Source organism: Tepidiforma flava, from assembly GCF_027594505.1.
Taxonomy (GTDB): Bacteria; Chloroflexota; Dehalococcoidia; order Tepidiformales; family Tepidiformaceae; genus Tepidiforma; species Tepidiforma flava.
In genome coordinates this window covers 1,159,890-1,215,562 of sequence record NZ_CP115149.1, presented here as the reverse complement: position 1 = coordinate 1,215,562, position 55,673 = coordinate 1,159,890, and the positions used below count along the sequence as shown (strand labels likewise).

At 71.2% G+C, this 55,673-nt stretch carries 52 protein-coding genes (2 of these 52 cut by a window edge); 36 read left to right on the top strand and 16 right to left on the bottom strand.

Annotation, left to right across the window (positions count from 1 at the left end; genetic code table 11):
• A protein-coding gene (locus tag O0235_RS07055; RefSeq protein ID WP_270057837.1) for a hypothetical protein crosses the window boundary here: on the top strand, positions 1 to 471 show its 3' end. 510 nt of this gene lie to the left of the window's left edge; only the last 471 of its 981 coding nucleotides appear in the window; its start codon lies off the left edge, out of view; the stop codon is at positions 469 to 471.
• A gap of 125 nt (positions 472 to 596) precedes the next feature.
• On the opposite strand, the gene O0235_RS07050 is transcribed toward O0235_RS07055, so the two are convergent.
• Together O0235_RS07050 and O0235_RS07045 are read right to left on the bottom strand one after the other, a co-directional pair.
• Positions 597 to 1,244 carry a hypothetical protein gene (locus O0235_RS07050; protein WP_270057836.1) on the bottom strand — a complete coding sequence of 216 codons (648 nt, stop codon included), beginning with the start codon at positions 1,242 to 1,244 and terminating at the stop codon, positions 597 to 599.
• Complete coding sequence (locus O0235_RS07045; RefSeq protein WP_270057835.1) at positions 1,241 to 2,032, bottom strand: hypothetical protein; 792 nt, start codon at positions 2,030 to 2,032, stop codon at positions 1,241 to 1,243. Before O0235_RS07045 ends, O0235_RS07050 begins: the two co-directional genes overlap by 4 nt.
• 502 nt (positions 2,033 to 2,534) lie before the next feature.
• Here O0235_RS07045 and fsa point away from each other — a divergent pair.
• From fsa to O0235_RS07030, 3 genes are all read left to right on the top strand, one after another.
• Positions 2,535 to 3,191: a fructose-6-phosphate aldolase gene (gene fsa, locus O0235_RS07040; RefSeq protein WP_270057834.1), complete on the top strand. Its 657-nt coding sequence runs from the start codon at positions 2,535 to 2,537 to the stop codon at positions 3,189 to 3,191.
• Between the two features lie 89 nt (positions 3,192 to 3,280).
• Positions 3,281 to 4,408, top strand: a complete 1,128-nt coding sequence (locus O0235_RS07035) for a polysaccharide deacetylase family protein (RefSeq protein ID WP_270057833.1) — start codon at positions 3,281 to 3,283, stop codon at positions 4,406 to 4,408.
• A 70-nt stretch (positions 4,409 to 4,478) separates the two neighbouring features.
• Positions 4,479 to 5,351 (top strand): hypothetical protein, encoded by an 873-nt coding sequence (locus tag O0235_RS07030; protein ID WP_270057832.1) that lies wholly within the window; start codon positions 4,479 to 4,481, stop codon positions 5,349 to 5,351.
• Positions 5,352 to 5,355: 4 nt separating this feature from the next.
• On the opposite strand, the gene dnaE is transcribed toward O0235_RS07030, so the two are convergent.
• Positions 5,356 to 9,078, bottom strand: coding sequence for a DNA polymerase III subunit alpha (gene dnaE, locus O0235_RS07025; RefSeq protein ID WP_270057831.1), 3,723 nt, complete (start codon positions 9,076 to 9,078; stop codon positions 5,356 to 5,358).
• A 127-nt stretch (positions 9,079 to 9,205) separates the two neighbouring features.
• Between dnaE and O0235_RS07020 the strand changes: the two genes are divergently transcribed.
• The 4 genes from O0235_RS07020 to O0235_RS07005 are packed head-to-tail and all read left to right on the top strand — an operon-like array spanning position 9,206 to position 13,115.
• The gene (locus O0235_RS07020) at positions 9,206 to 9,616 is read left to right on the top strand and encodes a hypothetical protein (RefSeq protein WP_270057830.1); all 411 of its coding nucleotides are present in this window, start codon (positions 9,206 to 9,208) and stop codon (positions 9,614 to 9,616) included.
• Positions 9,613 to 11,289, top strand: coding sequence for a tetratricopeptide repeat protein (locus O0235_RS07015; RefSeq protein ID WP_270057829.1), 1,677 nt, complete (start codon positions 9,613 to 9,615; stop codon positions 11,287 to 11,289). The genes O0235_RS07020 and O0235_RS07015 overlap by 4 nt, the downstream gene beginning before the upstream one ends.
• A 57-nt stretch (positions 11,290 to 11,346) precedes the next feature.
• Complete coding sequence (locus O0235_RS07010; protein ID WP_270057828.1) at positions 11,347 to 12,306, top strand: ABC transporter ATP-binding protein; 960 nt, start codon at positions 11,347 to 11,349, stop codon at positions 12,304 to 12,306.
• Positions 12,303 to 13,115 (top strand): ABC transporter permease, encoded by an 813-nt coding sequence (locus O0235_RS07005; protein WP_270057827.1) that lies wholly within the window; start codon positions 12,303 to 12,305, stop codon positions 13,113 to 13,115. The genes O0235_RS07010 and O0235_RS07005 overlap by 4 nt, the downstream gene beginning before the upstream one ends.
• Positions 13,116 to 13,135: 20 nt before the next feature.
• On the opposite strand, the gene O0235_RS07000 is transcribed toward O0235_RS07005, so the two are convergent.
• The 3 genes from O0235_RS07000 to O0235_RS06990 all read right to left on the bottom strand — a co-directional run bounded on the left by O0235_RS07000 (position 13,136) and on the right by O0235_RS06990 (position 17,924).
• Positions 13,136 to 15,307, bottom strand: a complete 2,172-nt coding sequence (locus O0235_RS07000) for a pyruvate, phosphate dikinase (RefSeq protein ID WP_270057826.1) — start codon at positions 15,305 to 15,307, stop codon at positions 13,136 to 13,138.
• Between the two features lie 10 nt (positions 15,308 to 15,317).
• Positions 15,318 to 17,051, bottom strand: a complete 1,734-nt coding sequence (locus tag O0235_RS06995; RefSeq protein WP_270057825.1) for a PEP-utilizing enzyme — start codon at positions 17,049 to 17,051, stop codon at positions 15,318 to 15,320.
• Positions 17,052 to 17,180: 129 nt separating this feature from the next.
• Positions 17,181 to 17,924, bottom strand: coding sequence for a PIG-L deacetylase family protein (locus O0235_RS06990; RefSeq protein ID WP_270057824.1), 744 nt, complete (start codon positions 17,922 to 17,924; stop codon positions 17,181 to 17,183).
• 280 nt (positions 17,925 to 18,204) lie between these two features.
• Here O0235_RS06990 and obgE point away from each other — a divergent pair, with 280 nt between their 5' ends.
• From obgE to O0235_RS06970, 4 genes are all read left to right on the top strand, one after another.
• The gene (gene obgE, locus O0235_RS06985; RefSeq protein WP_270057823.1) at positions 18,205 to 19,464 is read left to right on the top strand and encodes a GTPase ObgE; all 1,260 of its coding nucleotides are present in this window, start codon (positions 18,205 to 18,207) and stop codon (positions 19,462 to 19,464) included.
• 49 nt (positions 19,465 to 19,513) lie between these two features.
• Positions 19,514 to 19,810, top strand: a complete 297-nt coding sequence (locus tag O0235_RS06980) for a type II toxin-antitoxin system RelE/ParE family toxin (RefSeq protein ID WP_270057822.1) — start codon at positions 19,514 to 19,516, stop codon at positions 19,808 to 19,810.
• Positions 19,800 to 20,084, top strand: coding sequence for a HigA family addiction module antitoxin (locus tag O0235_RS06975; protein ID WP_270057821.1), 285 nt, complete (start codon positions 19,800 to 19,802; stop codon positions 20,082 to 20,084). Before O0235_RS06980 ends, O0235_RS06975 begins: the two co-directional genes overlap by 11 nt.
• Positions 20,085 to 20,148: 64 nt before the next feature.
• Positions 20,149 to 20,931, top strand: a complete 783-nt coding sequence (locus O0235_RS06970; protein ID WP_270057820.1) for an enoyl-CoA hydratase/isomerase family protein — start codon at positions 20,149 to 20,151, stop codon at positions 20,929 to 20,931.
• Here the strand turns inward: O0235_RS06970 and O0235_RS06965 are convergent.
• Positions 20,928 to 21,800 carry an SDR family NAD(P)-dependent oxidoreductase gene (locus O0235_RS06965; protein ID WP_270057819.1) on the bottom strand — a complete coding sequence of 291 codons (873 nt, stop codon included), beginning with the start codon at positions 21,798 to 21,800 and terminating at the stop codon, positions 20,928 to 20,930. The genes O0235_RS06970 and O0235_RS06965 overlap by 4 nt on opposite strands.
• Positions 21,801 to 21,991: 191 nt before the next feature.
• On the opposite strand from O0235_RS06965, the gene O0235_RS06960 reads away from it, so the two are divergent.
• The 3 genes from O0235_RS06960 (at position 21,992) to uvrB (ending at position 25,716) form a co-directional block, all read left to right on the top strand.
• On the top strand, positions 21,992 to 22,339 hold the full coding sequence (locus O0235_RS06960) for a hypothetical protein (protein ID WP_270057818.1): 348 nt from the start codon (positions 21,992 to 21,994) through the stop codon (positions 22,337 to 22,339).
• A 202-nt stretch (positions 22,340 to 22,541) separates the two neighbouring features.
• Complete coding sequence (locus O0235_RS06955; protein ID WP_270057817.1) at positions 22,542 to 23,339, top strand: enoyl-CoA hydratase/isomerase family protein; 798 nt, start codon at positions 22,542 to 22,544, stop codon at positions 23,337 to 23,339.
• Between the two features lie 250 nt (positions 23,340 to 23,589).
• Positions 23,590 to 25,716 carry an excinuclease ABC subunit UvrB gene (gene uvrB, locus O0235_RS06950; RefSeq protein WP_270057816.1) on the top strand — a complete coding sequence of 709 codons (2,127 nt, stop codon included), beginning with the start codon at positions 23,590 to 23,592 and terminating at the stop codon, positions 25,714 to 25,716.
• Between the two features lie 6 nt (positions 25,717 to 25,722).
• Here the strand turns inward: uvrB and O0235_RS06945 are convergent, their stop codons facing one another.
• The gene (locus tag O0235_RS06945) at positions 25,723 to 26,310 is read right to left on the bottom strand and encodes a protoglobin domain-containing protein (RefSeq protein ID WP_270057815.1); all 588 of its coding nucleotides are present in this window, start codon (positions 26,308 to 26,310) and stop codon (positions 25,723 to 25,725) included.
• A 70-nt stretch (positions 26,311 to 26,380) separates the two neighbouring features.
• Here O0235_RS06945 and O0235_RS06940 point away from each other — a divergent pair, with 70 nt between their 5' ends.
• Positions 26,381 to 26,971: a MarR family winged helix-turn-helix transcriptional regulator gene (locus O0235_RS06940; RefSeq protein WP_270057814.1), complete on the top strand. Its 591-nt coding sequence runs from the start codon at positions 26,381 to 26,383 to the stop codon at positions 26,969 to 26,971.
• 72 nt (positions 26,972 to 27,043) lie between these two features.
• A complete protein-coding gene (gene ruvC / locus O0235_RS06935; RefSeq protein WP_270057813.1) occupies positions 27,044 to 27,535 on the top strand; it encodes a crossover junction endodeoxyribonuclease RuvC in 492 nt (163 codons plus the stop codon).
• 9 nt (positions 27,536 to 27,544) lie between these two features.
• Here ruvC and menA read toward each other — a convergent pair whose 3' ends face one another.
• Positions 27,545 to 28,444 (bottom strand): 1,4-dihydroxy-2-naphthoate octaprenyltransferase, encoded by a 900-nt coding sequence (gene menA / locus O0235_RS06930; RefSeq protein WP_270057812.1) that lies wholly within the window; start codon positions 28,442 to 28,444, stop codon positions 27,545 to 27,547.
• Positions 28,445 to 28,571: 127 nt separating this feature from the next.
• Between menA and O0235_RS06925 the strand changes: the two genes are divergently transcribed.
• From O0235_RS06925 to O0235_RS06905, 5 genes are all read left to right on the top strand, one after another.
• Positions 28,572 to 29,306, top strand: coding sequence for a hypothetical protein (locus O0235_RS06925; RefSeq protein ID WP_270057811.1), 735 nt, complete (start codon positions 28,572 to 28,574; stop codon positions 29,304 to 29,306).
• The gene (locus O0235_RS06920; protein WP_270057810.1) at positions 29,278 to 29,445 is read left to right on the top strand and encodes a hypothetical protein; all 168 of its coding nucleotides are present in this window, start codon (positions 29,278 to 29,280) and stop codon (positions 29,443 to 29,445) included. The genes O0235_RS06925 and O0235_RS06920 overlap by 29 nt, the downstream gene beginning before the upstream one ends.
• A 136-nt stretch (positions 29,446 to 29,581) precedes the next feature.
• Positions 29,582 to 29,884 (top strand): hypothetical protein, encoded by a 303-nt coding sequence (locus tag O0235_RS06915; RefSeq protein WP_270057809.1) that lies wholly within the window; start codon positions 29,582 to 29,584, stop codon positions 29,882 to 29,884.
• Positions 29,856 to 30,173, top strand: coding sequence for a hypothetical protein (locus tag O0235_RS06910; protein WP_270057808.1), 318 nt, complete (start codon positions 29,856 to 29,858; stop codon positions 30,171 to 30,173). Before O0235_RS06915 ends, O0235_RS06910 begins: the two co-directional genes overlap by 29 nt.
• Before the next feature lie 6 nt (positions 30,174 to 30,179).
• Positions 30,180 to 30,551, top strand: coding sequence for a hypothetical protein (locus O0235_RS06905; protein WP_270057807.1), 372 nt, complete (start codon positions 30,180 to 30,182; stop codon positions 30,549 to 30,551).
• Here O0235_RS06905 and O0235_RS06900 read toward each other — a convergent pair.
• Positions 30,548 to 31,087 carry a hypothetical protein gene (locus tag O0235_RS06900; protein WP_270057806.1) on the bottom strand — a complete coding sequence of 180 codons (540 nt, stop codon included), beginning with the start codon at positions 31,085 to 31,087 and terminating at the stop codon, positions 30,548 to 30,550. The genes O0235_RS06905 and O0235_RS06900 overlap by 4 nt on opposite strands.
• A 20-nt stretch (positions 31,088 to 31,107) precedes the next feature.
• Between O0235_RS06900 and O0235_RS06895 the strand changes: the two genes are divergently transcribed.
• The 8 genes from O0235_RS06895 to O0235_RS06860 all read left to right on the top strand — a co-directional run bounded on the left by O0235_RS06895 (position 31,108) and on the right by O0235_RS06860 (position 38,217).
• A complete protein-coding gene (locus O0235_RS06895; protein ID WP_270057805.1) occupies positions 31,108 to 32,310 on the top strand; it encodes a DUF3179 domain-containing protein in 1,203 nt (400 codons plus the stop codon).
• A gap of 188 nt (positions 32,311 to 32,498) precedes the next feature.
• Positions 32,499 to 33,293: an ABC transporter ATP-binding protein gene (locus tag O0235_RS06890; protein WP_373324388.1), complete on the top strand. Its 795-nt coding sequence runs from the start codon at positions 32,499 to 32,501 to the stop codon at positions 33,291 to 33,293.
• Positions 33,290 to 34,003, top strand: a complete 714-nt coding sequence (locus tag O0235_RS06885; RefSeq protein WP_270057803.1) for an ABC transporter ATP-binding protein — start codon at positions 33,290 to 33,292, stop codon at positions 34,001 to 34,003. Before O0235_RS06890 ends, O0235_RS06885 begins: the two co-directional genes overlap by 4 nt.
• Before the next feature lie 24 nt (positions 34,004 to 34,027).
• Positions 34,028 to 34,915, top strand: coding sequence for a branched-chain amino acid ABC transporter permease (locus O0235_RS06880; RefSeq protein WP_270057802.1), 888 nt, complete (start codon positions 34,028 to 34,030; stop codon positions 34,913 to 34,915).
• A gap of 3 nt (positions 34,916 to 34,918) precedes the next feature.
• On the top strand, positions 34,919 to 36,208 hold the full coding sequence (locus O0235_RS06875) for a branched-chain amino acid ABC transporter permease (protein ID WP_270057801.1): 1,290 nt from the start codon (positions 34,919 to 34,921) through the stop codon (positions 36,206 to 36,208).
• Between the two features lie 149 nt (positions 36,209 to 36,357).
• Complete coding sequence (locus tag O0235_RS06870) at positions 36,358 to 37,644, top strand: ABC transporter substrate-binding protein (protein WP_373324428.1); 1,287 nt, start codon at positions 36,358 to 36,360, stop codon at positions 37,642 to 37,644.
• Between the two features lie 175 nt (positions 37,645 to 37,819).
• Positions 37,820 to 37,984, top strand: a complete 165-nt coding sequence (locus O0235_RS06865; protein WP_270057799.1) for a hypothetical protein — start codon at positions 37,820 to 37,822, stop codon at positions 37,982 to 37,984.
• Positions 37,981 to 38,217: a hypothetical protein gene (locus O0235_RS06860; RefSeq protein ID WP_270057798.1), complete on the top strand. Its 237-nt coding sequence runs from the start codon at positions 37,981 to 37,983 to the stop codon at positions 38,215 to 38,217. Before O0235_RS06865 ends, O0235_RS06860 begins: the two co-directional genes overlap by 4 nt.
• A 96-nt stretch (positions 38,218 to 38,313) precedes the next feature.
• Here O0235_RS06860 and O0235_RS06855 read toward each other — a convergent pair whose 3' ends face one another.
• Positions 38,314 to 38,808: a hypothetical protein gene (locus O0235_RS06855; protein WP_270057797.1), complete on the bottom strand. Its 495-nt coding sequence runs from the start codon at positions 38,806 to 38,808 to the stop codon at positions 38,314 to 38,316.
• Between the two features lie 214 nt (positions 38,809 to 39,022).
• Here O0235_RS06855 and O0235_RS06850 point away from each other — a divergent pair, with 214 nt between their 5' ends.
• Entirely contained in the window at positions 39,023 to 39,442 is a 420-nt protein-coding gene (locus O0235_RS06850) for an Hsp20/alpha crystallin family protein (protein WP_270057796.1), read from the top strand.
• Entirely contained in the window at positions 39,439 to 41,859 is a 2,421-nt protein-coding gene (gene lon, locus O0235_RS06845) for an endopeptidase La (protein WP_270057795.1), read from the top strand. The genes O0235_RS06850 and lon overlap by 4 nt, the downstream gene beginning before the upstream one ends.
• Here the strand turns inward: lon and O0235_RS06840 are convergent.
• Complete coding sequence (locus O0235_RS06840; RefSeq protein WP_270057794.1) at positions 41,856 to 43,088, bottom strand: S1C family serine protease; 1,233 nt, start codon at positions 43,086 to 43,088, stop codon at positions 41,856 to 41,858. The two genes, lon and O0235_RS06840, sit on opposite strands and share 4 nt — an antisense overlap.
• Before the next feature lie 120 nt (positions 43,089 to 43,208).
• Between O0235_RS06840 and O0235_RS06835 the strand changes: the two genes are divergently transcribed.
• From O0235_RS06835 to O0235_RS06825, 3 genes are all read left to right on the top strand, one after another.
• Positions 43,209 to 46,910: a hypothetical protein gene (locus O0235_RS06835; RefSeq protein ID WP_270057793.1), complete on the top strand. Its 3,702-nt coding sequence runs from the start codon at positions 43,209 to 43,211 to the stop codon at positions 46,908 to 46,910.
• Between the two features lie 92 nt (positions 46,911 to 47,002).
• The gene (locus O0235_RS06830) at positions 47,003 to 49,675 is read left to right on the top strand and encodes a DEAD/DEAH box helicase (protein ID WP_270057792.1); all 2,673 of its coding nucleotides are present in this window, start codon (positions 47,003 to 47,005) and stop codon (positions 49,673 to 49,675) included.
• Positions 49,676 to 49,775: 100 nt separating this feature from the next.
• Positions 49,776 to 51,590, top strand: coding sequence for a DEAD/DEAH box helicase family protein (locus tag O0235_RS06825; protein ID WP_270057791.1), 1,815 nt, complete (start codon positions 49,776 to 49,778; stop codon positions 51,588 to 51,590).
• Positions 51,591 to 51,669: 79 nt separating this feature from the next.
• Here the strand turns inward: O0235_RS06825 and O0235_RS06820 are convergent, their stop codons facing one another.
• From O0235_RS06820 to O0235_RS06805, 4 genes are all read right to left on the bottom strand, one after another.
• Positions 51,670 to 52,212, bottom strand: a complete 543-nt coding sequence (locus tag O0235_RS06820; RefSeq protein ID WP_270057790.1) for a disulfide bond formation protein B — start codon at positions 52,210 to 52,212, stop codon at positions 51,670 to 51,672.
• A 117-nt stretch (positions 52,213 to 52,329) separates the two neighbouring features.
• On the bottom strand, positions 52,330 to 53,832 hold the full coding sequence (locus O0235_RS06815; RefSeq protein ID WP_270057789.1) for an MMPL family transporter: 1,503 nt from the start codon (positions 53,830 to 53,832) through the stop codon (positions 52,330 to 52,332).
• A complete protein-coding gene (locus O0235_RS06810) occupies positions 53,829 to 54,533 on the bottom strand; it encodes an MMPL family transporter (RefSeq protein WP_270057788.1) in 705 nt (234 codons plus the stop codon). Before O0235_RS06810 ends, O0235_RS06815 begins: the two co-directional genes overlap by 4 nt.
• Before the next feature lie 45 nt (positions 54,534 to 54,578).
• Positions 54,579 to 55,355, bottom strand: coding sequence for an SDR family NAD(P)-dependent oxidoreductase (locus O0235_RS06805; RefSeq protein ID WP_270057787.1), 777 nt, complete (start codon positions 55,353 to 55,355; stop codon positions 54,579 to 54,581).
• Positions 55,356 to 55,458: 103 nt separating this feature from the next.
• On the opposite strand from O0235_RS06805, the gene O0235_RS06800 reads away from it, so the two are divergent.
• Positions 55,459 to 55,673 carry the beginning of a TetR/AcrR family transcriptional regulator gene (locus O0235_RS06800; RefSeq protein ID WP_270057786.1) on the top strand. It continues 400 nt past the right edge of the window, so the window shows 215 of its 615 coding nt (coding positions 1-215); its start codon is at positions 55,459 to 55,461; its stop codon lies off the right edge, out of view.

Sequence of the window (55,673 nt, the reverse complement as noted above, 5' to 3'; positions counted from 1 at the left end):
GCCGCCGCCTCCACCCTGCCGCTCCCGTGGAACGCCATCTACCGCTGGGACCCGCTCAAGTGGACCTTCAGCGAGGCCGACGGGGCCCTCGGCGCCTACCTCCGCTTCATCCGCGGCGCACCCGCCGCCGTGAACGACTACCCGGTCATCCAGCAATTCGACGCCTACTGGGTCGATGCCCCGGCCGCGAACGTCGCCTCGCTCAATCCCAACCCGCCCCCCGGGCGAACGATCGAGCTCGCCGCCGGCTGGAACAACTTCACCTACACCGGGCCGGCGCGGGCCGTGGCCGATGCCCTCGCTAGCATCGCTGGCAAGTACGACCAGGTCCTCGAATACGACAACGCCAGCGGCCGCTGGCTGAGCCACCTGCCCGGCCAACCGCGCTACCTGAACGACTTCGGCGGGCTCTTCACCTTCCGCGTCTACTGGATCTCCATGAGCGAGCCGGGCCAGCTCGTGATGCAGTAGCGCCCGCGGAAGTTTGGAGTCGGGAGTTGGGAGGCCGCTGGCTCGGCCGTTCTCCCGGCCGCCAGTGGGGAGGCGGCGCCCGCGCGGTCGAAATGCCCCTCCCAAGGAGGTCGGACTGGTGGAACCTAATTGGTCCAGGTGGTGCGGTTCTGCCAGTTGCCGAAGGCCGAGAGGTTGTAGCCAGTTCCACCGCTCGGGGCCGGTGGATACACCTCGGTGTTGGCGAACCAGCCAGCCGCCGTGCTGTACTGGTGGAGGTGGGGGGCAGTCCAGCGGCAGTCTATGGACTTTTCACTGGCGACCGTCGTTCCCATCGGCCCGCCGCTCGTAAAGGCGCCCGCCCAGCTCCCATCGATGGAGATGGTCGGCGCGCTCGGCGAAAGCAGCGTGTGCAGCCAGGCAACCGAGCCCTTCCACTGCCAGGCAAGGTCGAAAACATGGGCGCCGGCGCCATAGCATCGCTGGCTACTCGCGTCGTAAGGGGAGGCGTAGGCCATCGTCCCCGACCCGCTATCGGCGACGCCCCACGACCGCCAGTACACGTATCGGTTCGTGTATGGGTCGTTCCCCCAGTCCAGGGCGTTTCCCCAGTTGTAGGGATGCTCGCAAACGTCGTGCCAGCCGCAGGTGAGCAGGTTGGTGGAGGCCCCGGGATTGACGTAGAGGAAGTACGTGTATTGCGCGGCGCCCGCGCCGGGCGCGGTCAGCGCACCGATTGCCATGCCGGCGACGAAGAGCAGGAGGAGGGCAGGAGTCACGAAAATACGCGTCATTGCACCGCCTCCTCGGCGAGGGCGAGCAGCTCGGGAAGCTTGCGGTTGGTGCCGTTGACCCATATGAGCAGGTTCCGCGAGGCGTCCCAAACGACAACCATGCTCTCGCCCAGCTCGTCGCGGAGGACCGCCCGCCCGATGGCCGCAGGCAACCCCGCGACTGTCCCGGCCTCCCAGCGCTCGGCAGCGATGCTGGACGATGCGACCGGGCTGGTTGCGCGTCCTTTGATCACCCTGAGTTGTCCGCCGTGCTCGACATCGAACCAACTGCGGCCCTGGGCCATCTGCCGCGCTGCATCCGGGGCGGACGGGATAGCGAACGTGAAATCTATCTCGATCAGGTGCTCGCCGCAGGCGATGCCCATCACCCGGTCGAGGATCGCCCCGGCAGGAAGCCGCGTCGGCACCCGAGCCAGGGCGGGATCCAGCTGCTGCGCCTCTTCGAGCAGCACCCAGCGGGCCTCGCCCGGTCGGCACAAGCCCGATTCCGCACCCGGGGCCGTGGGCCCGACGGTGATGCCGTTGATCACCTGGTCGTAGCGGGGGAGCAATTTGTCCGCTTCGAGGTAGGAGAGCGCCCAGCCAGGCCGGCTCGTGTCGATTTCGTCGCTAGGCGACGGCGTTGGCAGGGGCGTCACCTCAGCGGGTGAGGAGGGTGGCTCGGGTGGTGCGCCCGTCACCGGCCCGTCATCGAAGACGGCCCGGCCGGCCAAAAAGCCGCCGGCGAGCACCGCCAGGGCCACCGCAGCACCCGCAATCCAGATGGAGCGCCGCTCGCGCAAGGACATCGCACACCTCCACTCGGGTCGAATTTTTCCTGTCGGCTACACTACCACACCGCCACCCCTCCCGCGCAAGGGGTCCATCCCGTTTCCGCAAAAACCGTCCGCTGACCCCCGCCATCGGTCCCTCCGCGGGCGAGCTGGGCCACACCACCGCGCCGCTCCCTCCCGGTCGCGGTTCGGAAGGACCGCCCTCTTCCTCCTGCCTCCCAACTCCCAACTCCCATTCGCGCCACCACCGATAATTTCGCGCGTAGGCCTTGCACATTTCGTTAGGGCTCCCTAATATCCACGGTGTGGCGCGACTCAGGGTCCAGGGCCCCTGGGTCGCCCGCAAACACCAGGTCGACGCCCTCCTCTTGCTGCGTTCCCCTCAGGCGGAAACCTGGTTTCTCTCAGGCGGCCCCCGCTCCCTTCTCCAGCGGGGGCCGCCGCGCTTCCCGGACCCTGCGTAGTCCGCCGCTCCCGTACCATGGGGCCAGCAACGCCAGCCCCGGGGACGCCCGCCATGCAGCTCTTCCTCGATACCGCCTCCATCGACGACGTCCGCGCCGCCGCCCGCTACGGCGTCATCAGCGGCGTGACCACCAACCCGAGCCTCCTCGCGCGCGAGGGCGGGGTCAGCTACCGCCAGCGGATCCAGGAGATTGCCGCCGTCATCGACGGGCCGATCTCCGCCGAGTGCATCTCCCGAACCGCCGACGAGCTGGTCGCCGAGGCGCGCGAGCTGGCGAGCTGGCACCCGAACGTCGTGGTGAAGATCCCCATCGATGCCGAGGGGCTCGAAGCGATCCACCGCTGCAGCCGGGAGGGGATCCGCGTCAACGTGACGCTCATCTTCTCCGCCAACCAGGCGCTCCTGGCCGCACTCGCCGGGGCCGCCTACCTGAGCCCCTTCGTCGGGCGACTCGACGACGTCGGCCACGACGGCATGGAGCTCATCCGCCAGTGCGTCGAGATCGTCGAAACGCACGGCCTGAAGGCGCGCGTCCTCGCGGCGAGCCTCCGCCACCCCCTCCACGTCACGCAGGCCGCGCTCGCCGGCGCCCACATCGCGACCATCCCGCCGTCGCTCCTGCCCCAGATGCTCAAGCACCCCCTCACGGACGTCGGCATCGAGCGGTTCCTCGACGACGCCCGGAAGGCCGGCCTGCTGCCGGGGTGACGCACGTATGAACCTCTAACACACCGCGGCCGCAGACCCCCGTCACTTCTGCCCCCGGTGCGCCATACGGACGGTAACGGAGGCAGCCCATGACGCAGCCGCGCTTTTCGAACCGCCGCACGCTCACCCGCCGGGGACTCTTCGCCCTCGGCGGCGCGGCAGCCCTGGCGCTGGTCGGCTGCACCCCGGAGACCCCCTCCGGCGGCCCCCCGCCAGCGCCCACACCGTCCGCGGGCGCGAGCCCCGTCCCATCCCCTTCGCCGGCTGCCGGCAAGCCCGTGCTCCGCTTCACCATCGGCATGCACATCGAGCCGCTCGGCACCACCGCGCAGGGGTTCCGCTCGGGCGCCGTCGAAGGCCGCCAGCTCGACTATGCCGACCGCACCTTCTTCGAACGCCAGTCCGAGGACATCCGCGCCGTCGCGGCGATCGTCGAACGGCACGGCGGCCGGATGACCGTGCAGGCACAGTCGCCGTTCACCTCGGCCGCCATCGCCAACGGCAGCAGCATCCTCCGCGACCTCGCCGACGCCGGCCATGAGATCGCCCTCCACTTCCACGAAGACGCGCACCTCGGCGCGTCATCCAGCACCCTCCCCGTGAGCCGCTGGACCGCCGTGCTGGAAGAGGAGCTCGCGCTGGTTCGCCAGGCGAGCGGCGTCGACCGCATCCGCTCCTGGAGCGGCGGCAACCTCTACCCGCACCTCTGCGAGGCAGCGGCCGCCGCCGGTCTCGAGGTGAATTCCGACTGGAAAAACCCGGCCAGCCAGTCGACGCCGCTCGAACTCACCGGGGTGAACCCGTGGCGGCCCGCTGGCGGCACCGACGGCCGGGAGTTCTCCGCCTTCAGCCGCCACGACCCGGCCGGGCCGGTCATTTTCCTGCCGGAAGGCGCGTACGACCGGGAGGACTTCGCCGGCGCCCGCCGGAGCGGCCAGTTCGGCGGCGACGAGGCCTACTTCGCCTACCTCAGCGAACGGCTCCGGGCCTCGCTCGCCGCCAGCCGCGCCGACCGGGTCAACGTCGCCCACGTCACCATCCACCCCGGCGAGTTCCGCGGCGGCGGCGGCGCGCCCTTCGCCGTCATCGACCGGTTCCTCACCGAAACCGTCGACCCGCTCGCGGCGTCGGGCGAAGTGGCCTGGAGCACGTTCGCCGGGATGGCCGACGCCTTCATCGCCTGGGAGCAGGCGAACCCCGGCGCAGCGCCGCGGTAGGCCACCTGCGGGGCGCCGGCCGCCAGGCGCCACTGGCAGCGCGCTCCCAACCCGGTGCAGAATGCCGCGCATGAAGTCGCCGGCCCGGGGTTGCGCCTGGGCGCTCGCCGCCGCGGCCCTCGCCATGTTCGTCGCCGCCTGCTCCCCGCAGGAAGCCGCGCCGGTCGATGCCGACACCGGCCCGCGCTACCTCCGGCGCGACCTCGTCCGCGTCCCAACGGCCGCGCCGACCGTCCCGCCGGCCGCGCCAACACCGAGCCCAACCCCCGCGCCCCCGCGGGCGGCCGCGGGCCCGCCGCCTGCGCCAACGCCGACGCCCACCCCCGAACCCTCGCCGGGCGCATCAACGACCGCCGGCGCGGAAGCGCCGGCTGCCTCGCCCTCGCTGCCGCCGTCTCCCACGCCGACACCGACGCCGACGCCGACAGCGACGCCGACGCCGTCCCCGAGCCCGACGCCCACCGCGACACCAACCCGGACAGCAACGCCCACCCGGACACCGACGCCGACGCCGAGCCCAACCCCCGCGCCCCGGAACGTGCCCGTCCCCATCGGCCGCAGCATCGATGTGCGCACCTACGACTCGGTCATTCGCTGGGAGGTCATCAGCATCATCGACCCGTACGTCGGCACCGGCTGGGTGCCGGCCGGCAAACGCACGGTGGTCATCTACGCCCGCGCGACGAACATCGGGCCGAACACCGAGAAGATTTTCTGCGGCGACACCTGCACGGCGCTCGTCCTCGCCGACGGCACCGCGTGGTCGAGCTCCTGCTGGGACCTGCCCCAGCCGTTCGAGGAAGTCAACGACAAATACGGCGGGTTCGACCTCCTGCCCGGGCGCTTCCTCGAAGGCCAGATCTGCTTCCACGTGCCGGCGAACGCGCGCGTCATCGGCTTCCAGCCGAACTGGATCCGGGGCGGCCCTTCCTTGCTCTGGTAGCGCCTTACGCCGCGCCGGCCACCTTCGCGCCGCCGGCCAGCCGCACGCTGCCGCGGTTCCCCAGCAGGCTCCGGAGCGACCGCGCCAGCTCCTCCGAGGCGCGCGCCCGCGGGAAATCGAACTCCGTCTCCTCGCCCGCCGTGTCGCGGATGACGACCCGCACCTCGTCGTTCCCCGGGTGCTTGCCCAGCAGCTCCACCACCGCCTTCAGCAGCGCCTCATCGGCGTCGACGTCATCCGTTTCGATGAGCGTGATGGCGAGGCGCGCGGCTTCGCCCTCGACCGGCGGGGTGACGCCGGGGCGGCTCGCTTCCGCCGCCGGGCCGGCCGCGCGGTAGCCGCCGTTCCCGTTGCCCTGTGCGCCGTTCGCCGCGGGCGGGCGGCCGTTCGGGCGGGGCGCAGCCTCGCCGGCGGGCCGCCGCGCCTCGTCGTCGGCCGCGGGGGCCGGCGCGGGCCGCTTCTTCGGCGCTTCGACCTGCCACTGGGCGGCGGCGAACCCGGCCGCCGTGCCGCTCGCCGCGTCGTAGGGCGCCGCCTTCCGGACCGAGTAGCCGACGCCGCGGTCGCCGCGGTCGCGCACCTCCACCTGGCAGACGAGCACGCGCCCCTCCGCCCACGCCTCCTCGCCCGTGAGCTCGATGGTGTCGCTCCAGACCATCAGCTCCGCCGAACCGGAGAGGTCCTCGAGTTCGGCGAGGTAGAACTTCCGGCCGTCGCGCGTGCTCCGCGCCTGCACCCGCGTGAGCATGCCGGCGACGGTGACCGGGTGGCCCGCCAGCTCCGGGCCGAGGTCCGCGATGCTGTGCGTGGCGAACCGCGCCACCTCCGCGGCCACCGACTTGAACGGGTGGTCCGAGACGTAGACGCCGAGCAGCTCCTTCTCCCAGGCGAGGAGGTCCTCCCGCTTCTGGGGCACCGCCTCGAGGTCGAGCGAGGGCAGCGGCGTCTCGACCTGGCTGCCGAAGAGGTCGAACATCGTCGCCTGGCCGGATTCGCGCAGCTCCCGCTCCCGTTTCGCGAGCCCCATCAGCCGCTCGGCGTTGAAGGCGAGGGTGGCGCGGTTGTACGGCCCCGGCGGCCCGCCGAGCATATCGAACGCCCCCGCCTTCGCGAGGTGCTCCAGCGCCCGCGAATTCGCCGACGAAAGGTCGGCGCGCCGGCAGAAATCCTCGATGTCGCGGTAGGGGCCGCCCCGTTCGCGCTCGGCGATGATGCCCTCGACGGCCGCCGAGCCGACGTTCTTGATGACGCCGAGGCCGAAGCGGATCGCCATCGAGCCGTCCGGGCGGCGCTCGACGCTGAAGTTGTCCTGGCTGGCGTTCACGTCCGGCGGCAGCACCTCGATGCCGAGCTTCGAACACTCCGCCACGGCCGCGGCGATGCGGGCGTGCGTATCCGGCGCGTTCTTCGCCAGCTGGAGCAGGGCCGTCATGTACTGCACCGGGTAGTTCGCCTTCAGGTAGGCCGTCTGGTAGGCGATGTGGCCGTAGCACCAGCTGTGCGCCTTGTTGAAGGCGTAGCCCGCGAATGGCTCGATGAGGTCGAAGACGGCGCGCGCATCCTCCTCCGCGTAGCCCTTGGCGACGGCCCCGGCGATGAAGCGGCCGCGCTCCTCCGCCATGATCTCGGCCTTCTTCTTCCCCATCGCCTTCCGCATGATGTCGGCCTGGCCGAGCGTGTAGCCGGCGAACTTCCGCGCGATGAGGAGCACCTGGTCCTGGTAGACGATGACGCCGTACGTCTCGTCGAGGATGTCGGCGAGGTCGGGGTGCGGGTAGGTGATCGGCACCCGGCCGTGCTTGCCGTCGATGTAGCGGGGGATGTGCTGCATCGGCCCCGGGCGGTAGAGGGCGACCATCGCGCAGAGGTCGGCGATGTTCGTGGGCTGGAGCTCCTGGATGTAGCGGCGCATCCCCGCCGATTCCAGCTGGAACACGCCAAACGTCTCGCCCTTGCCCAGCATCTCCATCGTCTTCGGGTCGCCGTCCGGCAGCCGGACGAGGTCGATCTCCTGCCCCGTCGTCTCCCGGATGAGGTCCGTCGCGCGCTGGAGGATGGTGAGGTTCGAAAGGCCGAGGAAGTCCATCTTCAGCAGCCCGATCTTCGCCACCTGCTCCATGGCGAACTGCGTCATCGGGATGCTGTCTTCATCGCCCCGGCTGGGGCGCTGGAGCGGCACGTGCTCGATGAGCGGGTCGCGCGAGATGACGACGCCGGCCGCGTGGGTGCTCGCATGGCGGGCGACGCCCTCCAGCCGCTTCGCCGTATCGACGAGGCGGCGCACCTTCGGGTCGCTCTCGTACGCCTCCCGCAGCTCGGCCGACTGCTCGAGCGCGTCCGGCAGGGTGATGTGGAGGACGTCCGGCACGAGCCGCGCCACCCGGTCCGTCTCGGCATAGCTCAGGCCGAGCGCCCGGCCGACGTCGCGGATGGCGGCCTTCGCGCCGAGCGTCCCGAAGGTGATGATCTGGGCCACGCGGTCCCGCCCGTACCGCTCGTAGGCGAACCGGATCATCTCGTCCCGCCGGTCGTCGGCGAAGTCGAAGTCCACGTCCGGCATCTCGCGCCGCTCGATGTTGAGGAACCGTTCGAAGACGAGCCGGTTCGCCACCGGGTCGATGTCCGTCACCTTCAGGACGTAGAGGACGAGCGAGGCGGCGGCCGAGCCGCGCACCCCCATGCGGATGCCGGACTTCCGGGCGAAATCGCCGATCTCCTTCACGACGAACATGTAGTCGGTGAAGCCCGTCTGCCGGAGGACGTCGAGCTCGTAGCGGAGGCGCTCCTCCAGCTCCGGCGTCACGACGTCGAACCGCCCGCGCAGGCCGCGGAAGCAGATCTCGGCGAGGTAGTCGTCGCTCGTGCGGCCGGGCGGCACCGGCGGCTCGGGCAGCAGCTGCCGGTCGAACTTCAGGTCGAGGTCGCAGGCATCGGCCACGAGCATCGTGTTCGTGATGAACTCGGGGTTCTCCGGGAAGAGCCGGAGCATCTCCTCCTCGCTCTTCACGTAGTAGCCGTGGCCGTCGAACCGGTAGCGGTCGCGCTGGTCGACCGTCGCGTTCGTGCCGATGCAGAGGAGGACGTCGTGCGCCTCGGCGTCTTCCGGGAAGGTGTAGTGGCTGTCGTTCGTGGCCACCACGGGGATGCCGAGCTCCCGGCCGATATCGGCGATGACCGGGTTCAGCCGGGTGAACTTCTCGTCGCCGTGGTCCTGCACTTCGAGGTAGTAGTGGCCGTCGAGCAGCTCGCGGTAGTACTTCGCGACGGCGATGGCGCCCTCCCGGTCGCCCTCCTGCACCCGGCGGTGGAACTCGGAGGAGGGGCAGCCGGAGAGCGCGATGAGGCCGTCGCAGTGCTTTTCCAGCAGCTCCCGGTCGATGCGCGGTTTGTAGTAGTAGCCCTCGAGGTTCGCCTTCGTCACGAGCGCGATGAGGTTCTTGTAGCCGGTGAGGTTCCGGGCGAGGAGGACGAGGTGGTAGGGCGAACTCTCGCTCTTCTCCCGGCTGAAGCGGCTGCCGGGCGCGACGTACGCCTCGACGCCGATGATCGGCTTGATGCCCCGGGCCGTGGCCTCGCGGTAGAAATCGATGGCGCCGTAGAGGGCGCCGTGGTCCGTCATGGCGATGGCTTCCTGGCCGAGCGCCTTCACCCGGTCCATGAGCGGGCCGATCTTGCTCATGCCGTCGAGCAGCGAATATTCGGTGTGAGTGTGCAGGTGGGTGAACATTTGTTGCCCGGGTGCCCCAGTCTACACCCGCGGGCGGCTTCGAAGGACGACACCCTGCCGGGCCGCTCCTTCGCAGCCCGCAATGGCCCGCAGACCCGGCGCCCGCGCCGCCGTATACTGCGGCCGTATGGCCAGCGAAGCACTCCGGCGGAAAGCCCAGGCCGATGCCATCCTCGAGCGGGCCGCCTTCCAGCTCGCCGACCTCCTCCGCGAAGCGTGCGCCGAGCTCCGCCCCTTCCCACCCTTCCCCAACGCGCTCTTCACCAACGCCATCGAAGTCGACATCGGCCCCCTCGCGAATGACCCGGAGATCGGCTGCATCGTCGTCGCCGAGGACGGCGAGCTGTACGAACTCCAGATGGGCATCGACCACGAGAGCATCGAGCTCACCGGCTCGTGGGACCCCGTCACCGCCCGGAAAGAGACGCTCAAGAAAGTCGAGCTCCACCCGCGCGACCAGGTGCTCTACCTCTACGAGGCGCTGCGGCTCGTGACCGAAGCGCTGCTCGAACGGGAAACTGCCCGCGGAGGCGCATGATGGGCCGCCTGCTGAAGTTCCTGCTCATCGCCGCCCTGCTCGCCGGCGCGGCCGCCCTCGCCGTGCAGGCCCTCCGCCGGCGCCGGCCTGCCTGGCCCGCGCCCGAGCCCGGCTGGAGCCCGCCCGCCGTCGAACCCGCGCTCACCCTCGACGAAGACGACGAGCTCGAGCGCGAAATCGCCGACGCCGAAGCCGAAGGCATGCGCGCCCCCGACTGGGAGCCGCCCGTCGACGTCGCCATCGACGAAACCGGCCGCGTCGTCGAACCCGAGCCGCCCGCCGAAGAAGCCGTCCTCGAACCGCCGGCCGCGGAGGACGGGGAGGCGTTCACGCTCAGCCCGGAGGAGGAGGCCCGGCCCGACGAGCAGGCCGCACTCGCGGAGGCCTTCGCCGGGGACGATGCTGCCGCCGCGGAGGAGGCGCTCCGCGGCGAGGAGGCCGCCGAATCGCTCGCCGCACCGGCGGAAATCGGCGAGGAGGCGGCGCTCGACGCCGAGCCCGAAGAGCAGGCCGCGCTCGCCGGGGACGATGCCGCCGCCGCGGAGGAGGCCCTCCGCGGCCTCGACGACCTCGAAGAGCTTTCCGACGAGGCGGTGAAGCAGCTCTTCGCCGAGGCGGAGGAGTTCGAGCGCGCCATCGCCGAGTTCGAGCAGCTCGAGCAGGCGATGGCCGGCACCTTCGGCGGGCCGGAGCCCGGCGCCGCCGCCGCCGAACCGCCCGAGGCCTTCGCCCACCCCGTCGAGGCGCTCGAGGAGCGCGCCGAGGCGGAGGCGGACGTCATCCTCCGCCGCTTCGAAGAGCTGGCCGCGCAGCCGGAGGAGCCGCCCGCGCCCTCGGCCGCGGAGCAGCTCGAGCGGGCTGTCGCCGACGCCGCCGCGGAGGGGATGGCCCCGCCGCCGGACGCGCCGCCGGTCGACCTCGCCCGCGACGAGGCCGGCCGGGTCGTCCCGCCCGCGCCGCCCGAACCGCCCGCCCAGCCCGCCGCGCCGGAGGAGCCGCTCTTCGCCAGCGTCGAAGAGGCGCTCGACGAGCTCGCCCCCCGCCCGATCCAGCCGCCTCCCCGCCGCTCGGCCGAGTCGTACCTCGACGAGGGGAACGTCTACTTCAACGTCGGCCAGTTCGCCCTCGCCATCGACCGGTATACGCAGGCCATCCTGCTCGACCCGGAGCTGACCGCCGCCTACTACAACCGGGCGAACGCCTACACCCGCTCGGGCGACTACGACCGCGCGCTCGCCGATTACAACAAGGCCCTCGAACTCCTGCCGAACGACGCCGACGCACTCAACAACCGCGGCATGCTCTTCCTCTACCGCGGCAACTCCAGCGCCGCCATCGCCGATTTCGACGCTGCGCTGGCCATCGACCCCGGCGATACGACCGTGATGGTGAACCGCGGCCTCGCCCGGCTCCACGGCGGCGACGCCGCAGGCGCGCTGCAGGACTTCCTCACCGCCGCGGGGCTCGACCCGCGCGACCCGGCCGCCCACTACGGCGCGGCCCAGGCCGCGGCTGTCCTCGGCAACCGGGAGGAGGCGCTCCGCCACATCGAGCGGGCGCTGGCCCTCGACGCCGGCTACGCCCGGGAAGCCGCCGCCGACCCGCGGCTCGCCATCCTCCAGGGCGACCCAGAGTTCCTCCGGCTCCTGCGCGAGGCCGGGAAGACCCCCTGAGCAGGGGCCCGTCCGGGCCTTCTCAGCCGCCCGCGCGCGGCGCCTACAATGCCCGCCATGGCAGCCCCGCCCGCCATCGCCGCGCGCGGCCTCGTCAAGCGGTACGGCGCCGTCGAAGCGCTCGCCGGCGTCGACCTCGAGGTGGCCGCGGGCGAAGTGTTCGCCCTCCTCGGCCCGAACGGCGCCGGCAAGACGACGCTGGTCGAAATCCTCGAAGGGTTCCGCCGCCCCGGCGCGGGCGAGGCGCGCGTCCTCGGCGAAGACCCGGCCCGCGCCGGCCCCGCCTGGCGCGCCCGCATCGGCGTCGTCTTCCAGTCCGCCGGCTTCTTCGACGTCCTCACCGTGCGCGAGGTGGTCGCCCACTTCGCCAGCTTCTACCCGGCGCCGCTCGACCCGGCCCGCGTCATCGCCATGGTCGGCCTCGATGGCCAGGAGCGCCGCCGGCTGAAGCACCTCTCCGGCGGCCAGAAGCGCCGCGTCGACCTCGCCCTCGGCATCGTCGGCGACCCGGAGCTGATCTTCCTCGACGAGCCGACGACCGGGCTCGACCCGGAGGGCCGCCGCCAGCTCTGGGCCGTCATCCGCCAGTTCGCCGCGCTCGGCAAGACGGTCCTCCTCACCACCCACTACCTCGAAGAAGCGGAAGCGCTCGCCGACCGGGTCGCGATCATCATCCGCGGGCGGTTCGCGGCGCAGGGCGCGCCGGCGGCGATCGGCGGCCGCGAGGAGGGCCGCGCGACCGTGACCTTCCACCCCGCCGGGCGGCTCGCGGAGGCGCCGCTCCCGCCGCTGCCGGGGCTCGAACGGCTGCCGGACGGCCGCGTCGCCCTCGCGACTGCCGCGCCGACCCGGGCGGTCGCCGAGCTGGCCCGCTGGGCGGAGGCCCTCGGCGAGCCGGAGCTGCCCGGCCTCGAAATCCGCCGGCCCACGCTCGAGGACGTCTACCTCCGCCTCGTCCGCGCGCACGACGCGGAAGCCGACGCCGCAGCGGCGCTCCCCGCCGGGGGCAGCGCATGACCGGCTCCCGCCGCTTCGCCCGCCTCGCCCTGCTCCGCCTGCAGGTCGAACTCCTGACCTTCTTCCGCACGCCGGACCAGCTCTTCTTCACCTTCCTCCTGCCGGTCCTCTTCGTCGTCGTCTTCTCGACGATTTTCAGCGGCGACATCCAGGGGCCGCCGGGCGAGCCGGCGGTGCCGTTCCCCCAGTACTTCGTCCCCGGGATGATCGCCTCCGGCATCGTGAGCGTGACGTTCGCGAACCTCGCGACCGGCATCGCCATCGAACAGCACGAAGGCCTGCTCCGGCGGCTGGCGGCCACGCCCCTGCCGCGCTCGGCCTACTTCGCCGGCAAGGTCGCCCTCGCCTTCGTCACCTCCGTCCTCATCGTCATCGTCATCCTCGCCATCGGGGTGGCGGCCTTCGGGGTGAGCCTCCCGCGCGAGCCGGCGAAGTGGGCCGTGTTCGCGGCCGTGCTCTTCCTCGGCGCGGGCTCGTGCTCGCTGCTCGGCATCGCCTACACGCGCATCATCCGGAGCGCCGGCTCGGCCCCGGCGGTCGTCCAGCCGCCCTACCTCGTCCTCCAGTTCATCAGCGGGGTGTTCCTGCAGTACTCGGTCGTGCCGGGCTGGCTGCAGGCGGTCGCGAGCGTCTTCCCGCTGAAGTGGATGGCGCAGGCGCTCCGCTCCGTCTTCCTCCCGGACTGGATCGGCCGGGACGATTACGGCAGCTGGCAGACGGGCACGGCGCTGCTGGTGCTGGCGGCGTGGTTCGCCGGCGCGGCCGTCCTGGCGCGGCTGAGCTTCCGCTGGAGCCGGGGCCAGGGCTGAGGGCCGGCCCCGGCCGGCCGCTACTCCTCCCGCTTCCGGCCGCTGAGCGCGATCAGCTCCTCGTGCAGCTCGAACCAGGCCGTGTGGTAGCTCTCCTTCAGCGGCGACGCGAGCATCGACTGGTCGCCGGCGCGGACCGCCTCGAGCGCGGCCGCGAACCGGCGCGGGTAGGGCGCGAGCCGGGGCGCGAGCGCGGCCGCCTCCGCGACCACCGGCCCGAGCCGCGCGTGCAGGTCGTCGAGCGCAGCGGCGGCGCGGGCCCAGGCGGCCTCGGCTTCGGCGGGCGGCGCCTGCTGCCAGCCGCTCACCAGCGCCTTGAACTCCCTGTCGAGCGCGTCGAACGCCGCGAAGACGCGGCCGATGGCCGCCGGGTCGATGCCGGCGCGCTCCTCGGCGAGGGCGGCGAGCACGGCCTCGCGGCCGGCGGGGAGCATGGCGAAGCCGCGCGGCGTCTCGCGGACGAGGCCTTCGGCGGCGGCGGCGCGCAGCTCGGCTTCGACGGCCGCCGGGTCGGCTTCGAGCACGGCCGCAATCCGCTCCGGCGCGGCCAGCCCCTTCAGCCCGAGCGCGCGCAGGACGGCGTAGCGGCTGACCGGGCGCGTCTCCGCCCCGGCCGGCGCGCCCGCGCCGTCGCCGGCGCCCGATTCGGCGAGCTCGGCGGCCCACTGGCGCAGCTTCCGCACCTCGGGCAGGTCGGCCGCGCCGTCGGTCCGCCGGTCGCCGGCGAAGAGGAGGCCGCGGGTGCCGTCGACCGTCACCCACTCGCCTTCGGCGATGCGCAGCCCGCCGACCACCAGCGCGCCCTCTTCGACGCAGGCATCCTGCAGGCTGCAGACGGCGGGGATGGCCCAGCCCCGGGCGACGACTGCAGCGTGGCTGACGACGCCGCCGGTGGTGGTCACGAGCGCAGCCGCCGCCACCATCCCGTGGACGTCGGCGGGAGAGGTCTCCGGCCGGGCGAGGACGACGCTCGCGCCCTCCGCAGCGAGGGCCGCCGCACGGTCGGCGTCGCAGCAGAGGACGCCGGCGCCGACGCCCGGCGAGACGGCGAGGCCGCGGCCGACCGGCTCGGCGGCCGGGTCCACCCCGCCGAGCTTCGCGAGCGCCTGCAGCGTCTCCGGCCCGACCCGCGCGACCGCCTCTTCGCGGCTGAGCGGGAAGCCCGGGTCCTCCGCCATGTCGACCGCGATGCGGACGGCGGCCAGCGGGCTCCGGCGGCCGATGCGCGTCTGCAGGATGTACAGCCGGCCCGCCATGACGGTGAATTCGACATCGCACATGTCGCGCTCGTGCCGCTCGAGCCGGTCGAGGTAGCGCAGCAGCTCGTCGTAGACGGCCGGCAGCTGCTCCCGGAGCGCATCGAGGCCGCTGACGGCGTGGGTGCCGGCCACCACATCTTCGCCCTGCGCGCGGGCGAGGTAGTCGCCGAAGGCGCCGCGCGCGCCGGTCGAGGGGTCGCGCGTGAACGCCACCCCGGTGCCGGAGCGGTCGTCGAGGTTGCCGAAGACCATCGCCTGCACGGTGGCGGCGGTGCCGAGCGCGCCGTCGATGCCCTCCCGCTCGCGGAAGACGCGGGCGCGGTCGCACTCCCACGAGCGGAAGACGGCGCGGATGCCCTCGAGCACCTGCGCGACGGGGTCCGCCGGGATGCCGCCGAAGCGGTCCGCCAGCGCCTGCACGCGGTCAGCGGCGGCGAGCATCGCATCCGGGGTGCCGTCGTGCATGGCGGCGTGGCTCGCCTGGTCCTCCGGCACGCCGAGGACGATGGCGGCGTAGCAGCGGACGAAGCGGAGCCACGTATCGGCGGCGAAGCGGGGGTCGCCGCTTTCGCGCGCGAGCGCCTCGCGCACGGCCGGGGTCATGCCGACGTTGAGGAGCGTGTCCATCATCCCCGGCATCGAAACCGGGGCGCCGGAGCGGACGGAGACGAGGAGGGGCCGCTCGCCGCCGCCGAAGGTGCGCCCCGAGGCGGCTTCGAGGCGGGCCAGCGCCGCGCGGACCGCGTCATCGAGCCCGGGCGGCCAGCCCTCCGCGAGGAAGCGGCGGCAGACGGCCGTCGTGACGGTGAAGGCCGGCGGCACCGGCAGGCCGAGCTCCTGCGTCATCGTCACGAGGCCGGCGGCCTTCCCGCCGAGCAGGAGCTTCGCGTCCGTGCCCGCCGGCAGCGGGTCGCTGAGGAAGACCACGTCCATCGCCGGCACCTCAGGGCAGGGCGAGCACGGTGACCGTGCCGGCATCGCCGTCCACCGTGATGGTGGCGCCGTCCGGGATCCGCTTCGTCGCGTTCGTCACCGAGGGCACGCAGGGGATGCCGAGTTCGCGGCTGACGATCATCGCGTGGCTCTGAGCCGCGCCGACATCGACGACGACGGCGGCCGCGGGCACGAAGAGCGGCGTCCACGAGGGGTCGGTGATGGGCGCGACGAGGATGTCGCCGGGCTCGAGCCCGCGCGGGTCCAGCGGGTCGAGGACGACGCGGGCGCGGCCGGTCGCCTTCCCGGCGCAGCCCTGGAAGCCCTGCAGCACGTCGCCGGGCTTCACCGGGTCGATGCGGACGTCGGCCTTCTTCGGCCAGGTGTCCGGGTCCGGGATTTCGCCCCAGAAGACGAACGGCTCCTGCAGGCTGTTGTACTCGTCGTAGAGCGCTTTCCGCTCGCGGATGGTGGCGAGGTACTTCGCCGGGTGCTGCAGCCAGTCGTCGAACTCGCTCGCGACGAGGAAGGCGTAGTCGCCCACGTCGTCCAGGTGGCCGGCCGCGACCATCCGGCGGCCGATGGTGTGGAGCGCCATCCGGACCTCGTGGATCATCCGGATGTTGTTCGTCTTGGTCCGTTCGCGGCCGGCCTGGAAGACGCGGGCGGCGTTGGCGGCGGCGAGGAAGAGGCCCTGCGTCTGCGGGTCGCCGGCGAGCATGGCGGCGATCTCCTGCGTGACGCGCTCGCGCTCGGCGGCGAGTTCGGCGCTGCGGGCGGCAGGGTCGGCGCTCTCCGGCGCGAGCCGCATCCGGTCGATGGCGGCGAGGGCGAGCTCCGGCTTCGTCTCCCAGGTGTGGCAGCGGCTCTCCCATTCGTTCGGGCCGCGGCAGCCGTAGTCGTAGAGGAACGCATCGAAGGCGGCGAGGAACCGCTGCCCGTTTTCGCCGACTCCCCGGATGCGGTCGAGCGCGCCCTCGACGCCGGCATCGAAGGCAGCGCTCAGCTCCCGGTCGGCGGCGATCATCCGCCCCATCTCCCACATCCGGAGCGAGGGCGCGGCCGATTCGACGTCGCCGACGCCCTGGATGACGCGGAGGGCATCGGCCGGCCGGCCGACGGCGGCGCAAATCTGCGTCACGGCCCCGACGGGCACGGTGGAGACGAAGGTGGTGAAGATGTGCTCGGAGAAGAGCCGGCGGTGGTTGGCGAGGGCGATGCCCTTGCCGTACGCCCAGAGCGCCTCGTTCGAGAGGTTCTCCAGCTCGGGCCGGGCCGCGCGCAGGCCGGCGACGCGCTTCGCATCGAGCGCGGGCCGCTCCAGGTGCTGCACGGTCATCGCCCATTCGAACGTCTTGCCGAGGGCGGCGGTGCGCTCTTCGTTGTGGTCGCCCGGCGCCGGCTCGTACGGCGGGACGCCGGGCTGCGCGCCGTAGAAGAGGTCGTCCATCGCCTGGGCGGAGAGGCCGGGCGCGCGCTCGCCGAGGATGCGCGTCACCTGCGCGTTCAGGTAGCAGTACGAGCCGAAAATCCCCAGCGTCTCCAGGTTGTCGGGGTCGAACTCGTCGTAGGTGAACGCGCCCATCCTCACGAGGGCGTCGCGCCAGGCGCCTTCCGTGTCCTTCTCCATCAGGAGCGTGTAGGAGAGCGGCGAGACCGGGTCGGGGAAGACTTCGCCGACGTTGGCGCGCGTCCAGAGCGGGTAGCGCGTGCTGGGGCGGCTGCCGACCACCCAGGGCTTCATGCGGGACCTCCAGGGGCGGGAGTTGGCGGCCGGGAGGGCACCGCGCGCCGCCGGCCGGGCCCGTATTCTGCCATAGACCGCGGATATGGGTGGTATCGGCGGTTGGCTGGCCGCCCGGCCAGCGCCCCCTCAGCTCCCCGGCGGCGGCGCCTCGTGGACCGGGTCGGCCTCGAGGATGAAGCGGCGGAAGGCCTCGGCCGCCTCCAGCCCCTTCACCGCACCGGCCGCCCGCGCCCGCGCTTCGACGAAGGCCGCCACTTCCGGGCCGATCTGGCTCGGGTGGCAGAGCAGCGCCTGCTTCTTCAGCTCCACCGTCTCGGAGATGTCGACCCAGGTGTTCGGCTCCGCCGCGGTGGCGAGCCACACCTGCCGCACCTTCCACGGCTCGTAGCCGTCGACGAGCAGCTCAGGGAAGGTGAGCCGGTCGCGGGCCGTGGGAAAGACGGCGTCGAGCGCCACGTCGCCGGCCACGCGGTGGTCCGGGTGGTTGATGTAGGTATCGGAGACGAACCGGTTCGTCGGGTCGAAGGTGATGAGGGAGTGGGGCCGGTACTTCCGGATGAGCCGGGCGAGGTCGCGCCGGAGTTCGAGCGTCGGCTGGAGGTAGCCGTCCGGGTAGCCGAGGAATTCGAAGTTCCGCACCCCGAGGACGGCGCCGGCGGCCCGCTGCTCCGCTTCGCGGATTTCGGCCAGGCGCTCGCTCGTCATCGCCGGGTCGTCGCTGCCTTTGTCGCCCTTCGTGATGACGACGTACGTCACCTCGCAGCCGCGGGCCGCCCACTTCGCGACGGTGCCGCCGCAGAGGAACTCGGCGTCATCCGGGTGGGCGACGACAACCATGACGCTTGGGGGGACGAACTCGGTAGCAGCCAACCAGGAGCCTCCTTCGGTGCGTTGCGCAATGCAACCATGGTAGCCCAGGCCGTTGGGAAACCGTTGGGTTTGGCGGCCCCGCCGTTGGATTCGCGGGCGCCGAGCCCAACGGCCGCCGGCCCATCCGCGGCGGCCGCGCGCCTCCCAAACCGCTTTCCAACCGCCCGCCCAACGCTCACCAAACGGCCCGCGGATTCGAACCCAACGCTCCCAACGGCCTGCTGTTTCTCTTCTTTCTCCTCTTCCAATCCATGGGAGGGCATGGTTCCATGGGATCAGGATGCTCGATGCGGTCGAAATCACGGTGAAGGGCGGGAACGGCGGCCACGGGCTCGTGAGCTACCACCGCGAGAAGTTCGTGCCCCAGGGCGGCCCGGACGGCGGCGACGGCGGCCGCGGCGGGCGCGTCTTCCTCCGCGCCGTCGACGACGTCTACACGCTCGAACTGTACCGCTCGCGGAAGCGGTTCCAGGCCGGGCACGGCGGCAACGGCGGCCCGAACCTCCGCCACGGCGCGAACGCCGAAGACCTCTACCTCGAGGTGCCCGTTGGCACCGTCGTCCACGACGCCGACACCGGCGACCTGCTCGCCGACCTCGCCGAAGTGGGGCAGGAGGTGCTCGTCGCCCACGGCGGGCGCGGCGGCTGGGGGAACAAGCGGTTCGCCACGCCCACCAACCAGACGCCCGGCTATTCGCAGAAGGGGCAGGAAGGCGAAGAGCGCCGCATCCGGCTGGAGCTCCGGCTGCTCGCCGATGTCGGCCTCATCGGCCTGCCGAACGCCGGCAAGTCGACCCTGCTCGCCGCCGTTTCGAACGCGAAGCCGAAGATCGCGAGCTACCCGTTCACCACGCTCGAGCCGATGCTCGGCGTCGTCAACGTCGGCTGGGAGCGGTTCACCCTCGCCGACCTGCCGGGGCTGGTGGAAGGCGCCTCCGAAGGCTACGGGCTCGGCTTCGAATTCCTGAAGCACATCCGGCGCTGCCGCGTGTTGCTCCACGTCGTCTCCTGCGAATCGCCCGACCCGGTGACGGACTTCGAGCTCATCGAAGGCGAGCTGCGGGCGTACGACCCGGGCCTCGCCCACGTCGCGCGGGTGGTGGCGGTCACGAAGGCCGACCTCGACCGCGCGGCGGCGGAGCGCTCGGCGGAGGCGCTCGCGGCCCACCTCGGCCGCCCCGTGCGGGTGATCTCCGCGCACGACGGCAGCGGGCTGGAGCCGCTGAAAGAGGAGCTGATGGCGCTGGTGGCCGCCGAGCGGGCGCGGGCCGCGAGCCAGCCGCCGGCCGAGGTGCCGGTCATCCGCCCCGCGCCGGTCGACCGCTTCGTGGTGACCGTCGACGAGGACGGGCGGTACGTGGTGGACGGCTACACGGCGGTGACCTTCGTGAAGATGATGGACACCGGCATGCCGGGCGCGCTGGACGAGGTGATGCGGCGGCTGGAGCGCTGGGGCATCGCCAAGGAGCTGCGGCGGCTGGGCATCAAGCCGGGCGACGTGGTGGTCTTCGACGACGTGGAGATCGCCTGGGAAGGCTGACCTTCACAGCGCCCGGCCGGCGGCGTAGGCTCCGCCGCTAACGAGCGCGATGGACGTGGAGTTCCGAACGGAGGAGCTGCGGCGCCGGTATCTCGAGCCCGGCGAGGCTGAGCGGGCGTGGGGACGCCCCGTAGCGCGCAAGTACATCCAGCGAGTTGATATTCTGAGAGCCGCCGGGTCGCTGGCCGAGCTCGCCGCGCTGGCCTCACTGCGTCTCCACCCGCTGCGAGGCGCGCGCGCCGGGCAGTACGCCCTTTCCCTCAACGACCGGTGGCGGCTCATCGTGACCGTCGACGCCGCCGGGATCGTCCGGGTTGAGGAGGTGACGAATCACTATGGCGACTGACGATTCGGGGAGCTGGACGGCCCACCCGGGGGAGTTCCTCGCCGAGGAGCTCGCCGCCCGCGGCATCTCGCAGGCGGAACTGGCGCGCCGTACCGGTCGCTCCGCCCAGCTCATCAACGACATCATCAGGGGCAAGCGGCAGATCACTGAAGAGGTCGCGCTCGACCTCGAGCAGGCGCTCGGCGCCCCGGCGGAGTTCTGGCTCCGGCTCGAGCTGGAGCACCGCCTCCGGCTGGCCCGCCAGCGGCGCCAGCAGGCCGCGGCCGCCGGCTGACCTTCACAGCGCCCCGCCGGCGGCGTAGGCTCCCCGCACCATCACCGTTCGAAGGCAGGGAGCCATGGAGTACGAGCAGATCCTCTACGAGAAGCGCGGCCACACGGTCGTCATCACGATGAACCGGCCGGAGCGGCTGAACGCCTGGACCTGGAAGATGGCCGCCGAGCGGAACGACGCCTTCCGCCGCGCCAACGCCGACCCGGAGGTCGCCTCCATCATCCTCACCGGCGCGGGCCGCGGCTTCTGCGCCGGCGCCGACGTCCGCGACGCCTTCCAGCGCGGCCTCGATTCGCAGGGCCAGGCCCGCCGCGAGGAGCGCGACGACACCAACTACGTCGAACTCGTCCGCACCTCCAAGCCGATGATCGCCGCCGTCAACGGCGTCTGCGTCGGCGTCGGCCTCACCTCCATCCTGCCGATGGACATCATCATCGCCTCCGACCAGGCGCGCTTCGGCATGTTCTTCGTGAAGATGGGCCTCGTCCCCGAGCTCGCGAGCACCTACTTCCTCACCCAGCGGGTCGGCTTCGGCATGGCGAGCGACATGTGCCTCACCGGCCGGCTCGTCGATGCCGAGGAGGCCTACCGGACGGGGCTCGTCCAGAAGGTGGTGCCGCACGACCGGCTGATGGACGCGGCGATGGAGTACGCGAACCTGCTCGCCCAGAACCCGGACCGGCAGATGGGCTGGATCAAAGAGCTCATCACGAAGAACGGCGCGAACCCGGACTACAACGCGGTGATGCGGCTCGAGCACGGCCGGATCAGCGAGTGCTACAGCACGCCGGAGCACCGCGAAGCCGTCACCGCCTTCCAGGAGAAGCGGCCGGCGAAGTTCCGCTAGCGCCCGGCGCCGCGGGCCGCCTCGCGCATCGCCTGCCACTGCTCCGGCGTGAGCCCCATCGCCGCCGCCAGCCGCTGGCCGAACTCCTCCAGCGAGCGGCCGGCCGTCAGCCCGCCGTCGACGACGATCGCCTGGCCGGTCACGTAGCTGGCCTCGTCGCTCGCCAGCCAGAGGGCAGCGTTCGCGATGTCGGCCGGCTGGCCCGAGCGGCCGAGCGGCGCCCAGTTCGCCAGGGCCGCATCGATCCGCGGCAGGAGCGCATCGGCCGCCGGGCCGCTCAGCCCCATGCCGGCAGCGAAGATGTTCGTGACCGTCACGCCCGGGCAGATGGCGTTCACCCGGATGCCGAACTCCGCCAGCTCGACCGCGAGGCAGCGGCTGAGGTGGGCGACGGCCGCCTTCGCCGCGCTGTACACCACCGGGCCGAACCCGGCCTGCAGCCCCGCCACGCTCGACGTGTTCAGGATGACGCCCCGGCGGGCCGGCTTCATCGCCCGCGCGGCGTGCTTCGCGCCGATGACCACGCCCCGCAGCAGCACCGCCATCGTCTGGTCGTAGGCCGCCATGTCGAGCTCGTCGATGGGGCCGCCGACGCCGCCGAAGCCGGCGTTGTTGAACATCACGTCCAGCCGGCCCCACTTCGCCAGCGCGTGGTCGACGGCGCCGGCGACGTCGGCCTCCTCCGCCACGTTCGTGCGGAGGAAGCTGGTCTGCGTGCCGAGCGCCTCGGCGAGGTGGTGGCCGCGCTCCTCCTGCACGTCGGCGATGACGACGCGCGCGCCCTCGGCGACGAACGTCCGGACCGTCTGCTCGCCGATGCCGCTGGCGCCGCCGGTGACGATGGCGACCTGCCCTTCGAGCCTGCCCATGGGGGTGTGCCTCCGAAATCGGGGGTATCGTGGGGCGGAAGTCTACGGGCCGGGCGGCCCACGGGCGATGCCGCGAGAGCGGCGCGAGAACCGGTGCCGTACCGTGCCCCGGTGATCGCCCGGGGATGCCGGCGGCGTATCCTCGTTGCCGCCGCAGGGCGGGCCGCGGCCGGCAGGAGGTGTGCGCGAGGATGAGCGACGGCGAGCCGTACCTGACGTGGGTCGCGCCGGAGCGGGTGACGCCGGAGACGTGGCTGCCCGGCGGCGAACTCCCGCGCCTAGCGCCCGGGACGCGGGTGCTGCTCGACTGCACCGCCGTGCGCGAGGTGACGGTGCCGGCGGAGAACATCGCCGTGGCGGCCCAGCAGCTGCACCGGATGGGCGTGCGGCTGGCGCTGCTCGCCGGCTCGCCGCTCGTCTTCGGCCTCGGCCGGCAGGCGATCCAGCTCTCCGGCCTGCAGGAGGGCGCCGCCTTCGCGGTCTTCATGGCGCGGGACGAAGCGCTCCGCTGGCTGCTCGGCGCGCGCGGCATGCACTGAGCGGGCCTTCCCGCCCGCCGGGTGCTGGCCGAATATCCCGGGGCGAGAGGTTTCGTCCCCGGGAGGTGCGGGGCGAACTCGCCGAGCTGGAGGCGCTGCGGGCGGCCTCGCCCCGCGGCGGCGGTGAGTAGCAAGGAGCAACCCGCATGGTATGCTGCCCGAAATCCCGCCGCGGCCCCGCGGCCCCACGGAGCCCCGCCCCATGACCAGCCTCATCGCCATCGAAGACGCCGGCCACGTCCGTACCATCCGCCTCAACCGCCCGGAGGTGAAGAACGCGCTCAACCAGGAGCTCGCCTGGGGCATCGTCACCGCCATCGAAGACGCCATGAAGGTCGACGACGCGTGGGTCATCTGCCTCACCGGCACCGGCGACGCCTTCTGCTCCGGCCTCGACCTCCGCGGGCCGGGCGACTACAGCCCGAAGAGCCCGCTGACCACCCAGCTCGACGACCTCAGCTGGGTCTCCGAATTCCTCCTCACCCTCCGGCAGAAGTGCGACAAGCCGATCATCGGCGCCATCAACGGCGTGGCGGTGGGCGCCGGCCTCTCCCTCGCGCTGGCCACCGACATCCGGCTGATGAAGCGGAGCGCGCGCATCCTCGCCGGCTACCCCCGCATCGGCGGCTCGCCCGATGGCGGGATGACGTTCACCCTCTCGCAGGCGATCGGCTACGAGCAGACGATGCGCTTCCTCCTCGAAAACAAGACGGTCGACGCCGAGGAAGCGCTCCGCCTCGGCCTCGTCGGCGAAGTGGTGGACGACGACCGCTGGGAGGCGCGCGTGGCCGAGTACTGCCAGGGCCTCTGCGCCACCGTCTCGCCGATTACGATGCGGCTCACGAAGCGGACCGTCGTGAAGGCGACGACGGCGATCGACCTCGAAGCGCAGTGCCGCCTCGAGCTGTCCAGCATCCGGATGGCCTTCGCCAGCGAGGACGGCAAGGAGGCGCGCCGCGCCTTCATGGAGAAACGGCCGCCCGTCTTCCGGGGCCGCTGAGCCGCCGCCGCCCACGGATCAGGACGTTCACCTGCTGTTCGCACGCCGTTGACCTGCCGGGCCCACCATCCCGCGGCAGGTTCCCGGCACCGATCCCCAGGGGCAAACGGAGCGATCGACGCCTGTTGCGGGCCGACCTTCGCGGGCGCAGGCCGGGATGCGCCCGCCCGCTCTCCCTCCTGCCGGCCGGCGGCAGCAGCCGTCCCTCCCGCCGCCCCGCGTCGCTGTCCGCCCGGCTACACTGGTCCGTATGACGGCCATCGTCCGCCCGGCCCAGCCGGCCCCCTTCAAGCTCGTCTCCGATTTCCAGCCCACCGGCGACCAGCCGGAAGCGATCGCGAAGCTCGTCGAAGGGCTCGAGCGGGGCGACCGCTACCAGACGCTGCTCGGCGTCACCGGCTCCGGCAAGACGTTCACCATCGCGAACGTCATCGCCCGCACCGGCCGGCCGACGCTCGTCCTCGCCCACAACAAGACGCTCGCCGCCCAGCTCTGCGCCGAGCTCAAAGAGTTCTTCCCCGAGAACGCCGTCGAGTACTTCGTCAGCTACTACGACTACTACCAGCCCGAGGCCTACATCCCGCGGACCGACACCTACATCGCCAAGGACGCGGACATCAACGACGAGATCGACAAGCTCCGCCACGCGGCCACGCGCGCGCTCTTCAGCCGGCGCGACGTCATCATCGTCGCCAGCGTCAGCTGCATCTACGGCCTCGGCGAACCGGCCCAGTACCAGGAGTTCGTCCTCCATTTCCGCAAGGGCGAGCGGTTCAGCCGGCAGGAGGCGGTCCGCCGGATGGTCTCGATGCAGTACGAGCGGAACGACCAGAACGTCGTCCGCGGCCGCTTCCGCGTGCGCGGCGATTCGCTCACCATCCTCCCCAGCTACGACGAGCTGGCCGTCCGCATCGACTTCTGGGGCGACGAGGTGGAGCGGATCGTCGAGCTGGACCCGCTGACCGGCGAGATCGTGGCCGAGCGCGACGAGGTCGACATCTACCCGGCGAAGCACTTCGTGACGACGGCCGACCGGCTCGAACAGGCGATCGCCGGCATCGAGAAGGAGCTGGAGGAGCAGCTCGCCTGGCTCCGTTCGCAGGGGAAGATCCTGGAGGCGGCCCGCCTGGAGGAGCGCACCCACTACGACATCGAAGCCCTCCGCGAGACCGGCTACTGCCCGGGCATCGAAAACTACTCCCGCCACCTGCAGGCCCGCGAGCCCGGCTCCACGCCCTGGTGCCTCCTCGACTACTTCCCGGACGACTGGCTGCTCGTGGTCGATGAGTCGCACATCACGCTGCCGCAGGTGCAGGGCCAGTACTTCGGCGACCGCGCCCGGAAGGAGACGCTCGTCGAATACGGCTTCCGGCTGCCGAGCGCGCTCGATAACCGGCCGCTCACCTTCGAGGAGTTCGACCGCCACATCAACCAGGCGATCTTCGTCAGCGCAACGCCGGGCGACTACGAGCTGCGCGTCTCCACGCAGGTGGTGGAGCAGGTCATCCGGCCGACCGGCCTGCTCGACCCCGAAATCGTCGTGAAGCCGACGAAGAACCAGGTCGATGACCTGATGGACGAGATCCGCCGCGTGGTCGACAAGGGCCAGCGCGCCCTCGTCACGACGCTGACGAAGAAGATGGCGGAGGACCTCGCCGACTACCTGAAGGAGATGGGCATCAAGACCCACTACCTGCATTCGGAGGTGGAGACGCTCGACCGGGTCGAAATCCTGCGCGACCTGCGGCTCGGGGTGTACGACGTGGTGGTCGGCATCAACCTCCTGCGCGAGGGGCTCGACCTGCCGGAGGTGGCGCTCGTCTGCATCCTCGATGCCGACAAGGAAGGGTACCTGCGCTCGAACCGGTCGCTCATCCAGACCATCGGCCGGGCCGCGCGGCATGTGGAGGGCCGGGTCGTGATGTACGCCGACACCATCACGGGGAGCATGCAGCAGGCGATCGACGAAACGTACCGGCGGCGGCGCATCCAGGAGGCGTACAACCGCGAGCACGGCATCCAGGCGGCGAGCATCCAGAAGGCCGTCCGGGATATCACCGACCACGTGCGGATGCAGGCAGCCGAGGAGAAAGCGGGCTACGATGCGGGCGGCCCGCCGCCGGCCGAGCTGCCGAAGGACGAGCTGCTGCGGATGGTGAAGGAGCTGGAGGCGCAGATGAAGACGGCGGCGAAGAACCTCGAGTTCGAGAAGGCCGCTGCCCTGCGCGACCGGATCGTCGAGCTGCGGCGCGAGCTGGTCGGCACCGATTCGGAGGAGCTGGCGCTGTTCGCGGCCGCGGCCGGGAAGGGCGGCCCGCTCCGCTTCGGCCGGAGCCAGGCCGGCGGCCGCGACCGGAGCCGCCGCTACCGGCGGTAGCCCCCGCTACCACCACCCCTCGCGCGTGTACGCCTCGGCCCAGAGCGCGACGGAGCAGACCACGGCTTTGAACCACGCCTGGTGCATCCGCTCCAGGTGCTCCGCGTCGCGCGCGCCCTTCGCCAGGAACGGCCGCATCGTCACCGTGATCGGCACGATGAGCGCCGCCACGTAACGGAACGGCACCACGGGAGGCGCTCCCTCGACGCCGTCCGTCGCGTTCTTCCCATCCGCGTGGCGGCGGCCGATCTCCCGCTGGTAGGCGAGCCAGGCCGCATCGAACTCCCCGCGCAGCGTGTCGCGGATCCACTGGCCGAAGCGAGCCCGGACGGCGGCGAGATAGCGCTGGCTCGGCCCCTCCGGCGTGCTGAACGCGGCGAGCAGGAAGGGATGCGAACCGACGAAGCCGTACCAGGTGTCCAGGATCTCCTCCACCTGGGGCTCGATGATCGGGGCGGCCTCGCGCAGCGCCGCCAGGTCGTCGTCCGCCAGCAGGCAGGCCGCGCACAGGTCGCGGAAGGCCGCCTCGTCGATGCTGGCCGGCGGCAGCGCCCGGTCGCCGTAGCGGTAGCCGGGGATGGTGGAAGCAGGCATCGGTCCCTCCCTCGTTCTGTAGGATTCCTACCGGCTGCAGAATGTAGGAATCCTACGGTACGCTGTCAACATGGACCGTTCGGCCCGCGCGGCGGGCATCGCAGCGGCGATCCTGCGGCTGGCCCGCGCGGCAGAGGCGGGCGAACGCGCGGCCGTGCAGGCGGCGGGCTTCACGCCGGCGCAGGCGGCGGCGCTCCGGTTCGCTGCGAAGACCCGGCCGGATGTCGCGACGCCCGGCCACCTTGCCCGGGTGCTGGGCGTCCGGCACGCCACGGCCGTCGGCATCGTGAACCCGCTGGTCGACCGCGGGCTCATCGAGCGGCGGCCGCACCCGTTCGACCGCCGGCAGTCGGTGCTGGCGCTCACGCCGGCCGGGCGGGAGGCGTGGGCCCGGCTCGAGCGGTGGAGCTCAGGGCTCGAGGCCGCGCTGGAGACGCTCGGGCCGGGCGAGCTGGACGCCTTCGAAGCAGCCATCGCGAAGGTGGTGGCCGAGCAGGTGCGCGCGGGCCGCCTCGTCGTCAGCGCCCCCTGTGCCGGCTGCGTCCATTTCCGGCCGGGCGCGCACCCGGGGAGCGGCCGCCCCCACGACTGCGCGCTCATCGGCCGCGCCCTCGGCGAGGCGGAGGCCGCCATGGAGTGCCCCGAGCACACCCCGGCCTGAGGCCGGCGCCCTCCCCGCCCCCGCGACGGCGAATCGTTCGCGCTCGGCCGGGCGAGGGTGCACCATGGCGGCGTGCGCATCCTCGGCATCGACCCCGGCCTCAACGTCACCGGCTTCGGCCTCATCGAAATCGCGGGCGACCGCGCCGTGTACGTCCGCCACGGGGTGATTCGCACCCGCCCGGCGGAGGCGCGGGCCGCGCGGCTCCTCGCCCTGCGCGACGGCCTGCTGGCCATCGCCCGGGAGAGCGGCGCGGCCGCCGCGGCCATCGAATCCGGCTTCGTCGGGCAGAACGTGCGCTCGGCGCTGCTCCTCGGCGAAGCGCGGGCCGCGGCCATTCTCGCGCTCGCGGATGCCGGGCTCGAGGTCGCCGAGTATGCGCCGGCGCTCGTGAAGCAGACGGTGGCCGGCTTCGGCCGCGGCGAAAAGGAGCAGGTCGCGCGGATGGTGGCCTTCCAGCTCGGCCTCGCGAAGCCGCCTGCGCCGGCCGACGCGGCCGACGCGCTCGCCGTGGCGATCACCCACTGGGCGCACGGGCGGCTGGCGGGGATGCCGCAGCGCTGAGCGGATGGTTCAGCCGAAGACCCAGTGGAGCGCCAGGCCGAGGCAGAGCAGCAGCCCGAAGCGGAGGTGGAGGAGCGCCGCATCGCGCAGGAGGAAATTCAGGCGGCGCGGGTTCGCCCCCTCGCGCACGGCGCGGAGGGTTCGGGCCATCGGCCGGAGGAACGGCAGCGTCAGGAGCGCCAGCAGCGCCGGCCAGGGCACGAACCCGGCCGCTGCACCGCCGATGAGGGCGAGGTAGGCCGCCGCCAGCAGCACCCAGAACTCCGCCTCCGCCGCGCGCCGGCCGAGGATGACGGCGAGGGTGCGCTTCCCGACCGCCCGGTCATGGTCGAGGTCGCGCAGGTTGTTCGCCTGGAGGATGGCGGCGGCGAGCAAGCCGAGCGGCAGCGACACGGCGAACGCCTCCCGCGTCCACCGCTCAGCCTGGACGAATGCCGCGCCCATGACGACGGCCGGGCCCATGAAGGCGAACACGACCGCTTCGCCGAGCGCGCGGTAGGCGAGGTGGAGCGGCCAGCCGGTGTAGAGGAAGCCGGCGAGGAGGCCCGCGCCGCCGACCCAGAGCAGCTGCCAGCTGACGGCCGCGCAGAGGACGACGCCGATGGCCGCCCCTGCGGCGAAGCAGGCAGCCCCGGCCGCGAGCACCTGGCGCGGGCTGAGGATGCCCTGCTGGATGGCGCCCGGCGGGCCGAGCGCGCCCGGGCCGTCGCTCCCCTTCCGGTGGTCGTAGTAGTCGTTGACGAAGTTCGTGCCGGCGAGGAAGAGGACGGCGCCGAGGATGGCGAGCAGGGCCGTCCACCAGGTGAACGATTCGGGCGCGGCGATGAGCGTGCCGGCGAGTGCGGGCACTGCCGCCGCGGTGAAGGAGACGGGCCGAGCAGCGGCGAACCAGGCGCGGGGCGGCGGCATCGCCGCGGAGCGTACGCGCTCCCGACGGCGGGGGGAAGGCGCAGAACTTGACGCCGTACTGTTGCGGGACCCAGACTTCCGCCCGGTGGGAGGATCAGAAGGGCTTCGAGGGCGCCGCGCTCTCGGCGTGGCGGCCGTCGTTGCGCTTCTCATCCTGGGCGTACCGGGCATCGTTCTCCTCGCAGCCTGGATGTTTGGCGGGCTCGACACGCGCGGCCCTTACGTGGACTGGACGCTCGTGAACGCGCTCGCGTCAGTCGGAGGAGCAGTCGCAACGGCCGTCGCCGCCGGCACCGTGGTTCTCGTGAGCCAGGAGCTTCGGCTTCAGGAAGAAGCGGAGCGCGTGGCAAGGCAGCCGTACCTGAGGGTCGATGTCGACCTCGATGAAGACTGGACCGGGAAGTCGTTCGACCGACCCCGCCCGACACGAACGTTCAATGCGTGGGACTTTGGCCGCGACGACCTCGCGCGGGCTCTGGAGGGCGTCGGGCAAGCGGACGGCCCACGCGGCCTGCTTGTCTTTGTTCGCAACCTTCAGAATGCGGCGGTCGGGATCGCGTATGATGTTACTGTCGACCTCCGTATCGAGTGGGGTGTCGAAGATGCGCCAGGGTCTCCCGGGGTGCGGGAAGAATGCGACGTTTCGCTCTCCTTCGCGTACGTCGCGCCCGGTCAAGTAACAGCGTTCGAAGTCTGCCGGCTGCGACATGAGCTGTCGTGGTTGCGCGTTACGGTCGTTGATGTTCGATATCAGGGTCTTTTCGGCCGCCCCGAGCAGCTGCGGGAGGTGCACGGTGTCCTGGAGATGGTTTGGAGCCCTCAGGAAGTCCGACATGAGCGGCGGTTCCGGCTCAGCAGGTGACGACGCCGGGCGGCGGCCCCCGGTGCGCCCGGTCGTCCGGCAGGGTGGTGGCGTGCGCGTCACCGTCCGCGTGCCCGGCGAGCCCGACCCGAAGAAGGCGCTCGAGAAGATCCGCGGGCTGACCGGCGCCCCCCGCTAGCCCAACCGCACCAGCCCCGCCACCCACTCCACCACGTCGCGCGCGGTGAAGCTGTCGAACCAGCGGCCGACGGTGGCTCGTTGCTGCCTCCAGGGCGGCCGTCGACAATCAGCGACACCCGGTTCGGAGGCACCTCATGGCAGATGGCGTCCCGGAAGTCTTTTCCGATACCTTCGAGTTCACGTTCACGGCCTACGGCCTGGCGATCGCGTTCGGGGCGCGCCCCGTCCGCCAGCCGTTTGATGGGGCAGCCGCCGAACCCGGCGACCGGGCCGTGGTTCGGATGTCGCTCGAGCAGGCGAAAGTCCTCGCCATGCTCCTCCGCCGGGAGTTGAACCGGTACGAAGCGGCGGCTGGCATCGAAATCGCCCTGCCGCCCGAGGTCTACCAGTCGCTGGAGCTCGACCCGCGTGACTGGCCCCTCCCGGCCCGCGGCTGACCTCGAGGAGATCGTCAGCCGGTTCCGGCGGCGCGACTACCGCATCTCGGAGCATGCCCTGGCACGAGCGGCTGACGAAGACCGGCCGAACCACCTGGACGTCGAGTGGGGCGTGACAAAAGACCGCCCCCGCATCATTACCGACGACGGCGGCGTCGCGGACCCGCGCGGTCCCGTCGTCACCATCGAGTGCGAAGCAGAGAATGGCCAAACCCTCTGGGTCCGGGTGAATTACGGCAGGGAACGGCCAATTATCGTCACCCAGTTCTGGAGAACCGCGCGGAGGTAAGATGGGATGATGACACACGAATCCGGCGGGACCCGGCGCCTCGAGACGGTGGATGTGCCCGTCCTCCGGGCGGGCGAACAGGTCTGGACGGTCCGCCTGCAGGGCGAACCGGACCCCGACTACGGACACCTGTTCGCTCCCGAAGAAGCCGACCGGTGGGCAGCCCGGCGGCGCGCGTTGCTGCGGCTTCGGCAGTTCGAGCGCCCGGCCGGGCCGCCGGCGCCGGGAGCGCAGCGGCCAGCCATTGCGACATGGACGGTCGCGACGGCGCGCGGCGCATCGACGTTCGTGACCGTCGAGACCTACCACTCCGGCCCGGTCGGTGGCGGGGCCCCCGCCTCTGCCCAGATGCGGCTCCCGCTCGGCGCCCCCCGCTAGCCCAACCGCACCAGCCCCGCCACCCACTCCACCACGTCGCGCGCGGTGAAGCTGTCGAACCAGCGGCCGACGTGGAGCGCGTATTCGTGGAACAGCTTCGCGGCCGCCGTCCCGGCCAGCGCCAGCGCGGTCGGCCGCCGCTCCCACCGGAACCCCCGCCACCACCGCCGCGTGAACGCCGCGAACAGGAACCAGAATTCGAACACGTTCGGGAACAGCATCAGCACCCACCGCTCGCCCGTCAGCTCGAACAGCGCGAACCCGGCCAGCCGGAAGGCGTACAGCGCGACGGCGATCGCCCGCGCCGGCCCCTCCCACCGCAGCGCCACCACGAGGAAGAGCGCCAGGTACACCTGGTCGCACCACTTGTCGAACGACTGGTAGTTGCGCACCCCGCCGAGGTCCAGGTACGCGCGCAGGAACAGGTCCGAAAGGTCGACGAGGATGGCGAGGATGCCGCCGAAGAGCGCCCAGCGGAGCACCGGCAGCGAGCCGAGCACCCGCACCGCGAGGATGACCCACATCTCCAGCGTCACGGCATGCGATGATACCCGGCATGACGCGTGCGCTGCCGGCCGCGCTGCTGGCCGCTATCCTGGCCTCGGCCTGCGGCGGCGACGGCGCGCCGTCGCCGCCTCCGCCGACAGCCGCGCTGGCCCCCGCCGACCGGGAGGCGAGGTTCCGCGCCGACTTTCCCGACTGGCCGAACACGGACTTCAGCCGCGCCGCCGTCGACCCGCGCGAGGTGGTGCGCGGCTGCCCGGGGCGCGATTGCCTGCCGCCGCTCGATGCCGAGGGCGCGGTGAGCATCCCGGCGCCGCAGGGCGGCCAGGCGCGCTTCGCGCCGGCGGCGTCGCTCGGCTACGCCGACCGCATGCCCGTCGCCGTCGTCACCGTCGACGGCATCGCGAAGGGGTACCCGCTGCATATCCTCACGTGGCACGAAGTGGTGAACGATCGCTTCGGCGACCGGCCCGTGGCGGTGACCTACTGCCCGCTCTGCAACACCGCGCTCGCCTTCGACCGGCGCGCCGGCGGCCGGGTCCTCGATTTCGGTGTCTCCGGCAACCTCCGCCACTCCGACCTCATCCTCTGGGACCGGCAGACGGAGAGCTGGTGGCAGCAGGCGACGGGCGAGGCGATCGCGGGCGAGCTCGCGGGGGCGGTGCTCACGCCGCTGCCGGCCCTCATCGTCTCGTGGGGCGAGTTCCGCCGGGCGCACCCGGGGGCGCCGGCGCTCACCGAAGCGACGGGTTTCGAGCGGGCCTACGGCATCAACCCGTACGAGTTCTACGACGCCCTTGCCCAGCCGTTCCTCTTCCCGGGGACCCCGGACCCGCGGCTCCCGGCGCTGGAGCGGGTGGTCGGCCTCGACCGGGCCGGCGCCGGGCTGGCGGTGCCGTTCTCGGCGCTGAAGCAGGCGAAGGTCGCGAACGTGGAGGCCGGCGGCGCGCCGGCGGCAGTCTTCTGGGCGCCCGGGACCGCCTCCGCGCTCGACCAGCGGGAGATCGCCGCCTCGCGGGATGTTGGAGCGGCGGCCGCCTACGATGCGCGGCTCGACGGCCGCGTCCTGCGGTTCGCGCCCGGGGCGGCCCCGGGGACGTTCGTCGACGACGCGACCGGCTCGACGTGGGACATCTTCGGCCGGGCCGTGGCCGGGCCGCTGGCGGGGCGGCAGCTGCGCCCCGCGCTGCACACGGCGGAGTTCTGGTTCGCGTGGGCCGCCTTTCGCCCCGGGACGGCGATATGGGCGCCCTGAGGCGGGCTGGCCGCCCGGCCGGGAATCGCGCGCACGGGGCTGCGAAACGCCAGCGGCGAAGCTGATCCGCGCCCGCTTCCGCTGGCCGCCCGGCCGGTCCGCGCACCGATCAGCGGACACTTCTGCGCGAGCGCCACTTGCTTGATTTCCTGAGGAGCCACTAGACTCCCGGCCCAAACGGACAGGGGGTGGCGGCTACGGTCAGCGCGAACGGTTCCCAGGCTCTCCTCAGCGTCCGCGACGTGTCCCTCCGGTTCGGCGGGCTCGTGGCGCTCGACGGCGTCTCGTTCGATGTGCCGGCGGGGAAGATCCTCGGCCTCATCGGGCCGAACGGCGCCGGCAAGACGACGATGTTCAACGCCATCACGCGGCTCTACCGGCCGCAGGCGGGCGAAATCTGGTTCGGGCAGACGAACCTCCTCGGGCTCGCCCCGCACGAAATCCCGCGGCTCGGCATCGCCCGCACCTTCCAGAACCTCGCCCTCTTCCCGTCGATGACGGTCCGCGACAACATCCGCGTCGGGCTCCACGCCTCGACGAAAGCGGACGTCTTTTCGCAGGCGCTCCGCCTGCCGTGGGTCGGCCGCGAAGAGCGCCGCGCGGAGCAGGTCGTCGACGAGGCGATCGACTACCTCGGCCTGCGCGCAGTCGAGCGGCACCCGGCGGCCGGGCTTCCCTTCGGCACGCTGAAGCGGATCGAGCTCGCCCGCGCCCTCGTCGCCCGGCCGAAGCTCCTCCTCCTCGATGAGCCGGCCGGCGGCCTCAACCACGAAGAGGTCTCCGCCCTCGGCGCCCTCATCCGCGACATCCGCGAACGGTTCGACGTCACCATCCTGCTCGTGGAGCACCACATGGGCCTCGTCATGAGCATCAGCGACCGCGTCGTCGTGCTCGATTTCGGCAAGAAGATCGCCGAGGGCACGCCCGATGAGGTGCGCCGCAACCCGGAGGTCATCCGCGCCTACCTGGGGGTGGAGGCATGAGCGCCATCCTCGAAGCGGTGAACCTCCGCGCGGCCTACGGCGACCGCCCGGTGCTCTTCGGCATCGACCTCCGCGTCCCCGAGCGCGGCATCGTCGCCCTCCTCGGCGCGAACGGCGCCGGCAAGACCACCACCCTCCGCGCCCTCCTCGCCGAGGTCCGCACCTGGGGCGACGTCCGCTACCAGGGCGAATCGATCGCCGGCAAATCCACGCAGGACCTCGTCCGCATGGGGATGGTGATGGTGCCGGAGGGGCGCGGCACGTTCACGGACTTCACCGTGGAGGAGAACCTCCTCCTCGGCGCCTACTCCCGGCGGGACAAGGACGGCATCCGGCGCGACATCGAGCGGATGTACGGCTACTTCCCCGTGCTCGGCCAGCGGCGCAAGCAGCGCGCCGGCTCGATGTCCGGCGGCGAACAGCAGATGCTCGCCATCGCCCGCGCGCTCATGTCGCGCCCGAAGCTGCTCCTGCTCGATGAGCCGTCGCTCGGGCTGGCGCCGCTCATCGTCCAGGAAATCTTCGGCATCCTCACGACCATCAACCGCGAGGAAGGCGTCAGCATGCTGCTCGTCGAACAGGACGCCGTCCGGGCGCTCAAGGTGGCGACCTACGCCTACCTGCTCGAGACCGGCCGGGTCGCGCTCGAAGGCACCGCCGACCAGCTCGCCGCGAGCGACGACGTGCGGCGCGCCTACCTCGGCTACTGAGGCGAAGGGAGAAGGGAGGGACCGATGACCGAATTCATCCAGCTGGTCCTCGCGGGCACGGCGAACGGCTGCATCTACGGCCTGCTCGCCCTCGCCCTCGTGCTCATCTACCGCTCGACGCACATCATCAACTTCGGCCAGGGCGAGATGGCGATGTTCTCGACCTACATCTGCTGGTCGTTCCTGAACGCCGGGATGGGCTACTGGGTGGCGGTGCCGCTCACGCTCATCCTCGCCTTCGCCGCCGGAATCGCCGTCCAGCGCATCCTCATCCGCCCGGTGCAGAACGCGCCCGAGCTGACGATCGTCATCGTGACGCTCGGCCTCTACCTCTTCTTCAACTCGCTGGCGCTCTGGATCTACTCCGGCGTGCCGAAGCCGTTCCCGCTGCCGACGGGCATCCGGCAGGCCTCCTGGCAGGTGGGCGATATCTTCATCATCCCGTACCACCTGTTCATCTTCGCCGTGCTGATCACGCTGATGGCCGTGCTCTACGTCCTCTTCCAGCGGACGAAGCTGGGGCTCGGGCTGCGGGCGGCGGCGGCGCAGCCGGCCTCCAGCCGCCTCGTCGGCATCAACGTGAACTGGATGCTGGCGCTGGGCTGGGGCATCGCGGCGGCGGCCGGCGCGCTGGCGGGCATCCTCTCCGCCCCGGTCGTCCAGCTCGAGCCGAACTTCATGGCCACCATCCTCATCTTCTCGTTCGCCTCGGCCACGCTGGGCGGGTTCGATTCGCCACCCGGCGCGGTGGTCGGCGGCATCGCCATCGGCAACATCGTGGCTCTCGGCGGCCGCTACATCGAATTCATCGGCACGCAGCTCGATATCGTCCTCGCGCTCGTCGTCATCGTCGCCGTCCTCCTCATCCGCCCGGCGGGCCTCTTCGGGCGGCAGGTCGTGCAGAGGGTGTAGGCCATGGATTTCGTGCGCTCCTTCGACTACCGCCGGAACTGGTTCTTCCCCCTCTTCGTCGTGGCCGGGCTGGTGTGGCTCCTGGCCGAGCCGGCGAAGCTGGACGCCATCCCCGCCGTGGGCGACCTCATCGGGCCGTTCGCCGGGATGGCCGCGCTGCTCAGCATCGTGGCCATCGGCACGGTCATCGTGGCGACGGCCTTGCGGCCGGTGCTCGACCGCGGCCCGCAGGCGGAACGCGCGCTCCGGTGGGTCGGCTACGGGCTCATCATCGCCTTCTTCGCCTTCATGCCGCTCTACGTCGAAGCGATCCCGCACGCCTCGATGCTGAAGATGACGGTCGCCATCCAGTTCATGATGGTGATCGTCGGCATCAACCTGCTGACAGGCTTCGGCGGCCAGATTTCGCTCGGGCAGGGCGCGTTCTTCGCCATCGGCGGCTACACGCTGGCGATCGGCTTCCGCGAATGGGACATGCCGTGGGGCTGGTCGCTCATCATCGCGCCGCTCATCGCCGGGGCGCTCGGCTTCCTCATCGGCATCCCGGCGCTCCGCTTCAAGGGCCCGTACCTCGCGCTCGCCACCCTCTCGCTCGCGGTGACGGTGACGCCGCTGGCGAAGAAGTTCGAGGAGTTCACCGGCGGCGTCCAGGGCGTCGTGATGTTCGGCAAGCTGGGCGTCCCGTTCTGGCAGGACAACCTGGACCGCTTCTTCTACTACACGACGGCGCTGCTCGCCCTGCTGGTCTTCGTGCTGGCGGCGAACCTCCGCCGGGGGCGCTTCGGCCGCGCGCTGATCGCCATCCGCGATAACGAGACGGCGGCCTCGGCGATGGGCGTGAACGTGGCGCTCTACAAGATGACGGCGTTCGGCATCGCGGGCGCCTTCGCCGGGCTCGCCGGCGCGCTCAACGGCGTCGTCATCCAGTTCGTTTCGCCGGACCAGTACTCGCCCCTGCTGTCGATCCGCTTCCTCGTCGGCGCCGTCATCGGCGGCGTCGCGACTATCAACGGCGCCATCATCGGCGGCCTCTTCCAGCAGTTCGTGCCGGATGTCACCGTCTCCATCAACAAGTCCGCGCCGGATGCCATCCAGGCCATCATCCTCATCGTCGTGATGTACACGATGCGGCACGGCGTCGCCGGCTTCCTGCAGGAGACGTGGCGGTACGCGCGCTCCGGCCTCCGGCTGCGGAAGCCGGGCGCGGGCGGGACCGCCATCGTCGAGACGGTCGTGGTCGTCGAGCAGGAGGAGGTCGTCGTCGTCCGGCAGGATGGCGGCGGGTCGGGGTGAATCCGCTGGCCGCCCGGCCAGCGAATGATCGCATGGGGGTTCCCGCGCCGGCCACGGCGCGTGAGCACACACCAACAGGAGGGACAAGGAACCAGATGAGGAAACCGAAACGCTGGACCGCGCTGCTCATGCTGTTTGCCGCGGTCGCCATGGTCCTCGCTGCCGCCTGCGGCGGCGATGACGACGACGACAAGGACAAGACGCCAGCCGCCGGCGGCACGACGCCAGCGGCCCAGACGCCGACCCAGCAGCAGGACGTCAAGAAGTACGACACCGGCGCCTCCGACACCGAAATCAAGATCGGCGGCGTCTACCCGTTCTCCGGCCCGGCTGCTGCCTACGGCACCATCGGCAAGGCCGTCGAAGCCTACTTCAAGATGGTGAACGAGCAGGGCGGCATCAACGGCCGGAAGATCACGTTCATCACCAAGGACGACCAGTACTCGCCGGACAAGACCGTCCAGGCCGTGCGCGAACTCGTCGAGCAGGAGAAGGTCCTCTTCGTCTTCAATACGCTCGGCACGCCGCCCAACACCGCGATCTGGGATTACCTGAACCAGCAGAAGATCCCGCACCTGTTCGTCGCCACCGGCGCCTCGAAGTGGGGCGCGGACCCGAAGAGCCACCCGTGGACCATGGGCTGGCAGCCCGACTACCAGTCCGAATCGGCCATCTACGTCGAGTGGCTCGCCAAGGAGAAGCCGAACGCGAAAGTCGCCATCCTCTACCAGAACGACGACTACGGGAAGGACTACGTCGAAGGCTTCAAGAAGGCGCTCGGCGCGAAGGCCTCCCAGGTCATCGTGAAGGAAGCCACCTACGCCACGACCGACGCCTCGGTCAACGCGCAGGTCGCCCAGCTGAAGGAATCCGGCGCCGACACCTTCTTCCTCGTCGCCACGCCGAAGTTCGCCACCCAGGCGCTCGTCGCCGCGACCCAGATCGGCTGGAAGCCGACGATCCTGCTCAACTCGGTCTCGCAGTCGATCCCGTCCGTCCTCGACCCGGCCGCGCAGCAGGGCGCCGACCTCAGCAACATCATCACCACCTTCTACATCAAGGACCCGGGCGACCCGCAGTGGGCGAACGACCCCGCCATCAAGGCCTACAAGGACTTCATGGCGAAGTACTACCCCTCGGGCAACGTGAACGACGGCTTCAACGTGTACGGCTACGCCGTCGCCCAGACGCTCGTCGAAGTCCTCAAGAACGCCGGCAACAACCTCACCCGGGAGAACATCCTGAAGCAGGCGACGAGCCTGAAGGACCTCCGCATCGACGTCCTCCTGCCGGGCATCCTCATCAACACCTCGCCGGTCGACTCGGCCACGCCGGATTACTACCCGATCCAGGCCGAGCAGCTGGCGAAGTACAACCCCTCCGCCAAGAAGTGGGACCTCTTCGGCGAGGTCATCGACATCAGCAAGAAGAAGTAGGCGGGCGGCCAGCCGCACACTGCTTCGCATGACCGGCGGGCGGGGGACCAGCTCCCCCGCCCGCTTCGTTTCGCCGCCCGGACCGGGTTTTGGGGGCCTGGTGTGACGGCCGGCGCTCGGGGCTGCGGCGCGGGCGGCGCACGCTCGGGGGAAATCCGCCCCAGGAGGTCCCCCCGTGGCTCACCGTCACATCTCCGTCCTCCGCCCTGCCGCCGCCGCCAACGCGCTCGCGGCCGCGCTCATCGCCTCGGCCGCCGGCCCGGCCGCCGCGCTCATCGCCGCGTTCGCCCTCGGCCTGCCGGCCGCCGTCGCGGGCAGCCTCGCGCGGAGGCTGCCGTGAGCGCCGGCGCGCCGGGCGGCGGGAACGGCTACCACGGCCGCGTCCGAACCACGCTCGCTGCCGCCCTCGCGCTCATCAGCGGCGCCGCGCTCGCCTGGCAGGACGTCACCGGCGCCGGCCCGGATGAGCTGACCATCGCAACGGCGGCCATCCTCGTCGTCTCGCTCCAGGCGCTCAGCTTCCCGGTCGATGACCTGCTCCGGCTGCTGGAGCGCTGGCGGCGGAGCGGCTGAGCTCGCGCCACCCCCGAAGCCGCCTCCCGGGATGAGCGAAGGCCCCGGCGGATTCCGCCGGGCCGCGCTGGCGCGGGCCGGGGCCGGCCGCGCCGGCTAGTACGGCTCGATGGGCAGGACGCCCTCGGCCTCGGCGTGCCGCCGCCACGCAATCCGGTAGGGCGGTTCGGCCTTGAAGTGCCGCCGCCAGTAGCTGCGCCGCGTCTTCGCCGCGAACCGGTAGCAGCCCTCGACGGCGCGGCCGGTGCCCTCGCAGTTCAGGCACTCCCCGAGCGGCAGGCGCTGCGCCCGGCCGTACGGGTAGGCGCCCGTGCCGAGGCAGACCGGGCACTCAGCCTGCCGCTCCACCCAGCGGCGGATGCGGGCCGGCTCCCACCCGTGGACCGCCGCCAGGTGGCCGGCGATCTCGACCACCGGCCAGGCCAGCTCCCCCCGGGCGAGCGCGCACCGTTCGACCGGGCAGAAGACGTCCACGTTCGCCACCCGCTTCAGGGCCTCGATGCGGGGGCGGGCGATGAATTCCTCGCGCATGACTTCTTCGAGCACCTCCTTGAAGAGTCTGATCAGGTCGCCGTCCGCGTTGCGTTTCATGCGCTGCACCTCCTCGGCCAAAGATTGCATCCAGTGTTGCACCAGCCCCCGTGGCCGAGAATGGTCCTAGGTGAAGCGGTCGGCCTTTACCTTCGCCGGGCCGGGGCCCGCCGCCGCCCGCCCTCGCCGCGACGTCCCCCGTTCGTCGCCCGCGAGCCCCTACAATGAGGGGGACGACCCGCCCGGGCGGGCCCCCTCGCGAGGTTTCGGCCCCATGCGCTACCGCCGTATCAGCTACCGCTATGCCCTCATGGTCCGCACCGGGCCGGAGCCCCTCGGCGCGGGGCTGCTCCCCGGCCGGGAGCGCGTCCGCCTCGCCCAGACGTGGTGGCAGCCCGCGGCCGACATCGCCGAATCGCCCGGCGCGCTGACCGTGATGGTCGAGCTCGCCGGCGTCTCCATCGACGATATCGACCTCCTCTTCTACGACGACGCGGTCGTCATCGAAGGCCGGCGCCGGCTGCCGCCCCCGCCAGTCGATGCGCGCTACCACGCCGCCCAGATCCGGCAGGGGCCGTTCCGGCTCGAAGTGCCGCTCCCCTGCGCCATCGACCACGACGCCACGCGGGCCAGCTACGAGAACGGCCTGCTCATCCTCGAATTCCCGAAAGCCAACGGAGGCACCACCCGGTGAGCGACGACGCCCTGCCCGCGGCCGAACGCCGGCCCGCCGACCCCGGCACGCCCGCCGATGACGGCGGCATCGAAACCCTTCCCGTCCTCCCCCTCCGCGGCGGCACCGTCGTCTTCCCCTTCGCCGTCGTGCCGCTCGCCGTCGGCCAGCCCCGCTCCGTCCGCCTCATCGACGATGTGATGCGGGCCGACCGCCGCCTCGTCTTCGTCGCCCAGAACACCGACGCCGTCGACCTCGCCGGGCCGGAGCACGTCCACCGCATCGGCACCATCGGCGTCGTCCACCACCTCGCCCGCTCGGGCGAAGGCACCCTGCAGGTCGTGGTGCAGGGGATGGAGCGCATCCGCATCCTCGAGTTCACCGCCACCGAGCCGTACCTGCAGGCCCGCGTCGAACGCGCCCCCGAGCGGCCGGCCGAGGGGCCGGAAGGCGAAGTGCTCCGCCGCGCCGTGCTCGAACTCATCGCCCGGCTGGTGGCCGTCATCCAGCTGCCGCAGGAGTTCGTCGCCGCCGCCGAGGCCCTCACCGACCCCCTCCAGCTCGCCTATCTCGTCGGCGCCGCGCTCCCCCTCTCCGGCGCGCAGCGGCAGGAGCTGCTCGAGCTCGACACCGTCGAGGCGAAGCTCCGCAAACTCGTCGAGTTCATCCAGCACGAAATCGCCGTGCGCGAACTCGGCCGCAAAATCGCCGAGGAGACGGAACAGCGGCTTTCGAAATCGCAGCGCGAATACTTCCTCCGCGAACAGCTCCGCTCCATTCAGAAAGAGCTCGGCGAAGGCGAAGGCGAGGAGATCGCCGACCTCCGCCGGCGCATCGAGGAGGCCGGCCTGCCGCCCGAGGCGAAGGCCGAAGCCGAGCGCGAGCTCGACCGGCTCGCCCTGCTGCCGCCCGGCTCGCCCGAGCAGGGGATGATCCGCACCTACCTCGACTGGATGGCGAACCTCCCGTGGCAGCAGCTCAGCGGCTCCGCCATCGACATCGAACGCGCGCGCGCCGTCCTCGATGAGGACCACTACGACCTCGAGAAGATCAAGGACCGCATCCTCGATTACCTCGCCGTGCGCAAGCTCCGCGCCGAGCGCGCCGCCGCCGCTGCCGATGGCGGCGAAGAGGCGCCGCCCGCCGAGCGCGCCGCCGCCGAGCCGATCCTCTGCTTCGTCGGCCCGCCCGGCGTCGGCAAGACGAGCCTCGGGCAGTCGATCGCCCGCGCGCTGGACCGGAAGTTCGCCCGCGTTGCCCTCGGCGGCGTCCACGACGAAGCGGAGATTCGCGGCCACCGGCGGACGTACATCGGCGCGATGCCCGGCCGCATCATCCAGGCGCTCCGGCAGGCCGGCACGCGCGACCCGGTCATCATGCTCGACGAGATCGACAAGGTTGGCAGCGACTGGCGCGGCGACCCGGCCGCGGCCCTCCTCGAAGTGCTCGACCCGGCCCAGAACCACCGCTTCACCGATACCTACCTCGGCGTGCCGTTCGACCTCTCGGCCGTGCTCTTCATCGCCACGGCGAACACGCTCGACACCATCTCGCCGCCCCTGCGCGACCGCATGGAGGTGATGCAGCTCTCCGGCTACACGGAGGAGGAGAAGCTCCACATCGCCGAGCGGTACCTGGTGCCCCGGCAGCTGCGCGCCCACGGCCTCCAGCCCGGCGAAATCGTCTTCGAGGAGGCGGCCCTCCGCCACATCATCCGCCGGTACACGCGCGAAGCGGGCGTGCGCGGGCTCGAGCGGGAAATCGCCGGCGTCGTCCGCCGCATCGCCCGCCGCGTCGTCGAAGGCGAAGCCACGCCCGTGACGGTCGACGTCGCTGCCGTCGAAACGTACCTCGGCCGGCCGCGCATCCCGGAGGAGTCGCTCATCCGCATCGACCGGCCCGGCATCGCCACCGGGCTCGCCTGGACGCCCGCCGGCGGCGACGTCCTCCAGGTCGAAGCTGCGGCCATGCCCGCCGCCGAGGAGCGGCTCATCCTCACCGGTCAGCTTGGCGATGTGATGCGCGAAAGCGTGCAGGCGGCGCTGACGTGGGTTCGTTCGAACGCGGCGAAGCTGGGCATCGACCCGGGCTTCTTCGAGCACAAGGCGGTGCACGTCCACGTGCCGGCGGGCGCGGTGCCGAAGGACGGCCCCTCCGCGGGCATCACGATGGCGACGGCGCTCGTTTCGCTGGCGAGCGGCCGACCGGTGCGCTCCGACGTGGCGATGACGGGCGAAATCACGCTCCACGGCCGGGTGCTGCCGGTGGGCGGCATCAAGGAGAAGGTGCTGGCCGCGCACCGGGCCGGCATCCGGACGGTCATCCTGCCGAAAGAGAACGAGCGCGACACCGAAGATGTCCCCGAAGAGGCGCGAAAGGACCTCCGCTTCGTCTTCGTGACCGACGCGGAGGAGGTGATGCGGGAAGCGCTGGGCTAGGGGCGGATTTCGAACCAGGGGCCCAGGAAATACCCCAGCCCGTCGATGCTGCTGTCCGGGATGAGCTGCTCCGCGATGATAGGGTTCGAACCGGAGCACTCCCAGCGGAAGATGGAGTTGTGGCCGGTCACCGCCAGCGGCGGGGACGTCCATGGATTGGCGCGGCACCACGCCAGGAGTTCGGGGGATGGCTCCCGGCTCGTGTTCGCCTTCATGCATGGCCCGGCACTGGCCATGACCCGGCAGCCCAGCACCTTCCCGGCCCAGCAGCGCCAGACGACCTCCTCCCCGGGCTGTCCCCCGAAGGGCGAAGGGTCGCCCGCATAGTAGATGCCGAGAGGCTGCTGGTGCACCGGCCAGTCGATGGTGTCGACCCAGCGACAGAACGAAAACGGGTCAGAGAACAGCGGGCTCCGGGCGCGCCCGGACACGAATTCGACTGCCGGCTCCACCCTCGGCCGCGCGTCGGCGGTTGCAATCGCGTAGGCGATGCCCTCGGCAATGGTGAACTTCCACGTGACGATTCCTACCACCCGCCCGCAACGGTCCACGAGCGGGCCGCCGGAGTTCCCGGGGTTGAGCGCGGCGTCAGTCTGCACGATTCGGCCAGCCGATGTTTCTCCGTAACGGGAGACGATGCCTCGCGTCACGACTGGAAGCCCCCTCGCGCCCAGCGGATAGCCGATTCCGTAGACCTCGTCGGCGAGACGGACCGCGCCCGCCTCGGCCCACGTAAGGGTTTCAAATGAAGGCTCGGCACTGAGCACAACCGCCAGGTCCCGGTCGGGAGAGACGTAGTAAACGCTTGCCGATGAGCGGCGCCCGTCCTGCCATTCGATGGTCACGGCGTCGCTGGTGCCGACGACGTGGCGGTTCGTCACGAGCACGTTGGGACTGACAAAGAACCCGGACCCGGAGCTTTGTTCGGTCAAGATGCGCACCACCGCGCGGCTTGCTCGGGCGATGTCCTGCTGGCCGCATTCCGTTGGTTGCGGGGTAGGCGGGCTTGGGGTAGGCGTCACGACTGCCGTCTGGAGGGCGGCCACCGTCGCACGGAGGCTGTCCACGTCAGCCGACTGGTTTGGCGCGGGCTCCCGGTCAGCACAGGCGGACAGGATGGGGAGCAGGCAGAGTGCGGCGCACGTGATAACCGCCGCGTGCGTTCGCGAAATCGCGGCCGGCTCGCTTGGGTGGCGCTGAGCTTGTGTTTTTCGAAAGATGACGGGCATGTGACGTCTCGCCCGGAGGTGCAGGTATTCGGCCGAATTGTGGCGGAGGAGTCCCCGGGCTGTCATATGCGTCCCGCTGAAAGCCATCAATTGACTCGCCGATGAGGTGTCGGCGAGCACGTGCCGCACCTGTCCATCGCTGCAGTAGCGCCGAGCGGGTACGCGGGTGGTTGTCGCCTGCTCGAGGGCGTCATCGCGCCGGCGGAGGGGTGCGCCCAATCACGACAAATCTTGTCGCTATTGCGGCGGGGCGCGGCCGCGGGCTACTGTTTGCGCCCGGAACCTATGGGCATCGACGCAGTTCTCACGGAAGCAGAGCGGCACCTGCGGGCAAGGGTCGCCGGGGTTGAGCTGCTCGGCGAAGTCACCTTGCAGCAGCGCAATGCCGAAGAATTGTGCCGAAACCTCGGCCGCCTTGGACTCGGAGCTGCCGAGATCCGGTGGCCCCACTGCCTTGCCGTGGGCATCGTTGCGGTAGCGCGGTTCTGGTACGACGGCGACGCCTTCTGGCCGCATCTGAAGGAGGCGTTCGGTCTCCGCCGGTTCGACATGAGCGACCAGTCGGCGCTCGGCCAGTGGTTCGAAGGCTACCTTCGGAAGAACCGGTTGCCGACCTTCGCGCACCTCGTCGAGGAAGGCGCGCTCCGATTTCTGACACCGATCCTGGGGCACTCGCTCATCCCCTGCGCACTCGTGCCCCATTTCATGGAGCGCGTCATTTGGCCGAGCGTCGAGGACCCTTCGAGGTACGGAGCCACGGCGGAGGAGATCCAGCAGCTGGTGGCCCGGCGGCAGCAGGTTATGCCGCGGCCGCTTCAGCGATTCATCGTCCACGGCGGGCGCGTGGCCCGCGATATCCTCGAACGGTCGCTCGATGTGGCGGGTGCCGCCGGCGCCGGAGAGGAGCCGCCAAAGCTCCTGCCGGGCTGGCTCCAGGATGAGATTGTCGCCTGGGTGCGGCAGCGCGCCGCCGGCGGCCTGGGCCGGGGGCGGCCCCGGCAGCGGACCTCCTGGCGGCCCCCGGTGCTGCGGTTCGACCCAGTCTTCGTCCAGGTCAAGCTCGAGCTGCCGTATCTTGACGACCCGTCGGCGAAGTGGGCGGTGAGCTTTTCGGGGGACCGCATCGCTGAAGTCGGTTACACGCCACCCTGGAAGCGGCTCGGCGCAGCCGAGAGTGTCGCAGTCGAGCGGCCCTTCAGCAGCCTGCGGGTTGATTGCTCCCTTGGGAATGGGCGCACCGTGACGCGCTCTCTCGGCGGGCTGTCAGTGGACCGGCCGTATCTTGTCTTCGATGCCCGTTCCGGCCGGGTCCTCGCCGACCAGCGCTACCTCTCCGGTTCGGACTGGTACATCGTCATGCCTGCGTCCGCCGCCATCGTGCTGGCAGGCGGCGCGGAACTGCGCGCGAAGGAAGACCTGGGCGAACCGTTCGGGGCTTGGCCGGACCTCACTGTCCGCCGTTTCGTCGTTGAACAGTCCGTCGATGAGCTCGTCCTCGTGGCTGGACGGGAGGAGTTTCGCCTCAGGCGCATCCAGCAGCCGAAGGCGGCGTATCTCGACACTCCTGAGCTGCCGCCCTATCTCGCGCCGATGACCGATGCCGTCCTCGCGTTCGAATCCCGGCTGCCGACGGTGGTGCTTCCGCCGCGCTCAGGCGCGGGCGCGCATGAAGGTCTGCCCGAAAGCTGGGTCGCCCGCACGTGGTCGGACCGTGAGGGCCCGCACATCGAAATGCCGGCAAAAGACCTCGACCCCTCTCCCGAGCCCGGTGGGGGCTTTCGGGTCCGCCTCGAAAACCTCATCCCGGGCCACGACGTTGGTGAATGGAATATCGAACTGCTCGGGCCCCTGGGGCAGGGCCTGCGCCGGCGGCTGGCGCTCCTTCCCGATATTGCCTTCGAAGGCGCGGAGGAGGCTGTCGGGGTCGCCGGGCCCGACCTCCCGGTCGCGCGGGTCATCGCCCGGACCCGGGAGGGGATGGAAGTCCTTGAGGAGGGCGACGCCCACGCCCCGGTCGAACACGGGTGGGAGCTGTTCGACCGTAACCGCAACGGCCGCATCCCATTCAGAGTGCTCGACAGCCGGACTGGCCGGGAAGTCCACGCGCTGCTCAAGCTGCCCGTCGTCCAGTGGTGGTGGACCGGCCACGGGGCCTGGGGCTCGGCCGCGAATGCCCCGCTTTCGCTCGTCGTCGAGGAGCTCGAGGCCCGCTCCGCTCCCCGCCTGCGCGCGGAGAACCCCACGGGTCACCGCCTCGCGCTTCGCTTGTACGGCCACGCCGGCAACCTGCTCCAGGAGCAGGTCAAGGCCGGGCAGGCGGTCCTCTTCGAGCTCGCGAGCTACCTCACAACGCTCGAAGGCGAAATCAGCACGACGGGCCACCTGCGCCTCGAGCTCATCGGCAGGCGCGACGAAGTCCTCGGGAGCGCGGAGGTCGCCCGGGTCCGCCGCCGCATCGAGGTTGGCGAGCTGAACTTCCTCGATACCGGGGACGGCACCACGGTCGAGTGGCAGCTGCGGAAGCCCCCGGAGAACCTGCAGGCGCGCGTCACGAGCCTCGCACGGCCGTGGGAAGACGCCGAGACAGCCTCTGCCGAGGTCGGCACGGGTGGAGTCTGCCGGGCGACCTTCCGGCTGATGTCCCCAGGCCGCTACCGGTTCGAGCTGCTCGTCGACGACCCCTGGACGGGCACGACACCGCTTGGTGACCCCGTCGAGACGTGGAAAGGCAGCCTGCAAGAGCTGCGGCGCCGCGTCCAGGGCCTCCCGCCGACGGTTGAGGGCAAGCTCGAAGACCTGCTCCTTGACCGGGACATGAGCTCGCGCGATACCCGGTTTCGCGAACTTGTCCGCGGGATGGGGCCGCACCAGGCCGGCGAACTCCTGGGGCTCGTATTCCGTGCGTGTGCCACAGGGCGGGGCGGCGAACTCCTCCGATTGCCCTGGGAGGAGCTTGCCCCGGCAGTCACGCGGATTCCGTCGGCAGACCTCGAAACGCTCATCACAGCGCTCCCGGTCACCCCCGGCGACAGCCAGTCTGCGCCGCTGCTCGTCGCGGCGGGGTTGGACCGTGCGCCGGCGCTCGCTGGCGCACCATTGACCGCAGAAGCGCGGGCGCGGCTCTGGCAGCTATGGAAGCCGCTGGGCGCGCTTGCCGAGCTGCGGCTGTGCCCGGTCGACCCCCAGGCCTTCGAGAGGTGCTCAGACCTCCTCGGCTTTCCCGGGTCCGCGGAGGTCAACGGCGCCGAAGACGATGCCCCGGAAGGTGGGGATTCCGGGCGTACCGCGAAAATCGCCGACCGCCCCGGGGGGCTTCCTGAGGTCGGCAGCGCCGGCGGAACGGAATTCAGCCCGGAGCCGGTTCGGATAGCGGCCATGAAGGCGCTGCTGAGCCCGGTGCCCTCTCGGCCCTTCGACCGGGATGGCTGGCTCAACGCCTGCTTCGAAACGCTGGAAGGCCTCGCAGGCAGGGCAGCTCAGCTGGAGCCTGAGCGCGACCGGCTCATCCGCAAGTATGGGAACCTCGCGCCCCAGCTCGAGCAGGCGGTCGTGAAGCTCCTGCCGGCGCTGGGTCTTGATTCCCGGCAGGTTCATCGCGAGCAGTACCCGTGGGCGTTCCTGTGCCGGGTCTCCCTGGTCGCGGCTGCGGCGCGCCGCCTGGTCGCCCGGCGCGAGGCGGTCCTGCCCCGGGAGCGGTTCAGAGAGCTCGACGACGTCGCCGCGGCTCTTGCCCGGCTCCTCCTCCCTGTCTATGAACGTGACCTCATGCTTGCCGAAATCCTCTGTTGCCAGGAGTTCGAGTGGAGACAGCAGAGCAACTGAACCCTATCGCAGCCACTGAGGCCATCGCCGCCACCTATCTTCGCTACCTGCGAACGACGCTTCACACAAACGATGCGAACATCAATGCGGCGATGGCGCGGGCCATTGAGGAACTGAAGAGTCCCCTCGTGAAGGGCCCCATCGTGCAGGCCTCGCCCCGGTACCGCGCCGGCGCGACAATCCGACAGCTCGTCGAAGAGGGTGTCCTTTCGCGCCAATGGCTGGAGCGAAACTTCGGCGACACGTTTGGCGTGGACCGGGCCCTGTATGCGCACCAGGAATCGGCTGTCCGCAAGGCTGCCGGCCAGGGCCGCAACATCGTGGTCGCGACGGGCACCGGCAGCGGGAAAACGGAGAGCTTTCTTATCCCTATCCTCGATGAGCTGTTCCGGCAGAAGGAGCGCGGTGAGCTCGGGCCGGGCGTCCGCGCCCTGCTGCTTTATCCGATGAACGCGCTCGCCAATGACCAGCTGCGGCGGCTCCGGGAACTCCTCCAGCACTCGCCGGACATCACCTTCGGGCGGTACACGGGAGAGACGCCGGATAGCCGGCGGAAGGGCGAACAGGCGCTTCGAAACTGGTTCCCGGACGAGCCGATCCTCCCCAACGAACTCCTCGGCCGCGAGGAGATGCAGGCGTCGCCGCCCCACATCCTCCTCACCAACTACGCCATGCTCGAGTACCTCCTCCTGCGGCCGACCGACTCGCCGCTGTTTGACCCGAAGGGGGAGCTCGGCTGGCGGTTCGTTGTGCTGGACGAGGTCCACACCTACGACGGCGCCATGGGCATGGAGATGGGCATGCTCCTCCGGCGCCTGCTCGACCGCGTCCAGCGGGGTCCCGGCAGCATCCAGGGCATCGCCACGTCAGCCACCGCCGGCGGGCCTGGCGACCGGGACGCCATCGCCCGGTTCGCGGACGACCTTTTTGGCCTCCGGTTCGAGTGGCAAGCGGCCGACCCGGGCCGGCAGGACGTCATTGTTGCGGAGGTTGAGCCCCCGGTGCTGCCGCTACCGGGTGAGGAGGTCGACCTCGAAGCCGCCGCGGATGACCGCTCCCCGGGAGCCCTTGAGCGGCTGCTCGCCGACCCGCGCGTCCAGGCGGTCGTCACGGGCCTCGCCGAGCGGCCGCTGTCACTCGACGCGATCGCCCGCCTGATCTCCGACCCGCCGCGGAAGACGCTCGCTGTGCGGCTCATCGAGCGCCTGGGCAGTGAGCAGCACCCCCAGACGGGTGCGCCGGCGCTCCGGGCGCGGTACCACACGTTCGTGCGGTCGCCCGAAAGCGTCGACGTCTGCCTTCGCCGCCACGCCGACGGTCTCCCGCGCGTCTTTCTCGAACCGCAGCGCCATTGCCCGGAGTGCGGAGAGGATGCCCCGGTCTCGGAGCTCGCCATCTGCCGGCGCTGCAGCCAGTGGCACCTCCGGGGGCAGCGGAAAACGGACGGTGAGAACCGCGACCGCCTCGTGCGGGCGAGCGACCTCGATGACACTGTGCCGGCGATTCGCTACCTGGCGCCGGCAACCGGGCCAGAGCCGAACGAAGATAACGACGATGAACCCGCGCCCACGGTGGAGGGTGAGCTCCTCGCCCCGCCGGAACCGGAGAAACTTCTCGCGTTTTGTCTCGGCTGCGCCCGTGAAGTCCAGGGCAACAGCTGCGACTGCGCCCAGCCGAACGTTGTCACGGCGAAGATCGCCGAGCGGACCAAGAGCCTCGCCTACCGCTGCGTCAATTGCAACGCCCCGAGCAGCCAGGGGGGACTCCGCCGCCTGAGGCTCGGCACCGATGCCCCGCCGGCCGTTGTCGCATCAGCGCTGTTCGATGCGCTCCCCCGGGGCGAGAGGCGTCCGCGCTTCCTCAGTTTTGCCGACAGCCGGCAGGATGCCGCCTTTTTCGCGCCGTACCTCGAGCGGACCTATGGGCGGGCCGCCCGCCGCCGGGTCATGCTCCAGGCGCTCCGGAAGGCATGGGATGATGCACGGGGCCTGGGCGTCCGGCTGGAAAGTCTCGTTCCCTACATGGAGCCGCTGGCGAGCGAGCTGGGGTTCCCCGGTTCCAACGGCGACGCGCTCAAACTCTCCCAGACGCTGAAGGGATGGGTGCTGGCTGAGCTGACGGCGATCGATTCCCGGCAGTCCCTCGCCGGGGTGGGGTTGGCGGCCCGGCGCCTCGCCAGGCCGAAGGACTGGGAGCCGCCCCGGGCGCTCCTCCAGGCACCATGGTCGCTGACCCCCAACGAGGCGTGGTGGCTCATCCAGGCGCTCCTGCGGACCTTGCTCGATGACCAGGTGGTCACCGTCCCCAGCGGGGTGAGTCTGACCGACCCCGTGTTCAACCCGCGGAATAAGCCCGTCGGGTTCCGGGAGCGCGGCGGGGAGAGCCGCCCCAACCTCATTCTGAAAGGGTGGCTGCCCGGCCGGGATTCCGGCACGAACGCCCGGGTCGACCTCCTCGTCCGGGTGCTCGAGCGCACCGCGCCCGGGATGGACCCCGCTGAGCGCAGGGAGACAGCGGTGCGCTCGCTCGAGGGGCTTTGGAAATACTTGATGAAGCCCGGCGGGCCGCTTGCTGGCGCAATCGAACGAACCTCGGGGCGGCAGGTCGGACAGTATTACCAGCTCCGGTTCGACTCCTGGGAGTTTGTCCCCCCGTCCGACCTGTTCCGGTGCGACCTCTGCGGCACGGTGGAGCACGGGGCCGTGCGCGGCGTTCTGCCCCTCGTTCCGCTGCCGCGGAACCGCTCATCCGTTCGACGGCTTTGACGACAGCCATCACTACCGGCGGCTATACGAGCAGCCGCCGGCCGGCCCGCTGGTCGCGGAAGAACACACCGCCCAGTGGGCCTCGAGCCAGGCGGGGAGTGTGCAGGAACGCTTCGTGAAGCCGGATGGCGACATCAACGTCCTCAGCTGCTCGACGACCTTCGAGCTTGGGGTGGACGTCGGCGAACTCGAAGCGGTCTTCCTCCGCAACGTTCCGCCGACAGCGGCGAACTACGTCCAGCGCGCAGGCCGCGTCGGCCGGCGGCTGTCGTCAACGAGCCTGGTGGTCACCTTTGCTCAGCTGCGGCCCCACGACCGACAGGCGTTTGAGCGCGCCGAGGACTGGGTCGCCGGGAACGTGCCTGCGCCGCGCATCCCCGCGCGCAACGAACGGATCGTCCGGCGCCACGTCCATTCCGTGGCGATGTCGCGTTTCTTGCGAAAGATCGCCGGCCCGGATGGCTCCGTCTGGCCGAGATTCGCCCACGAATTTTTCGAGGCGGCCGATGGTTCCTCGAAATGGGAAGGCTTGCCTTGCGACTTGCTTCGCCGCTACCTCGAAAGCAGGGAGGCCGAACTCCAGGACGAGCTCAAGCGTATCGTCCCGGAGGAGCTGTGGAGCGACCTCGGCATCGAAAGCTGGGAATGGGCCGACCGCCTCGCGTCGGACGATGCGAACAAATCGCCCCTCGCCCTGGCCGAGCAGCAGTACCGTGCCGATGTCGAGCTCTTCCGGCAGCTGGAAAGGGAGGCATCCGACAGCGCCAACTACACGGCCGCCCGTCGGTACCAGTGGGTGCTCCGGACTATCCGCGAGGCTTGGCTCATCAACCTGCTGGCGAGCCGCGGCGTGCTGCCCAAGTATGGCTTCCCGGTCGATGTCGTCGGCCTGATGACGTCGCACCTCGACTCCACCGTGGCCCGGCAGCTCGAGCTCGAACGCGACCTGCGGATCGCGGTTTCCGAGTACGCCCCGGGTTCGGCCGTCGTCGCCGCGAAGCAGGTGTGGCGTTCGGTTGGCCTTCGCCTTTTGCCGAGCAAGGGGCTGCCGGAGCGCGAATACTGGCGCTGCCCTGGTTGCAACAGGCTTTACACAAGCCCCGATATGACCGGGGGAGATTGCCCGCGGTGTGGTGGCCCCGTACGAGGCGACCGGATGGTCGAGCCGGTGTACGGGTTCGTCGCGGGCCAGCCGAACTCCAGCCTCGGTGACGACCCGCCCCCGCGGCTCTATGCCAGCCGCGTGCTCTTCCACGAAATCGGCGGCGCATCTGAGGCCCAGGAGCCGCGAAAGCCGCTGCCCGCACTGCGGGGCAGGACGACGGTACTGGGCCGCTATGCGCGCAACGGCTGGCTGGCGGTCGTCAATGACGCGAGAGGTCGCGGCTTCCGCTTTTGTGCCGATTGTGGCGCCGCTCACCCGGGCGGGTCAAAAAAGGATGAGAGCTGGAAACACAGAAATCCGGTATCGCCACGTGAGTGCAGCGGGAAGGTCGAGAAGGTTCATCTCGGGCACCGGTTTGCGTCCGATATCGCCGAGTTCGAGTTCCCTCACCTGGACGTCGAACCCAGGGATGAAAGCCTCCGCGCCTCGGTCCTGGCGGCGCTCCTCGAGGGTGCGCGGCGAGCCCTCAAGGTGCGCGCGGGCGACATCAATGGCCTCGTGTACACGTCCGACAGCCGGAACCCGGTCTTCGTGATTTACGACGAGGTGCCCGGCGGCGCCGGCCTTGCGAAGGAGGCATTCCAACGCTTTGAGGAGGTCATCAGAGAAGCCATCCGCGTGTGTGAGTGCACCTGCGGCGAGCACAGCTCGTGTTACGGCTGCCTGCGCTCCTACCGGAACCAGGACGCGCACGAGATGCTCGACCGCACCCTGGCCAGGGAGGTTCTCACCAGCGTGCTCGCCGGTTGAGGCTGGCTGCCTCCCTCCTGCACCAGCCGTGCCCTTGTGCGCGGTGGCGCCAGCGCCATGCGCCGCGGCACGCTCGAGGCTACAGCCCCCGCGCCTCCAGGTAGCGCACCCGCCACTCGGCAGCCTGCAGGAGCAGGATGGTGAGGAAGCTCGCCCCCGCCATGAACGGGATCGACACGAAGCCGAACTCCTCCACGAACCGCACCGTGCACGAGACCGCGGAGCCGGTGCAGATCTGCGCCTGGTTGGGGAACAGCTCGAGCTGGTAGTGGTAGATGGAGATGAGCAGGCCGATCCCGGCCAGCGTCACGAGGTACTTCGGCGCCAGCCGCCCCCGGCTCACGACCGTGACGCCGAGCAGGATGGCGAGCGGGTACATCGCGATGCGCTGGTACCAGCAGAGGTCGCAGGGGGTGAAGCCGACGTACTCCGAGTAGTAGAGCGAGCCGGCCATCGCGGTTGCCGCAACGGCGAACATCGCCTTCTGCCCGTGGCCGGTGAGGAAGCTGCGCAGCCGGCTCGCCGCCGGGTGCTCGGCGGCGAGGATGGCGAAGAGGGCCGCGAACACGATGCCGATGGAGCCCGCCGCGAGCACCGGCGAGACGTACTGTTCCGATTCCATAGCGAACCCGCGGGCGAACGGCCCGCCTGCCCCCATTGTACGCGCGCGGCCACGGAACGCCGGGACAGGCCCGGGAAAGAAGGCAGGCCCGACCGGCCGGGGGGCGGGAGCGGGCGCTCAGGCGCCGGGCTGGCCGGCTGGCCCCGCCACGCCCGCGTTCTCCGCCCGGTACGCCCTCGCGGCGTCGCCGTTGCGCAGGCCGGTCCCCTCCACGTCGACCTTCGGCAGCAGGCGCTCGAGCCACGCCGGCATCCACCAGGCAGCCCGGCCCAGCAGCGCCAGCACCGCCGGGACGATCGTCATCCGCACGATGAAGGCGTCGAACGCGATGCCCAGCGCCAGCGCGAACCCCATCATCTTGATGAGCGTTTCGCTCGCGAGGATGAAGCCGGCAAACACCGAGAGCATGATGAGCGCCGCCGCCGTCACCACGCGCGCGCTGTGCTGGAAGCCGTAGACGATCGCTTCGCGTTCGCCCAGGCCGTGGACGTGCTCCTCGCGCATCCGGGTCACGAGGAACACCTCGTAATCCATCGCCAGGCCGAAGAGCACGCCGACGAGGAAGATGGGCATCAGGCTGAGGATCGGCCCCTCCTGGTCGACCCCGAACAGCGGCGCCAGCCATCCCCACTGGAACACGGCCACCACCGCGCCGAGCGTCGCAGCGATCGTGAACAGGAAGCCCGCCGCCGCCTTCACCGGCACCGCCACCGAGCGGAACACGAGCAACAGGAGCACCAGCGCGAGCCCGACGACGACGCCGACGTACGGCAGGAAGGCCGCCCCGACCCGTTCCGAAAAGTCGACCTGGATGGCCGTCTGCCCGGTGACGGCGAGGCTTGTGCCCGTTTCCCGCGCCTGTGCGCGGATGGCGTGGACGAGGTCGGCGGTGGCCGCATCGGCCGGGCCGCCGGCGGGGATGACGCGCAGCAGGGCGAGCGTGCCTGCCGGGTTCACCGTCGGCGGGCTCACGGCGACCACGCCGGGGAGCGCCCGGAGCTGCGCCGCGGCAGCCTCGCCTGCTGCCGCCGGTTCGCCCCCGGCGGCATCGACGATGACGACGAGCGGTCCATTGAAGCCCGGCCCGAACGCCTCCTTCACGAGGTCGTAGGCCTTCCGCTGGGTGGCGCCGGGCGCGGCCATGCCGTCATCGGGCAGCGCGAGGCGCACATCGAGCGCGGGGATGGCGACGATGCCGAGGAGCGCCATGCCGCCGATGGCCGCTGCCCACGGCCGCCGCGTGATGAGCCCGGCCCACCGGGCGGCGAGCCCCGTCGCGGCCCCGGCGCCATGCGATTCGGGGTCGCGGACAGCCCGGCCGGCGACGAACCGGCCCGCCGCGCCGAGCAGGGCCGGCAGCAGCGTCACCGCGATGAGCACGGCGAGCGAGACGGTCGCGGCGGCGGCGAGCCCCATCTGGGTGAGCAGCGGGACGTTCACCACCGCGAGGCCGCAGAGGGCGATGACGACCGTCAGCCCCGCGAACACGACCGCCGAGCCGGCTGTGCCGTTCGCCCAGCCGGCCGCCTCCTCCGGGCTCCGGCCGCTCGCGACCTCGTGCCGGAAGCGCGAGAGGATGAACATCGCGTAGTCGATGCCCACGGCGAGCCCGAGCATCATCGCGAGCGTCGGCGTGTTCGTCCCGATGCTGGTGAACCCCGAGAGAGCGGCGATGCCCGCGAGCCGATGCCCACGCCGGTGAATGCCGAGATGAGCGGCAGGCCGGCTGCCACCAGCGAGCCGAAGCTGAGGAAGAGGACGACGGCCGCGACGGCCACGCCGAGGATTTCGCCCGTGCTGCCGGCGTGGAACTCCCGCAGGGCATCGCCCCCAACCTCCACCGTCAGCCCTGCGGCCCGCGCATGCTCCACCGCAGCCTCGAGCGCCCGCTTCGAGGCCGCATCGAGCTGGCCCGCCGGTTCGACGAACGAAACCTCGGCGATGCCGACCCGGCGGTCGGGGCTGATGGCGCCCGCGGCGAAGGGGTCCAGCGCGTAGGCCACACCGGGCAGCTGCGCAAGGTCGCGGCCGAGCGCCTGCACCCGCTCCTGGACGCCCGGGTCATCGAGCGTTTGCCCCGGGGGCGCGGCGATCACGACCCGCGCAGAGGCGCCGGCCAGGTTCGCCTCCGGGAATTCGCGCCCGAGGCGGTCCAGCGCCTCCTGCGACTCCGTGCCGGGGATGGTGAACGAATCTTCGCGCGGGCCGGAAAAGGCGATGCCCGCGGCGACGGCGCCTGCGAGGATGAGCGCCCATGCGGCGATGACGGGCCACCGGCGGCGGTAGCCGAACCGGCCGAGACGATACAGGAGCTGGGCCATGGAAAGAGAACCTCCGGAGCTGGTGGGCCAGGCAGGCGGCGGCGCTCAGGCCGCCGTCCAGCCGAGGTCGACGGTGATGACGGTCCCGTTGATGCCGCGGGCAGCGTCAGAAGCCAGGAAGAGCGCGACGGCGGCGATGTCTTCCGGTTCGAGCAGGCCCGGCATCAGGCTCGTGAACGCCTGCACCCGCGCCATGCCCGCCGGGTCGACCCCTGCCCGCGCCATCGATTCGCCGATGTTCGTCTTCGTCCCGCCCGGGGCGATGGCGTTCGCGCGGATGCCCTTCGGGCCGTACATGTAGGCGGTGTTCTTCGTCAGCCCGATGAGCGCGTGCTTCGATGCCGTGTAGGCCGCGCCCGCCGCGCCGCCGTGCAGCCCGCCCACTGAGGCGATGTTGATGATGCTCCCGCCGCCCTGTTCCGCCAGCCTCGGGATCGCGCGGCGCATCGTGTGGAGCGGCCCCTCGAGGTTGATGGCGAACACCCGCCGCCACGTCTCGTCGCTCACTTCCGCGACGCCCGCCATCGAATCCATCACCCCGGCGTTGTTCACGAGCACATCGAGCCGGCCGTAGGCGCTGAACGCGCGGTCGACGAGCGCCTCGGCGGCCGCCCGGTCCGAGATGTCGCCCTGGGCGGCTTCGACGGCAGCGCCGGCCTGCCGCAGCTCGGCGACGGCCGCATCCAGCCGCTCGCCGTTCCAGTCGCCGAGGACGAGCTTCGCGCCCGCGGCGGCGAACTTCCGCGCCATCGCGAGCCCCATGCCCGAGGCCGCTCCCGTGATGAGCGCAACCCTGCCGTGGAGATTCCCGGCCGTTTCCATCGAGACCTCCGTGCCGTGTTCGATGCCGCCATCGTCGACTATCTGTCACTCAGTGTCAATACTGGCGTTGAGCGCACCGTTCGGCATCGCGTAAAATCCCGCCATGGGACAGGGAACAGCCGCCCCGGCGGGCGGCCTGCGCGAACGCGCCCGCCGGGCCATCCGGGCCGAGATCGCGCGGGTCGGCATGGAGCTCTTCCTCCGCAACGGGTTCGAACCGACCACCGTCGAGGAGATCGCCGCCGCCGCGGGGATTTCGCGCCGCAGCTTCTTCCGCTACTTCGCCTCGAAGGACGAAGTGGTGCTCGCCCACCTCGA

What these genes read in the sequence shown, in the direction of transcription:
- O0235_RS07050 (WP_270057836.1), bottom strand. Translation starts at nt 1,244, where the DNA reads ATGACGCGTATTTTCGTGACTCCTGCCCTCCTCCTGCTCTTCGTCGCC.
- O0235_RS07045 (WP_270057835.1), bottom strand. Translation starts at nt 2,032, where the DNA reads ATGTCCTTGCGCGAGCGGCGCTCCATCTGGATTGCGGGTGCTGCGGTG.
- fsa (WP_270057834.1), top strand. Translation starts at nt 2,535, where the DNA reads ATGCAGCTCTTCCTCGATACCGCCTCCATCGACGACGTCCGCGCCGCC.
- O0235_RS07035 (WP_270057833.1), top strand. Translation starts at nt 3,281, where the DNA reads ATGACGCAGCCGCGCTTTTCGAACCGCCGCACGCTCACCCGCCGGGGA.
- O0235_RS07030 (WP_270057832.1), top strand. Translation starts at nt 4,479, where the DNA reads ATGAAGTCGCCGGCCCGGGGTTGCGCCTGGGCGCTCGCCGCCGCGGCC.
- dnaE (WP_270057831.1), bottom strand. Translation starts at nt 9,078, where the DNA reads ATGTTCACCCACCTGCACACTCACACCGAATATTCGCTGCTCGACGGC.
- O0235_RS07020 (WP_270057830.1), top strand. Translation starts at nt 9,206, where the DNA reads ATGGCCAGCGAAGCACTCCGGCGGAAAGCCCAGGCCGATGCCATCCTC.
- O0235_RS07015 (WP_270057829.1), top strand. Translation starts at nt 9,613, where the DNA reads ATGATGGGCCGCCTGCTGAAGTTCCTGCTCATCGCCGCCCTGCTCGCC.
- O0235_RS07010 (WP_270057828.1), top strand. Translation starts at nt 11,347, where the DNA reads ATGGCAGCCCCGCCCGCCATCGCCGCGCGCGGCCTCGTCAAGCGGTAC.
- O0235_RS07005 (WP_270057827.1), top strand. Translation starts at nt 12,303, where the DNA reads ATGACCGGCTCCCGCCGCTTCGCCCGCCTCGCCCTGCTCCGCCTGCAG.
- O0235_RS07000 (WP_270057826.1), bottom strand. Translation starts at nt 15,307, where the DNA reads ATGGACGTGGTCTTCCTCAGCGACCCGCTGCCGGCGGGCACGGACGCG.
- O0235_RS06995 (WP_270057825.1), bottom strand. Translation starts at nt 17,051, where the DNA reads ATGAAGCCCTGGGTGGTCGGCAGCCGCCCCAGCACGCGCTACCCGCTC.
- obgE (WP_270057823.1), top strand. Translation starts at nt 18,205, where the DNA reads ATGCTCGATGCGGTCGAAATCACGGTGAAGGGCGGGAACGGCGGCCAC.
- O0235_RS06980 (WP_270057822.1), top strand. Translation starts at nt 19,514, where the DNA reads ATGGACGTGGAGTTCCGAACGGAGGAGCTGCGGCGCCGGTATCTCGAG.
- O0235_RS06975 (WP_270057821.1), top strand. Translation starts at nt 19,800, where the DNA reads ATGGCGACTGACGATTCGGGGAGCTGGACGGCCCACCCGGGGGAGTTC.
- O0235_RS06970 (WP_270057820.1), top strand. Translation starts at nt 20,149, where the DNA reads ATGGAGTACGAGCAGATCCTCTACGAGAAGCGCGGCCACACGGTCGTC.
- O0235_RS06965 (WP_270057819.1), bottom strand. Translation starts at nt 21,800, where the DNA reads ATGGGCAGGCTCGAAGGGCAGGTCGCCATCGTCACCGGCGGCGCCAGC.
- O0235_RS06960 (WP_270057818.1), top strand. Translation starts at nt 21,992, where the DNA reads ATGAGCGACGGCGAGCCGTACCTGACGTGGGTCGCGCCGGAGCGGGTG.
- O0235_RS06955 (WP_270057817.1), top strand. Translation starts at nt 22,542, where the DNA reads ATGACCAGCCTCATCGCCATCGAAGACGCCGGCCACGTCCGTACCATC.
- uvrB (WP_270057816.1), top strand. Translation starts at nt 23,590, where the DNA reads ATGACGGCCATCGTCCGCCCGGCCCAGCCGGCCCCCTTCAAGCTCGTC.
- O0235_RS06945 (WP_270057815.1), bottom strand. Translation starts at nt 26,310, where the DNA reads ATGCCTGCTTCCACCATCCCCGGCTACCGCTACGGCGACCGGGCGCTG.
- O0235_RS06940 (WP_270057814.1), top strand. Translation starts at nt 26,381, where the DNA reads ATGGACCGTTCGGCCCGCGCGGCGGGCATCGCAGCGGCGATCCTGCGG.
- menA (WP_270057812.1), bottom strand. Translation starts at nt 28,444, where the DNA reads ATGCCGCCGCCCCGCGCCTGGTTCGCCGCTGCTCGGCCCGTCTCCTTC.
- O0235_RS06920 (WP_270057810.1), top strand. Translation starts at nt 29,278, where the DNA reads ATGAGCGGCGGTTCCGGCTCAGCAGGTGACGACGCCGGGCGGCGGCCC.
- O0235_RS06915 (WP_270057809.1), top strand. Translation starts at nt 29,582, where the DNA reads ATGGCAGATGGCGTCCCGGAAGTCTTTTCCGATACCTTCGAGTTCACG.
- O0235_RS06905 (WP_270057807.1), top strand. Translation starts at nt 30,180, where the DNA reads ATGATGACACACGAATCCGGCGGGACCCGGCGCCTCGAGACGGTGGAT.
- O0235_RS06895 (WP_270057805.1), top strand. Translation starts at nt 31,108, where the DNA reads ATGACGCGTGCGCTGCCGGCCGCGCTGCTGGCCGCTATCCTGGCCTCG.
- O0235_RS06885 (WP_270057803.1), top strand. Translation starts at nt 33,290, where the DNA reads ATGAGCGCCATCCTCGAAGCGGTGAACCTCCGCGCGGCCTACGGCGAC.
- O0235_RS06880 (WP_270057802.1), top strand. Translation starts at nt 34,028, where the DNA reads ATGACCGAATTCATCCAGCTGGTCCTCGCGGGCACGGCGAACGGCTGC.
- O0235_RS06875 (WP_270057801.1), top strand. Translation starts at nt 34,919, where the DNA reads ATGGATTTCGTGCGCTCCTTCGACTACCGCCGGAACTGGTTCTTCCCC.
- O0235_RS06870 (WP_373324428.1), top strand. Translation starts at nt 36,358, where the DNA reads ATGGTCCTCGCTGCCGCCTGCGGCGGCGATGACGACGACGACAAGGAC.
- O0235_RS06855 (WP_270057797.1), bottom strand. Translation starts at nt 38,808, where the DNA reads ATGAAACGCAACGCGGACGGCGACCTGATCAGACTCTTCAAGGAGGTG.
- O0235_RS06850 (WP_270057796.1), top strand. Translation starts at nt 39,023, where the DNA reads ATGCGCTACCGCCGTATCAGCTACCGCTATGCCCTCATGGTCCGCACC.
- O0235_RS06840 (WP_270057794.1), bottom strand. Translation starts at nt 43,088, where the DNA reads ATGCCCGTCATCTTTCGAAAAACACAAGCTCAGCGCCACCCAAGCGAG.
- O0235_RS06830 (WP_270057792.1), top strand. Translation starts at nt 47,003, where the DNA reads ATGGCGCGGGCCATTGAGGAACTGAAGAGTCCCCTCGTGAAGGGCCCC.
- O0235_RS06820 (WP_270057790.1), bottom strand. Translation starts at nt 52,212, where the DNA reads ATGGAATCGGAACAGTACGTCTCGCCGGTGCTCGCGGCGGGCTCCATC.
- O0235_RS06815 (WP_270057789.1), bottom strand. Translation starts at nt 53,832, where the DNA reads ATGATGCTCGGGCTCGCCGTGGGCATCGACTACGCGATGTTCATCCTC.
- O0235_RS06810 (WP_270057788.1), bottom strand. Translation starts at nt 54,533, where the DNA reads ATGGCCCAGCTCCTGTATCGTCTCGGCCGGTTCGGCTACCGCCGCCGG.
- O0235_RS06805 (WP_270057787.1), bottom strand. Translation starts at nt 55,355, where the DNA reads ATGGAAACGGCCGGGAATCTCCACGGCAGGGTTGCGCTCATCACGGGA.